This window comes from Micromonospora sp. WMMA1996 (assembly GCF_002573675.1).
Lineage (GTDB): Bacteria > Actinomycetota > Actinomycetes > Mycobacteriales > Micromonosporaceae > Micromonospora > Micromonospora sediminicola.
Window position 1 is genome coordinate 1 of sequence record NZ_PDHU01000010.1, and the last position, 55,840, is coordinate 55,840.

The window sequence follows — 55,840 nt, forward strand, 5'->3', positions numbered from 1 at the left end:
TCGTGTCGGGTCGCGTCGTGGTCGAGGCGGAGCTGGACACCGGCGCGGTGGCCCGCCGGCTGCGGCGGGAGATCGCCGAGGTCTACGGCTACCCGAGTGAGATCCACGTGCTCGCCTCCGGCGGCCTGCGCAAGGGCAGCCACTTCATCGTGCGGGTGGTCAAGGACGGCGAGGCGCTCGCCCGGCAGACCGGCCTGCTGGACGTGCGCGGCCGCCCGGTGCGGGGCCTTCCGCCGCACGTGGTGGCGGCCAACGTGTGCTGCGCGGTGTCGGCCTGGCGGGGCGCGTTCATGGCGCACGGCTCGCTGACCGAGCCGGGCCGCTCCAGCGCGCTGGAGATCACCTGCCCGGGTCCGGAGTCGGCGCTGGCGCTGGTCGGCGCCGCCCGCCGGATCGGCATCACCGCGAAGAACCGCGAGGTGCGCGGCGTGGACCGGGTGGTGGTGAAGGACGGCGACGCGATCGCCGCGCTGCTCACCCGCATCGGCGCGCACTCCAGCGTGCTGGCCTGGGAGGAGCGTCGGGTCCGCCGGGCCAACCGGCTGGCCAACTTCGACGACGCGAACCTGCGCCGCTCGGCCCGCGCCGCGGTGGCCGCCGCCGCCCGGGTCACCCGGGCGCTGGAGATCCTCGCCGACGACGCCCCCAACCACCTGACCTCGGCCGGGCGGCTGCGGCTGGAGCACCGTCAGGCCTCCCTGGAGGAGTTGGGCGCGCTCGCCGAGCCGCCGCTGACCAAGGACGCCATCGCCGGCCGGATCCGCCGGCTGCTCGCGCTGGCCGACAAGCGGGCCCGCGACCTGGGCATCCCGGATACGGAAGCGGCCGTCACGCCCGACATGCTCGTGGTCTGATAGGACCGGTGAGGCGTCGAGCTGCGAGGGGGATCACCACCCGGCGCAGCACGGCGGCGCGCGCTCGGATAAGGTCGCTGCGTACGGCAAGGGGGCCGGCAAAGGCATCCCTCGCCGTGCTCACCGCCTCGGGCGGTCTGGTCTCCTGGGACCGCGGCGGGGTGGCCGAGATGAACCGTCAACGGCCGGCTCCACCGGTCGGCGAACAATCTCCGCCGGCCGGGCTCCGACGCCGGCGGACCAGAACGCGAGGAGATGGGACCTGTGACCATCCGGGTTGGCATCAACGGCTTCGGCCGGATCGGCCGTAACTTCTTCCGGGCAGTGCTGGCGTCCGGCGCTGACATCGAGATCGTGGCGGTCAACGACCTGACCGACAACGCGACGCTCGCGCACCTCGTCAAGTACGACAGCATCCTGGGCCGTCTCCCGCACGAGGTGAAGGCCAGCGCCGACGAGATCACCGTGGGTGGCAAGGCCATCAAGGTGTTCGAGGAGAAGGACCCCGGCAAGCTGCCGTGGGGCGAGCTCGGCGTCGACGTCGTCATCGAGTCCACCGGGTTCTTCACCGACGCCACCAAGGCGAAGGCGCACATCGACGGCGGGGCCAAGAAGGTCATCATCTCCGCGCCGGCGAAGAACGAGGACGTCACCGTGGTCATGGGCGTCAACCAGGACCAGTACGACCCGGCCAAGCACAACATCATCTCGAACGCGTCCTGCACCACGAACTGCCTGGCCCCGATGGCCAAGGTCCTGCAGGACACGTTCGGCATCACCAAGGGTCTGATGACCACCATCCACGCGTACACGCAGGACCAGAACCTGCAGGACGCGCCGCACAAGGACCTGCGCCGGGCCCGGGCCGCCGCGCTCAACATCGTGCCGACCTCGACCGGCGCCGCAAAGGCGATCGGCCTGGTGCTGCCGGAGCTGAAGGGCAAGCTGGACGGTTACGCGCTGCGGGTGCCGATCCCGACCGGCTCGGCCACCGACCTGACCGTCGAGGTCGGCCGGGAGACCACCGTGGACGAGGTCAACGCCGCGCTGAAGGCCGCCGCGGAGGGCCCGCTCAAGGGCGTCCTGGTCTACAACGAGGACCCGATCGTGTCCGCCGACATCGTCACCGACCCGGCGTCGTGCATCTTCGACGCGCCGCTGACCAAGGTGATCGGCAACCAGGTCAAGGTCGTCGGCTGGTACGACAACGAGTGGGGCTACTCCAACCGCCTCGTCGACCTGGTCAAGCTGGTCGGTTCCTCGCTGTGACAGGGATCCGCAACCTCGACGACCTGCTCGCCGAGGGGGTGTCGGGTCGGCGCGTGCTGGTGCGCGCCGACCTGAACGTCCCGCTCGACAAGCAGACCGGTGAGATCACCGACGACGGCCGGATCCGCGCCGTCCTGCCGACGCTGAGCGCGTTGGTGCAGGCCGGCGCGAAGGTGGTCGTCTGCTCGCACCTGGGCCGCCCGAAGGGCGCGCCGGACCCGCAGTTCAGCCTCCGTCCGGTCGCCGGCCGGCTCGGTGAGCTGCTCGGCGCCCCGGTGCACTTCGCCGAGGACACCGTCGGCGACTCGGCCCGGTCGACCGTGGCGGAGTTGGCCGACGGCCAGGTCGCCCTGCTGGAGAACCTGCGTTTCAACAAGGGCGAGACCAGCAAGGACGACACCGAGCGGGGCGCCTTCGCCGACCAGCTCGCCGCGCTCGGCGACGTGTACGTGGACGACGCGTTCGGCGCCGTGCACCGCAAGCACGCCAGTGTGCACGACGTGCCGGCGCGGCTGCCGCACGTCGCCGGCCGCCTGGTGCTGCGTGAGGTGGAGGTGCTCAGCCGGCTCACCGGCGACCCGGAGCGGCCCTACGTGGTGGTTCTGGGCGGCTCGAAGGTCTCCGACAAGCTGGCCGTGATCGAGGCGCTGCTGCCCACTGTCGACCGGCTGCTGATCGGTGGCGGGATGTGCTTCACCTTCCTCAAGGCCCAGGGCCACGAGGTGGGCACGTCGCTGCTGGAGGCGGACATGGTCGAGACCTGCCGCAACCTGATGGAACGCGCCCCGGGCAAGATCATGCTCCCGGTCGACGTGGTGGCCGCGGACGCCTTCGCCCCGGACGCCGCGCACGACACCGTGCCGGCCGACGGCATCCCCAGCCACCGGCTGGGGCTGGACATCGGCCCGGAGACGGTGGCCGGTTTCGCCGCCGCGCTGTCGCAGGCGAAGACCATCTTCTGGAACGGCCCGATGGGCGTGTTCGAGATGGCGGCGTTCGCGAACGGCACCCGCGGGGTGGCCGAGGCGATCACCAAGGCCGACGCGTTCAGCGTGGTCGGCGGCGGTGACTCGGCGGCGGCGGTGCGGGCGCTGGGCCTGGACGAGTCCTCGTTCGGGCACATCTCCACCGGCGGTGGCGCCTCCCTGGAATATCTGGAGGGCAAGACCCTCCCCGGCATCGCGGCCCTGGAGAACTGAATGGCGAGCACCACCCGCCGGCCGCTGATGGCCGGCAACTGGAAGATGAACTTGAACCACCTCGAGGCCAACCTGCTGGTGCAGAAGCTGGCCGCGAGCCTGAACGAGAAGCAGCTCACCGACGTCGAGTGCGTGGTGCTGCCGCCCTTCACCGACCTGCGTACCGTGCAGACGGCGGTGGACGGCGACAAGCTGCTGATCGGCTACGGCGCGCAGGACCTGTCGCCGTTCCAGTCGGGCGCCTACACCGGTGACATCGCCGGGCCGATGCTGGCCAAGCTGGGCTGCGGCTACGTGGTGGTCGGCCACTCCGAGCGGCGGCAGTACCACTACGAGGACGACGCGCTGGTCAACGCGAAGGTGGCGGCGGCGCTGGCGAACGGGCTCACCCCGATCCTGTGCATCGGCGAGGGCCTGGAGGTGCGCGAGCAGCTCCGTCAGGTGCCGCACTGCTGCGACCAGCTCGACGGCGCGCTGAAGGGGCTCACCGCCGAGCAGGTCACCAAGGTCGTCGTGGCGTACGAGCCGGTCTGGGCGATCGGCACCGGCAAGACGGCGACGCCGGAGGACGCCCAGGAGGTGTGCGGCGAGGTGCGCAAGCGGCTCGTCGAGACCTACGACGAGGCCACCGCGCAGCAGGTCCGGATCCTCTACGGCGGCTCGGTCAAGTCCTCGAACGTCGCCGCGATCATGGCGCAGCCGGACGTGGACGGGGCCCTGGTCGGGGGCGCCAGCCTGGACGCCGAGGAGTTCGCGAAGATCTGCCGGTTCCCGGAGCACACCGCCCGCTGATCGCTCGCTATCCTTGACGCTGCCCGTCCAGTGGTCGGTGCCGCTGTGCCCGACAGGTCCGGGCAGTGATCGTAACGAGAGGACTGACCCCCGCCATGCCGATCTGGTTCGCCTACACGATGATCACGTTGCTGGTCATCACCAGCGTGCTGCTCGTCCTGCTGATCCTCCTGCACCGCGGTAAGGGCGGCGGGTTGTCGAGCATGTTCGGCGGCGGCGTCAGCTCCAGCCTGGCCGGTTCGTCCGTGGCCGAGAAGAACCTCGACCGCTACACCGTCCTGGTGGGGATCGTCTGGTTCGCGTGCATCGTCGGGATCGGGCTCTGGCTCCGGCTCCAGATGAGCAGCGGCACCTGAGCGAGCGCCGAGAAGCGTACAATCTGCGCGCGGTCCGTCACGGACCGCGCGCAGTTTTGTTTCTCCGCCCGTCGCCCGGCGCCGACCCCCTCCGGCGCCGGTCCCCTCCGACGACAGGGAGCGAGCAACCGTGCCCAGCAACAACGTCATCCGCGGCACCCGGATCGGGTCCGCCCCCGAGCGTTTCGACCAGCGCACCGAACCGGCGCCGCGTCGGCCGGTCGTCTACTGGTGCCGCCACGGGCACCGGGTCGAGTTCCTGATCGCCGCCGAGGCGGAGACGCCCGCCTCGTGGGACTGCCCCCGCTGCGGCGAGCCGGCCGGCCCCGACCCGGGCAACCCGCCGGGCCGCACCCGCGCCGAGCCCTACAAGACCCACCTGGCGTACGTGCAGGAGCGGCGCACGCCGGAGGAGGGGGAGGCGCTGCTCGCCGAAGCCCTCGCCGCGCTGCGCCGCCGTCGCGGCCGCGCCTGAGCCCAGGCGTTAAGAAGGGGCCCCTTCTCTACCGGAGGCGTTAAGAAGGGGCCCTTCCTTACCGCTCAGCGCAGGCTGCGCGCGCGGGGCGGCACGTCGGCCGCCGCGGCCCGGTCCAGCAGCCAGAGGGTACGGGAGACACCCCGCACCCCCGCCGCCGGCAGTTGCCGGGATCCGGCCCCGGCCAGCGCCATGCCCACCGCCCGCGCCTTGTCCGCCCCGGCGGCGACCAGCCACACCTCCTCGGCCGTGTTGATCGCCGGCAGGGTCAGCGTGGTCCGCACCGGCGGCGGCTTCGGGCTGCCCCGCACCGCGCTGACCGGGCGGTTGTCGTGGTGCACCGGGTGCTCCGGGAACACCGACGCCACGTGCCCGTCCTCGCCCACGCCGAGCATCAGCACGTCGAAGTGGGGCAGGGTGGCGTGCCCCGGCCGGGCGGCGGCGGCCAGCTCCCGCGCGTACCCGGCGGCGGCCGCCTCCGGGTCGTCGCCGGCCGGACCGTCCGACGCCGGCATCGGGTGCACCCGGGCCGGGTCCAGCGGCACCGCGTCCAGCAGCGCCGCCCGGGCCTGGGTCTCGTTGCGCTCCGGGTCACCGGCCGGCAGGAACCGCTCGTCGCCCCACCACACGTCGACCCGGGACCAGTCCACGGCGTCCCGGGCGGGCAGCTGCCCGACCGCCCGGTAGACCGCCGCGGCGATCCGCCCGCCGGTCAGCACCACCGACGCCTGGCCCCGCTCGGCCTGCGCGTCGAGCAGCTTCACCACCAACCGGGCCGCCACCGCCTGCGCCAGCAGGTCGGGGTCGGCGTGTACGGCGACACTCGCCTCAGTCATCCGTGTGCTCTCTGTCCGACCGCCCCGCGGCGGTCACCTGTGCTGTCCGACCGCCCGGTCCGGGCGGTCACTCGTTCGCGGTCGCGCCCGCGTGCGCGGTCACGCCGGCCTCGGCCCGTCGGGCGGTGGCCGGGTCCTTCCACACGTGCACCCGCTGCGCCGGGCGCTGGTCCAGCCCGGCCAGGCCGGCCGCCGCGCCGAGCGCCTCGGCGTACACCTGGTCGGCGTCGAGCCGGCGCAGCTCCTCGGCCAGCTCGTCGCCGAGCGGCCGACGGACCAGCGGCAGCGTCCGGTCCTCCTGCCCGGTGCGGCGGAAGACGGCGATGCTGTCGTCCCGGGTCAGCGTCAGCTCGTCGCCGTTGGCGCAGCGCAGCTGCACCTCCCGCATCCGGGGGAACTCGTCGGTGTGCTCCCAGGCCGGGTCGATGCCGAGGCGGGCGTTGAGCCAACCGCGCATCAGCGCCGCCGTGGGGTCGGTGCGCGGCGCCACCACCGTCGCCTCGGTGACCCGGGCCTGGGTGGTGTCGAACGCGCCCGCGACGAGCGTGCGCCACGGGGTGATCCGGGTCCAGGCCAGGTCGGTGTCGCCCGGGGCGTAGTCGTGGGCCCGCTGCTTCAGCGCGGCGATCGGGTCGGCGGCCTGCGCGGAGTCGGTGATCCGCCGGTCGGCCACCACGCCGAGGAAGTCGGTGGCGATCTCCTCCGGCGGCTCGCCGTGCCACCAGGTCACCACCGGCACGTCCGGCACCAGCAGCGGCATCACCACCGACTCGGCGTGCAGCGCGAGCCGGCCGTACATCCGGGTCACCACCGCCTCGCACGGCCCGAGCCGGCCGCCGACGACGATCTCCGCGTCCAGCCGGTTGCGGTCCCGCTCGACGTCGGAGCGGACCACCACGAGCAGCCGGCAGGGGTGCGCGGCGGCGGCGATGGTGGCTGCCGCCTCGGCCTCCCGGACCCGCTTCTCGTCCACCACGACGATCAGCGTGAGCGCCATGCCGCTGGCCACCCCGCCCGCGCTGCGTCGCTCCGCGGCCAGCGCCTTGACCACCTCGTTGCCGGTGGTGTCCCACAACCCGATCATGCTCTTCTCCAAGCCCGGCCCTCGGCGGCCAGCATCTCGTCGGCGGCCCGGGGGCCCCACTCACCGGCCCGGTACGGCTCCGGCGTCGTGCCCTCCCAGGCGTGCTCCAGCGGGTCGACCACCTGCCAGCTCTGCTCGACCTCGGCGGCGTCGGGGAACAGCGTCCGGTCGCCGATGAGCACGTCCAGCACCAGCCGCTCGTACGCCTCCGGGCTGGACTCGGTGAACGCCTCGCCGTACTGGAAGTCCATCGCGATGTCGCGGACCTCCATCGTGGTGCCCGGCACCTTGGAGCCGAACTTCAGCACCACGCCCTCGTCCGGCTGCACCCGGATGACGAGCTGGTTGGGGCCGAGGGACTCCATGTCCGCGGCGTTGAACGGCAGGTGCGGCGCCTTCTTGAACATGATGGCCACCTCGGTGACCCGGCGGGGGAGGCGCTTGCCGGCCCGGATGTAGAACGGCACCCCGGCCCAGCGCCGGTTCTGGATGCCCAGCTTCACCGCCACGTACGTCTCGGTGGTGGAACCCTCCGGGACGCCCTCCTCCTCCAGGTAGCCCTTGGCCCGCTCGCCGCCCACCCAGCCGGGCAGGTACTGGCCGCGCACGGTGTCCCGGGAGACGTCCCGGGGGACCGTGATGGCCTTGAGCACCTTGAGCTTCTCGGCCCGGATCTCGTCGGCGTCGAAGCTGGTCGGCTCCTCCATGGCCACCAGCGCGAGCAGCTGGAGCAGGTGGTTCTGGAGCACGTCGCGGGCGGTGCCGACGGAGTCGTAGAACGCGGCCCGGGTGCCGATGCCGACGTCCTCGGCCATGGTGATCTGCACCGAGTCGACGTACTTGGAGTTCCAGAGCGGCTCGAACAGGTTGTTGGCGAACCGCAGGGCGAGGATGTTCTGGACCGTCTCCTTGCCCAGGTAGTGGTCGATCCGGAACACGTCCTGGCTGGTGAAGACGTCGTCGACCAGGTCGTTGAGCGCCTTGGCCGACGGCAGGTCGTTGCCGAACGGCTTCTCCACCACCACCCGACGCCAGCCGCCGGACTTCGCGTTGTCCGCCATGCCGGTGCGGGCGAGCTGCTTGAGCACCACCGGGAAGGCCGCCGGCGGGATGGAGAAGTAGAAGGCGGCGTTGCCGGCGATGCCGTGCGAGTCGCGCAGTTCGTCCAGCGTGCCGGCGAGCTGGTCGAACGCGGCGTCGTCGTCGAACGAGCCGCCGACGAACTTGATGTTGCCGGCCAGCCGGGCCCACACCTCCTCCCGCCACGGGGTGCGGGCGTGCTTCTTGGCCGCGTCGTGGGCGACCGACTCGAAGTCCCCGTCGCCCCAGTCCCGGCGGGCGAAGCCGAGGACCACGAAACCGGGCGGCAGCAGCCCCCGGTTGGCCAGGTCGTAGACCGCCGGCAGCAGCTTCTTCCGGGCCAGGTCCCCGGTGACCCCGAAGATCACCAGGGCGCACGGCTCGGGGATCCGCGGCAGCCGCCGGTCCTGGGGGTCGCGCAGTGGGTTCACCGGGCCACCTCCTCCTGCATCTCGGTCGGCTGATTCCAGGTCATTGATCGTCACGTGCGTGTCCGTCCGGCCGTATCCAGCAGTTGGGCGACGCCCGCCGCCCGCTCGGTCAGGTGCAGTCGCAGCACCGGTCGCTCCCGGCCGGCCAGAGCCCGCCGGTCGCCGGCGGCCCGGGCCGCCTGAAGTTCCGCGAAGGTGTACGGGCGACCGGGCACCGGCAGATCATCGGTGACCGCACCGGTGATCAGCAGGTGCCGGCCGCGCGCGTCGGTGGCGCCCGGGCGACGTGACCCCCACCCGAGGGTGACCGGTCGACCGGTGGTGCGGGCCAGCAGCGGGCGCAGCCCGGTCACCGCCGCGTCGGCCCGCCGGTCGAGGTAGGCGGTCACCGCGAGGTGCTCGTCCTCCCTCAGCCCGGCGCAGAGCCAGCGGAGCGCGCCGGCCAGGTCGGCGGGCGCGCCGGTCGGGGCGTACACCTCGATCGCGCCCTCGACGGACGACGGCGGCCCGGCGTCCGGCGCCGGCTCGTCGTCGCCGGCCGGGTCCGCCGGCTCGGCGAACGGGTCGACCCGCAGCGCCACGGCGGCGATCGCCGCGGCGTACTCCCAGGTGAGGAAGTGGGCGCCGAGCGGACCGTTGACCGCGACGTCGGCGTCGACGCCGGGCGCGACGCCCGCGCCGAGGGCCCCGCCGAGGCCGACCGTCAGCACGCCCGCCCCGGTGGCGCCGGGAGCGTCGGGGGATTCCGCCGCCACCGGCAGCACGCGCCCGCCGGTGGCGGCGGCGAGCAACGCGGCGGCCCAGTGGCGCAGCCCGTCCAGGCCGGTGCCGTCGGGCACCAGCGCGACGGTGGCCCGACCGTGCTCCGCCGCCCCGGCCAGGGCCGCGCCCAGGGCCAGGCCGGGATTGTCCCGGTCCCGGTCGAGCGCGCCGGCCAGCGCCGCCGCCTCGTCCAGCAGTTCGATCACCGGCGCGCCCGCGAGCGCCGCCGGAACCAGGCCGAACGCGGTGAGCGCGGTCCAGTGCCCGGCCACCTCCGGATCGGCCGGAATCACCACCGCGCCCAGCTCGTCGGCGAGCGCCTCCAGCGGGGAGCCGGGCGCGGTGACCACCACGACGTGCCGGGCGGCCTCCGGGCCGGAGTCGTCCCAGGCCGCCCGCCAGACCCGCAGGTGCGCGTCGGCGGTCCGGTCCAGGCCGTGCCGTCCGGCGAGCACCAGCACGGTACGCGCCGGCCGGTCGGCCACGGCCGCGCGGACCGGGCCCGGATCGGCGGTGTCGAGGACGGTCAGCGGCCGGCCCAGGCAGCCGGCGATCACCTCGGCGGCGAGCGTCAGGTCAGGGTCGCCGGCGAGCACCACGTGGTCCAGGTCGCCCAGCTCGGCGGTCAACTCGGCGAGTTGGGGGAGCAGGTCGCGGCTGCGGCAGTGGGTGTCCAGCCAGCCGAGCCGGGTGCGCGCCGCCGCTTCGGCCCCGGGGCCCCAGAGGGCCGGGTCCTGGGCGGCGAGCCGCGCGGGGACGTCGTGGGCGACCAGCGCGGCGCGCGCGGACCGGTCGACCGCGTCCGCGCCGTGCACGGCCAGGCCGGCGGCGACGTCCGCCGGCCCGGCCAACAGGTCGCTCACGGTGCCACCCCGGCCCGCAGACGCGGCTCGCTCCTCGCGCTCACGTCCTCACCTCATCGATTCCACGGTACGGCGGCGGGACGCGCCCCGGGGCGGGACCCCGGGACGCGTCGGACGCCGTCGGTCACGCGTTCCCGCCGGCCTGCTGGGCGGCCTGCGCGTTGTCCCCCGCGGCCCGGTGCGGGCGGTCCGCGCCCTTGGCCGCCTCGGCGAGGGACTTCTTGACCCCCTCGAGCAGCTCCAGCCAGCTGGCCTCGAACTTCTCCACGCCCTCCTTCTCCAGGGTGGCGATCACGTCGGCCAGGTCGACACCGACGGACTCCAGGTCGGCGAAGACCTGCCGCGCGTCGTCGTACGCGCCGGTGATCGTGTCGGCCTGCGTCTCGCCGTGGTCGGCGTAGGCGTGGATGACCGGCTCCGGCATGGTGTTGACCGTGCCCGGCGCGATCAGCTCCTCGACGTAGATGACGTCCCGGTAGTCCGGGTTCTTCGTCGAGGTGGAGGCCCACAGCGGGCGCTGCGGGTGGGCGCCGGCGTCGGCCAGCTTCTGCCAGCGGGCGGAGGAGAAGACCTCGCCGTACCGCTCGTAGGCCAGCCGGGCGTTGGCCACCGCGGCCTTGCCGCGCAGCGCCTTCGCCTGGTCGGAGCCGATCTTCTCCAGCCGCTTGTCCACCTCGCTGTCGACCCGGGAGACGAAGAACGAGGCGACCGAGCCGATCTTCGACAGGTCGTGCCCGTTGGCCTGCGCCTGCTCCAGGCCGGCCAGGAACGCCTCCATCACCTGCGAGTAGCGGTCCAGGCCGAAGATCAGCGTGACGTTGACGCTGATCCCCTCGGCCAGCGTCCTGGTGATCGCCGGCAGGCCCTCCTCGGTCGCCGGGATCTTGATGAAGAGGTTCGGCCGGTCGACCAGCCACCACAGCGCCTTGGCCTCGGCGGCGGTCTTGTCCGCGTCGTGCGCCGAGCGCGGGTCGACCTCGATCGACACCCGGCCGTCCACGCCGGCGCTGGCGTCGTACGAGGGGCGCATCACGTCGCAGGCCCACCGCACGTCGTACGTGGTGAGCATGCGGACCGCCTCCTCGACGTCCACGTCGCGGATGGCCAGGTCACGCAGCTGCCAGTCGTACTCGTCGGCGTCGCTCAGCGCCTTGGCGAAGATCGTCGGGTTGGTGGTCACGCCGGCCACGTGGCTCTCCCGGCGCAGCTTGTCCAGCCCGCCGGAGGTCAGTCGTACCCGGGAAAGATCGTCGAGCCAGATCGCCACCCCGGCGTTCTGGAGCTCGCTCAGCCTGTCCGTCATGCCGTCCACGCTCCCCTCAGTTGCCGGTCGTGAAACCGGTGATGTCGCCCACCCGGGTGAGCGCCGCGTGCGCGGCGGCCACGATCCGGTCGGGGGTGAACCCGAACTGCTCGAAGAGCACGGTGTAGGGCGCGCTGGCGCCGTAGTGCTCGATGCTCACGCACTCGCCGCTGTCGCCGACGATCGCCCGCCACGACATCGCGATGCCCGCCTCCACGCTCACCCGTGCCTTTACCCCGCGCGGCAGAACCGACTCCCGGTACGCCTCGTCCTGCTCGTAGAACCACTCCTGGCAGGGCATCGAGACGACCCGGGTGGGGGTGCCGTCGGCCTCCAGCCGCTCCCGCGCGGTGAGGCAGAGCTGCACCTCGGAGCCGGTGCCGACGAGGATCACCTGGGGCTTGCCGTTGGACGCCTCGGCCAGCACGTAGCCGCCCTTGGCGGTGCCCTCGGCGGAGCCGAACTCGCTGCGGTCGATGGTCGGCAGCGCCTGCCGGCTCAGCGCCAGCGCGGTCGGCCGGTCGGTGTGCTCCAGCGCCTGCCGCCACGCCCACGCGGTCTCGTTGGCGTCGGCCGGGCGGACCACGTCCAGGCCGGGGATGGCCCGCAGCGCGGTCAGGTGCTCGATCGGCTGGTGCGTCGGGCCGTCCTCGCCGAGGCCGATCGAGTCGTGCGTCCAGACGTAGGTCACCGGCAGCTTCATCAGCGCGGCCAGCCGCACCGCCGGGCGCATGTAGTCGCTGAACACCAGGAACGTGCCGCCGTACGGACGGGTGCCGCCGTGCAGCGCGATGCCGTTGAGGATCGAGCCCATCGCGTGCTCGCGGATGCCGAAGTGCAGCGTGCGGCCGTACTCGTCGCCCGGGAAGTCCTTGGTGGCGTGCGCCGCCGGGACGAAGGACGGCTCGCCCTTCATGGTGGTGTTGTTGCTCTCGGCCAGGTCGGCCGAGCCGCCCCACAGCTCGGGCAGCACCGGGGCGAGGGCCTCCAGGACCTTGCCGGACGCGGCCCGGGTGGCGACGCCCTTGGCGTCCGCCGGGAAGGCGGGCAGCGCGTCGGTCCAGCCGGTCGGCAGCGTACGGGTGGCCATCCGGTCCCACAGCGCCTTGCGCTCCGGGTTGGCCTGCGCCCAGGCGTCGAACCCGGTGGTCCACTCCGCCTGCGCCTGCGCGCCGCGCTCCAGCACCTGGCGGGCGTGCTTGAGCACCTCCTCGTCGACCTGGAAGCTCTGCTGCGGGTCGAAGCCGAGGATCTCCTTGGTGGCCTTGACCTCGTCCGCGCCGAGCGCCGAGCCGTGGATCTTGCCGGTGTTCTTCTTGTTCGGCGCGGGCCAGCCGATGATCGTGCGCAGCGCGATGAACGACGGCCGGTCGGTCTCCGCCCGGGCGGCCAGCAGCGCCTGGTAGAGCGCCTCCACGTCCTCGTGGTAGTCGCCCTGGTCGGCGTCGCCGCTGCGCCAGTCGACGGTCTGCACGTGCCAGCCGTACGCCTCGTAGCGGGCCGCCACGTCCTCGCTCTTGGCGATCCGGGTGTCGTCCTCGATCGAGATCTCGTTGTCGTCGTAGATCACGCAGAGGTTGCCGAGCTGCTGGTGGCCCGCGAGCGCGCTGGCCTCGTGGGTGATGCCCTCCTCGATGTCCCCGTCGGAGGCGATGCACCAGATGTCGTGGCGGAACGGCGAGTCGGCGCGGTCCGGCTCGGGGTCGAACAGACCCCGCTCGCGGCGCGCCGCCATGGCCATGCCGACCGCGTTGCCGAGGCCCTGGCCGAGCGGGCCGGTGGTGGTCTCCACACCGGGGGTGTGGCCGTGCTCCGGGTGGCCCGGGGTGAGCGAGCCCCACTGGCGCAGCGCCTTGAGGTCGTCCAGCGCCAGCGGGTAGCCGGAGAGGAAGAGCTGGATGTAGAGGGTCAGGCTGGAGTGCCCGGCGGAGAGCACGAACCGGTCCCGGCCGGGCCAGTTCGGGTCGGCCGGGTTGTGCCGCATGACCCGGTTGAAGAGCAGGTACGCCGCCGGGGCGAGGCTCATCGCCGTGCCCGGGTGGCCGTTGCCGGATTTCTCCACGGCGTCCATGGCCAGCACGCGGACCGTGTCGACGGCCCTGCGGTCGAGGTCGGACCAGTGGAGAGCGGGAAGCTCGGGTCGTTTCGCAGCCACGTTGATGTGCTCCTCGGCAGATGGGCGGAACCCTCACTGATGACCCTATCGAGCGTCGCTAAACGTCCGCCCGGGGATCTCGGCATGCTGTTCTCTACGGTTCCGGCCCGATCGGGCGTTCAACCCCGGGTGTGACGGCCCGCACCGTTGCCGGGTCTGCGGGGCAGCCAAAACGACGACGCGTAGTGTGTGGGGCGGTGTGTGGGCCCGGACGGGTCCGGGCCGACCGACCTCCCCCGCCGATGCCGGAAGGTGGCAATCCGTGAGCATGATCACCGAGCGCCCCGTCAGCAACCCTGCCGGGCAGTCGCCGGTGGGCACGGTGGCGGAGGCGCCGGCGACCGGGCGGCGGGACGTACGGGCCGTGGTGGCCGCGTACGTGGCGCTGACCAAGCCGCGGATCGTCGAGCTGCTGCTGGTCACCACCGTGCCGGCGATGATGCTGGCGGACGGCGGGATGCCGTCGTTGTGGCTGGTGGCCGTGGTGCTGGTGGGCGGCTCGCTCGCCGCCGGCGCGGCCAGCGTGCTCAACTGCTACATCGACCGGGACATCGACCAGTTGATGCGGCGGACCAAGCGTCGGCCGCTGCCCGCGCACACCGTGTCGCCGCGCAGCGCGCTGGTCTTCGGTCTGGTGCTGGCGGCGGTCTCGGTGGCGCTGATGGCGGCGACCACCAACTGGCTGGCGGCCGGCCTGACGCTGGCCGCGATCGCCTACTACGACCTGGTCTACACGCTCTGGCTGAAGCGGACCACGGCCGCCAACACGTTCTGGGGCGGCGTCTGCGGGGCCGCGCCGGTGCTGATCGGCTGGGCCGCGGTCACCGGCTCGCTGTCCCCGGCCGCCTGGGGCCTGTTCGCGGTGGTCTTCTTCTGGCAGATGCCGCACTTCTACGCGCTGGCCATCAAGTACAAGGACGACTACGCGCGGGCCGGCATCCCGATGCTGCCGGTGGTGGCGTCGGTCCGGCGGGTCAACGCCGAGATCATCGGGTTCTCCTGGCTGACGCTGCTCTCCTCGCTGGCGGTCTGGCCGCTCGGCATGAGCCCGATCTACGGCGTGACCGCGCTGGTCGTCGGCGGGATCTTCGTGGTCGAGGCGCACAAGCTGTGCCGGCGCGCGACGCGCGGCGAGGCGGTCAAGCCGATGCGGCTGTTCCACTGGTCGACCACCTACCTCACCATCCTCTTCGCCGCCGTGGCCCTCGACGCCCTGCTCTGACCCGGCGCTTCCGGCACGTCTTCTCGTCCCGCTGGGGACACCACCCTTACCGCGTGATCACCGCACGGGTCCGGCTCTTTGACCCGGGTGGATGGTTTCCGCACGTGAGGCGGTTCATCAGAAATTTTTTCCGAGTCCACCGGACGGGGCCAACCGGGACAGAGTGTGACTATCTCACCCGCCGGTTTCGCCCGGATATAAGCGACAAGAGCGCTCAAATTACCTGTGGTTCTCCTTAAACCAATGGGTAATTGGCATCACATTCAGTTCATCGTTCTCGCACATCCGGGTGGAACTCTGCTTAGGCTTCGCGTCATGGCAGATGGTTCCGATACGACGCTGACGGCTGACAAGACCGCGGAGCAGGCCCCCAACGGCCTGGTCGCGGGCATCAAGTCGTTCGCCGCCGGGCACGGCGGCGCGAAGGCGGTCATCGAGTACGTCGGCAAGCGCGGCGCACGGATCGTCCTCGTGGGTTCCGACGGGGTGTGGGCCGACCAGTTCGCCGACGGCACGGACGTCGCGCGGCAGGCCTGCGCCAAGGCCGGAGTCGACGTCGAGAACGCCTGGGAGCGTGAGCTGATGGACCAGATGCGTCCGAGCAACGACCTCTGGCGGTCGATGGCCCGGCGCACGATGGCCCGTTGACATAACCGCATGACCGCACACCACCAGTCGACCCGGGGGAAACCCCGGGTCGCTCTCGTCACCTGTGCCGCGCTGCCCGACCTCGACCCGGACGACCGGCTCGCGCTCGCCCCGCTCGACGCCCGCGGCGTCACCGCGGAGATCGCGGTCTGGGACGACCCGACCGTCGACTGGACCGGCTACGAGCTGGTCGTCCTCCGCTCGCCGTGGGACTACGCGCTGCGCCGGGACGAGTTCGTGGCCTGGGCCCGCACCGTCCCGGCCCTGGCCAACCCGGCCGACGTGGTCGCCTGGAACACCGACAAGCGCTACCTGGCCGAGCTGTCCGCCGCCGGCGCGCCCATCGTGCCGACCGCCTGGGTGGCACCGGGGGAGAGCTGGACGCCGCCAGCCGACGGCGAGCACGTGATCAAACCGGCGGTCAGCGCGGGCAGCCAGGACACCGGGCGCTACGACCTGACCGACCCGGAACACCGGCAGCTGGCGTCGGCGCACGTGCGGCGTCTCGGCGACGCCGGGCGGATCGCCATGGTCCAGCCCTACCTGGACGCGGTGGACACCGCCGGCGAGACGGCGCTGCTCTTCCTGGCCGGCCCCGACGGCCTCGCGTTCAGCCACGCGATCCGCAAGGGCCCGATGTTGACCGGCCCCGACCTCGGCGAGGCCGCGCTCTACAAGGAGGAGCGGATCGACGCCCGCACCGCCACCGCGGAGCAGCGGGCGGTCGCCGAGAAGGTCCTGGCCGCCGTCCCCGGCGGCGCCGACCGGCTGCTCTACGCCCGGGTCGACCTGATCCCCGGCCCGGCCGGCACGCCCGTGCTGGTGGAGCTGGAGCTGACCGAGCCGAGCCTGTTCGTCGGCCACGCCGACGGCGCGCCGGAGCGGCTCGCCGAGGCGGTCGTCGCCCACCTGGCCCGCCGACCCTGATCAGCCGCCCGGGGGCCGTCAGTCGCGGTCGGTGTGGTTCCGGTCCCACCGACCGCCGATCGGCGGCGTGTCCAGCCGCAGGGCGGCCCGGGTCCCGGCCAGGTCGTTGTCCTCGACGGCGCAGGAGACGCAACTGCCCGCCTCGGTGACCCACAGCCCGTAGGTCTGGCTGTCGGCGTCCCGGTGCCAGATCCGGTTGTTCCGCACGGTGGCGGAGTCGAACGGGGCGGCGATGGTGATCCCGGCGCAGGCGGGCGGCCCGTCGGGCAGCTCGTACGCCGCGCCGGGCTCCGGGACCGCCTCGTTCCACCCGGTCATGCCGTCCGGCCGCACCTCGGCCAGGGAGAGCCGGTTGCCGGTGTTGTCGGCGACCACCGCGTCGCGGGAGTCGACCCGGACGACCTTGCCCCGGTGGCCGCCGTCCGGCCAGTCCGCCGCGCCGTCGGTGACCTCGCGCGGGCCGTAGCGCACCGCCTCACCGGAGCCCCGATGGGCCGGCGCGGAGCGGCGGCCGTTGTCCCGGATGCGGTTGCCCACGATCGAGGCGTCGAGCATCGGCCGGTCGATCCGGATCCCGTCCAGCGCGTTCTCCCGGATGTCGTTGCCCTCGATCACCACGTCCGCGGCCGCGCCCCGGTAGCCGTGGCCCAGGTCGTGCTCGTGGTAGCCGTACCCGCCGTTGTTGCTGATCCGGTTGCCCTGCACCGCGTACGGCCCGGGGGTGTTGCCCATGCTGATGCCGTCGCCGACGTTGCAGTCGATCACGTTGCCGGTGAGCAGGCCGCCGCGTCCGGCGATGCCGGCGGTGCCGTTGGCCGAGACGTCGAAGCCCGCCTCCAGGTTGTTGGTCATGGTGCAGCCGGAGACGATCAAGCCGTCCGCGCCCCAGTCCGAGATGCCGAACCGGTTGGCTTGGCTGTGGCAGCCGATGATGCGGATGCCGCGCGGCGGCTCCCAGTAGTCCTTCTGCAGCTCCAGGAAGATTCCGTTGGTGCCGTTGCCGACGGTGGTGCAGTTTGCGATGGTGAGGCGCTCCACGTCGCCCCAGCCGCCGATGCCGACGCCGATCCCCGCACCGCCCCACTGCTGGCCGTTGTCCAGTCGGCCGCAACCCACCACGACCACCCCGTCGATCAGGCTGTCCTGGAGGAAGTCACAGCCCAGGCCGGTGGCCCCGGTGTGGTGGATGTACAGGTTGCGGAACACGCCCCGGACGACGTACTGCAGGCCGAGGCCCTTGGCCAGGTAGTCGTACGCGGTCTGGGCCACCCCGGAACCGTCGATCTCGAAGTCGGCGAAGGTGCAGTCCGCGATGTGCCGCTGCCGGTCCGCGCCGTGCTGCACGGTGGTCCAGTAGGCGAGCGGGACCGGGGCGGCGCGGTTGCCCTCGTTGCTGAGCAGGAAGCGGGTGGCCGCCGAGCCGGCGCCGATCAGGGAGACGCCGCTGCGCCAGACGGTGCCGGCGTCGCGGATCGAGTAGAGGCCCGGCGGGCAGTAGATCACCCGGGCCCGGCCGTCGGCGTCGTAGCCGGCGCCGAGGCGGTCGACCAGCGCTGCCAGGGCCGGCTGGTCGTTGGTCACCCCGTCGCCGGTGAGCCCGAACTCGCGGGCGTCGCACCACAGCGGGGCGCCGGCCACCGGGGTCATCCGCTGCGGGGTGGTCGTGGCAAGGCCCTTGCGCGACACCGGGAGCTCCCCTCGGGCGTACGGTCCGTGGTCCGGACCGCTTTCCCGCTCCCGCCGGGCGGTAACGCCCGGCCCGGCTCAGGCCGCGGCGCCCACCGGTTCGGCGGCGGGCGCGGCCGGGGCCGGCGGGCTGACCGGCTGGCGCTCCCGGGTGGCCCAGAGCACGCCCAGCGTGGCCAGCAGCACCAGGCAGGACCCGAGCATGTGGGCGGCGACGAGCACGGCGGGCAGGTGGGTGAAGTACTGGACGAAGCCGATCAGGCCCTGACCCAGCTCGACCGCGAGGAGCACCCCGGCGGCCCGCGCGGCGCGCGACGCGCCGACCGCGCGGAACGCGAAGAACAACGCTACCGACAGGCCGATCAGCAGGAACACGCCGTCGGCGTGGACCTGGGAGATCGACTCCGGGTCCAGGCCGTTGCGGGCCGCGCCCTGGTCGCCGGCGTGCGGGCCGCTGCCGGTCACCCAGGTGCCGACCACCAGCACCGAGGCGCTCACCACCGTGGTGATCCGGGCGAGGGTACGCAGCGGCGCCGGCACGGTCGGGGTGACCGGCCCGTCGGGCTCGCCGGTGCGCCGCCAGAGCGCGTACGCGGCGGCGATCACCACCATCGAGGCGAGGAAGTGCAGCCCGACCACCCACGGGTTGAGGTTGGTGAGCACGGTGATCCCACCGATGACGGCCTGGGCGGGGATGCCGAACAGCACGCCGACCGCCAGCGGCAGCAGCCCGCGCCGGCGGGGCACCTGGGCCAGCACGGCCAGCACCACGGCCAGCGCGATGATCCCGACGGCGAAGGTGAGCAGTCGGTTGCCGAACTCGATCACCCCGTGCACGCCCATCTCCGACGTGGTGGTGTACGACTCGTCGGTGCACCGGGGCCAGGTGGGGCAGCCGAGGCCGGACGCGGTGAGTCGGACGGCCCCGCCGGTGACCACGATCGCGACGTTCGCGATGATCGAGGCGAACGCGAGGCGGCGCAGCAGCGTGGGGGAGACCGGGAACCGGACGGAACGCTTCACGGAGCGAATCCTACGCACCGTAGTTGATCCCGATCGGGTGACTCCGCCGACCCGGTGGTCGGAATCACCGGACCCCGGGTTTGCGGGGCTCCGACGAATTACGTAACGTTGCCGTTGTGAAAAACGCGGCAGCGCTGTCCGGAGAGCCGGTGACCAGTTCGGTCACCAGCGCGACGGCGCCCGCCGACCTGTCGACGCGGGACCGGGTCACCCAGCTCCTGCTGGAGTGGGGCGCCACCACGGCCGCGCAGCTCGGCTCCGCGCTGGGCCTGAGTCCGGCCGCGATCCGCCGGCACCTCGACGCCATGCTCGCCGACGGTGACGTCGTCGCCCGTGAGCAGACCGTGCGGGGCAGCCGGGGGCGGGGTCGGCCGGCCAAGGTGTTCGTGCTGACCGACGCGGCCCGGGTGCGCTGCGGCACCCACCACTACGACAACATGGCCACCGCGGCGTTGCGGTGGATCGCCCGCACCGGCGGCGCCGAGGCCGTCGCGGCGTTCGCGGCCGAGCAGGTCGCCGCGCTGGAGGCCCGCTGCCGGGCGGCCGTGGAGGACGCCGACGACGACGCCCCGCTCGCGCGGGCGGAGGCGCTCGCCGAGGCGCTCACCGCCGAGGGCTACGCTGCGAACGCGTCCACGATCGCGTCCGGCGGCCAGCTCTGCCAGCACCACTGCCCGGTGGCGCACGTGGCCGCCGAGTTTCCCCAGCTGTGCGAGGCCGAGACCGCGGTGATTTCCCGTCTGGTCGGCACCCACGTGCAGCGCCTGGCCACCATCGCGCACGGCGACGGCGTGTGCACCACGCACATTCCCGCCCAGTCCGGTTCCACCGTCACCACTGTGAGGACAGATAGATGACCGAGCAGATCGTCCAGCCCCTGACCCAGGAGGAGCAGCTCGCTGCCCTCGGTCGTTACGAGTACGGCTGGGCCGACCCCGACGTCGCCGGGGCGTCCGCCCAGCGCGGCCTCAACGAGGCGGTGGTCCGGGACATCTCGGCCAAGAAGAACGAGCCGGCCTGGATGCTCGACCTGCGACTGAAGGGCCTGCGGCTGTTCGACCGCAAGCCGATGCCGGCCTGGGGCGCCGACCTCACCGGGATCGACTTCGACAACATCAAGTACTTCGTCCGGTCCACCGAGAAGCAGGCCACCAGCTGGGAGGACCTGCCGGAGGACATCAAGAACACCTACGACCGGCTGGGCATCCCGGAGGCGGAGAAGCAGCGGCTGGTCGCCGGCGTCGCGGCGCAGTACGAGTCCGAGGTGGTCTACCACAAGATCCGTGAGGACCTCGAGGAGCAGGGCGTCGTCTTCCTCGACACCGACACCGCGCTGCGCGAGCACGAGGACATCTTCAAGGAGTACTTCGGCACGGTCATCCCGGTCGGCGACAACAAGTTCGCCGCGCTGAACACCTCCGTCTGGTCCGGCGGCTCGTTCATCTACGTGCCGAAGGGCGTGCACGTGGAGATCCCGCTGCAGGCCTACTTCCGGATCAACACGGAGAACATGGGTCAGTTCGAGCGGACCCTGATCATCGTCGACGAGGGCGCGTACGTGCACTACGTCGAGGGTTGCACCGCGCCGCTCTACTCCTCCGACTCGCTGCACAGCGCGGTCGTGGAGATCATCGTGAAGAAGAACGCGCGCTGCCGCTACACGACCATCCAGAACTGGTCGAACAACGTCTACAACCTGGTCACCAAGCGCGCCGTGTGCCACGAGGGCGCGACCATGGAGTGGGTCGACGGCAACATCGGCTCCAAGGTCACCATGAAGTACCCGGCGGTCTACATGACCGGCGAGCACGCCAAGGGCGAGGTGCTCTCGGTGGCCATGGCCGGCGAGGGCCAGCACCAGGACGCCGGCGCCAAGATGGTGCACGCCGCGCCGCACACCTCCTCGACCATCGTGTCGAAGTCGATCGCCCGGGGCGGCGGCCGCACCTCCTACCGGGGCCTGGTGCAGGTGCTGGAGGGTTCGACCAGCAGCAGGAGCACGGTCAAGTGCGACGCGCTCCTGGTCGACACCATCTCCCGCTCCGACACCTACCCGTACGTCGACATCCGTGAGGACGACGTGTCGATGGGGCACGAGGCGACCGTCTCCAAGGTCAGCGACGACCAGCTCTTCTACCTGATGAGCCGGGGCCTGAGCGAGGACGAGGCGATGGCGATGATCGTGCGCGGCTTCATCGAGCCGATCGCCAAGGAGCTCCCCATGGAATACGCGCTGGAGCTCAACCGCCTGATCGAGCTCCAGATGGAAGGTGCCGTCGGCTGAGCCCGACCGCGGGCCCGGACCGGTCAGGCCGGGCCGCGCGGGCCTCGACCCGCCCTCCGGTTAATGACACCGTCGTCGCAGAACAGACCAAGGAAGAGATGACTACCCAGGCTTCCGCGCCGCCCACGACCAAGTCGCAGGCGCTCCGCTCGTACGACGTCGCCGACTTCCCGGCCCTGACCGGCCTGGAGGAGGAGTGGCGCTTCACCCCGCTCAAGCGCCTGCGTGGGCTGGCCTCGTCGGCCCAGGTCGCCACCGGCGCGGTCCGGCACGAGCACGGTGACCTGCCCGAGGGCGTCACCGTCGACCGGATCGGCCGGGACGACCCGCGGGTGGGCAGCGTGCTCACCCCGTTCGACCGGGTCAGCGCGCTGGCGTACGGCGGGGCCGACGGCGCGCTGCTGGTGCAGGTCGCCCGGGACGCTGTGGTGGCGGAGCCGGTGCGCCTGCGGGTGGTCGGCGAGACCGCCGAGGCGCTCGCGTTCGGCCACACGTTTCTCGAGGTGGGCCGCTTCGCCGAGGTGACCGTGGTGCTGGAGCAGGTCGGCTCGGCCACGCTCGCCGACAACGTCGAGGTGACCGTGGCGGACGGGGCGAAGCTGACCCTCGTCACGGTCGCCGACTGGGCCGACGACGCGGTCCAGGCCCAGCACCTCAGGGTCAAGCTGGGTCGCGATGCCAAGATCGTGCACGTGCAGGTCAGCCTCGGCGGCGACCTGGTCCGGCAGTACACCTCGGTGGAGTACACGCAGCGCGGCGGCGAGGCCGAGCTGTACGGCCTCTACTTCGCCGACTCCGGCCAGCACCTGGAGCACCGGCAGCTGGTCGACCACACCGTGCCGGACTGCCGCAGCAACGTCGGCTACCGCGGCGCGCTGCAGGGCGACGACGCGCACACCGTCTGGGTGGGCGACGTGCTGATCCGGGCCGAGGCGACCGGCACCGACACGTACGAGATCAACCGGAACCTGCTGCTCAGCGACGGCGCCCGCGCCGACTCCGTGCCCAACCTGGAGATCGAGACCGGCGAGATCGCCGGCGCCGGGCACGCCAGCGCGACCGGCCGGTTCGACGACGAGCAGCTGTTCTACCTGATGGCCCGGGGCATCCCGGAGGCCGAGGCCCGGCGCCTGGTGGTGCGTGGCTTCTTCGCCGAGATGATCAACAAGATCCCGGTCGAGGACCTGCGCGAGCGGCTCGGCGACGCGATCGAGGCGCGCCTGGCGAAGGCCGGCGCCTGATGATCAGGATCTGTTCGACCGAGGACGTGCCGAAGGGCACCGCGATCAGCGCCGACGTGGACGGCGTGCAGATCGCGGTCGTGCACGGCGAGGACGACGCGTTCTACGCCGTGCGCGACGAGTGCTCGCACGCCGCCGTCGCGCTCTCCGAGGGCGAGGTCGAGGGCTGCACGCTGGAATGCTGGCTGCACGGATCCCGTTTCGACCTGCGTACCGGTGAGCCCACCGGGCTGCCCGCGACCGAACCCGTACCCGTCTATCCCGTCGAAGTCCGCGACGGCGAGATCTACGTCAGCATGACGCCGAGCAATGGAGTGACCCGATGAGCACCCTGGAGATCCGCGACCTGAAGGTGTCGGTCAAGCTGCCCGAGGGTGAGCTCAAGCCGATCCTGCACGGGGTCGACCTGACCGTGCGCTCCGGCGAGACGCACGCCATCATGGGCCCGAACGGCTCCGGCAAGTCGACGCTCGCCTACTCGATCGCCGGCCACCCGAAGTACGAGATCACCGGCGGCGAGGTCACCCTCGACGGCTCCGACGTGCTCTCCATGTCCGTCGACGAGCGCGCCCGCGCCGGCCTGTTCCTGGCCATGCAGTACCCGGTCGAGGTCCCCGGCGTGTCGGTGGCCAACTTCCTGCGTACCGCCAAGACCGCCATCGACGGCGAGGCGCCGAAGCTGCGCACCTGGGCCGGCGAGCTGCGCGGCGCCATGGAGAAGCTCCAGATGGACCCGGCGTTCGCCCAGCGCAACGTCAACGAGGGCTTCTCCGGCGGCGAGAAGAAGCGGCACGAGATCGTGCAGCTGGAGCTGCTCAAGCCGAAGATCGCCATCCTGGACGAGACCGACTCCGGTCTCGACGTGGACGCGCTGCGCGTGGTCAGCGAGGGCGTGAACCGGGTCCGCGACACCGGCGACACGGGGATGCTGCTGATCACCCACTACACCCGGATCCTGCGCTACATCAAGCCGGACTTCGTGCACGTCTTCGTGGCCGGCCGGATCGTCGAGCAGGGCGGCCGCGAGCTGGCCGACAAGCTCGAGGAAGAGGGCTACGAGCGCTACGTCGCCGGGGCCGGCGCGGCGCGGGCCTGACCTGACATGACCTCGATCGCGATCCCGGCGGGCATGCCGCAGTACGACGACGTGCCCCGCTTCGACGTGGCGACGGTGCGGGCCGACTTCCCGATCCTGGACCGGGAGGTCAACGGCCACCCGCTGGTCTACCTGGACAGCGCGAACACCTCGCACAAGCCGCGGCAGGTGCTCGACGTGCTCGCCGAGCACTACGCGAGGCACAACGCCAACGTGTCGCGCTCGGTACACACGCTGGGCACCGAGGCGACCGAGGCGTACGAGGGCGCGCGGGCGAAGATCGCCGCGTTCATCAACGCCCCCAGCGTCGACGAGGTGGTGTTCACCAAGAACTCCACCGAGGCGATCAACCTGGTGGCGTACGCGTTCTCCAACGCCTCGCTGCGCGCGGACGCCGACCCCCGGTTCCGGCTGGGGCCCGGCGACGAGATCGTGATCTCCGAGATGGAGCACCACTCGAACATCGTCCCGTGGCAGCTGCTCGCGGAGCGCACCGGCGCGACGCTGCGCTGGTTCCCGGTCACCGACCACGGCCGGCTCGACGAGTCCGGCCTGGACGACCTGGTCACCGAGCGGACGAAGATCGTCTCGCTGGTGCACATGTCGAACATCCTCGGCACCGTCAACGCCACCTCGCGGATCACCGCGCGGGTCCGCGAGGTCGGCGCGCTGCTGCTGCTCGACTGCTCGCAGTCGGTGCCGCACCTGCCGATGGACGTGGTCGACTTCGACGCCGACTTCATCGTCTTCACCGGGCACAAGATGTGCGGCCCGACTGGCATCGGCGTGCTCTGGGGCCGGGGCGAGCTGCTCGCCGCGATGCCCCCGGTGATGGGCGGCGGCTCGATGATCGAGACGGTGACGATGGCCGGCTCGACGTTCGCCGCGCCGCCGGCCCGGTTCGAGGCGGGCACCCCGCCGATCGCCGAGGCGGTGGCGCTCGGCGCGGCGGTGGACTACCTCACCGGCATCGGCATGCCGGCCATCCAGTGGCACGAGAAGGAGCTGACGGCGTACGCGCTGGACGCCCTCGCCACCGTGCCGGGCCTGCGGATCTTCGGCCCGACCGTGCCGGTCGGCCGGGGCGGGACGATCTCCTTCGCCCTCGGTGACGTGCACCCGCACGACGTCGGGCAGGTGCTCGACTCGCTCGGTGTGCAGGTGCGGGTGGGGCACCACTGCGCCAAGCCGGTGTGCGCCCGCTTCGGGGTGCCGGCGATGACGCGGGCGTCGTTCTACCTCTACACCACCACGGCGGAGATCGACGCCCTGGTGACGGGCCTGGACAAGGTGCGGAAGGTGTTCGAGTGATGCAGCTCGAGTCGCTTTACCAGGAGATCATCCTGGACCACTACAAGCATCCGCACGGCCGTGGCCTGCGGGAGGCGGACCCGGCGGCCCAGGTCGGCGAGGCGCACCACGTCAACCCGACCTGCGGTGACGAGATCACCGTGCGAGTGGCGACCGACGGCAGCGTGTTCACCGACATCTCGTACGACGGGATGGGCTGCTCGATCAGCCAGGCCTCGGCGAGCATCCTGCACGAGCTGCTGCGCGGCCGGGCCGCGCAGGACGCCGCCGTGGTGCACGAGGCGTTCGTCGAGTTGATGTCCGGGCGTGGCCAGGTCACGCCGGACGAGGACGTGCTCGGAGACGGGGTGGCGTTCGCGGGTGTCGCGCGCTACCCGGCCCGGGTCAAGTGCGCGCTGCTGTCGTGGATGGCGTTCAAGGACGCCGCGGCACGCGCCGGGGTGGGCGTGAGCCCGGAGGTGAAGGCATGAGCGACGAGACCAGCACGACTCCGGAGGCCGGCGCGGTGGCGACCGACGGCACGGCTGCCGCCGGTGCGGCGCCGGCCGGCGGCAAGGCCGCGATCGGTGACATCGAGGAGGCGATGAAGGACGTCGTCGACCCCGAGCTGGGCATCAACGTGGTCGACCTGGGCCTGGTGTACGGCGTGCACGTGGACGACGAGAACGTCGCCACGCTGGACATGACGCTGACCTCGGCGGCCTGCCCGCTGACCGACGTGATCGAGGACCAGGCCCGGCAGGCGCTGACCACCGGTCCCGGCGGCGGCCTGGTCAACGACATCCGGATCAACTGGGTCTGGCTGCCGCCGTGGGGCCCCGACAAGATCACCGACGAGGGGCGCGACCAGCTCCGCTCCCTCGGCTTCAACGTCTGACCGCTCCACGGTCACGGTTCCGGGCGCGGCACCCCTTCCGGGGTGCCGCGCCCGGCTCGTTGCCCCCTGCTCGCGTGCCGCCTCGCTCTGGCCCGTCCCGTGTCGGCCTGGCCTGACCCGCACGACCCGCTCCGGTCACCTCATCGCACCGACGTACCGAAATCCGGGAACTCGCAACCGTCAGTCAGGACGGCAGTAGATCTTGGTAGGAAACGGCCCTTATAGGGGCCGTTTCCTACCAAGATCTACGAGTCGAGTCGAGCCGAGCGACATTGGCGAGCCGGGCGCGAGCAGGGCGGACACGGCGGGAAATCCGGTGGCGGGGTGGGGGAGCGGGTTGCACGATGAGCGGGTGATCGAGGCGTACCCGAAGCAGGCTCCTGTCCGTGCGGCCACCGCCGCGCGTCGACAGCGTGCCGTGCCGCCGGCCGCCTCGACCGGTCGCCCGCCCTCGTGACCAGCGCGTTCCTCGCCGGCCTGGTCGCCGGCTACGGCGTCGCCATCCCGGTCGGCGCGATCGCGATCCTCATTCTCGGGCTGAGCGCCCGCGCCGGGTTCCGGGTCGGTGCGGCCGCGGCGCTGGCCGTGGCCACCGCCGACGGGCTCTACGCCGCGGCCGCCGCGCTCGGCGGCGCCGGGCTGGCCGGGTTCCTGGCCCCGGTCGCCGGACCGCTGCGGGTGGTCGCGGCGCTGGTGCTGCTCGGCATCGCCGCGCACGGCCTGTGGCGGGCCTGGTCCGCGCGGCGGGAGGTGGCGAGGGCCCCGGCCGGGCGCGGGCTGCACACCCCGACCCGGGCGTACGCGGCGGTGCTCGGTCTGACCCTGCTCAACCCGGCGACGGTGCTCTACTTCGCCGCGCTGGTGCTGGGCCGCCGTGACGCCGCCGACCCGGACCCGGCAGCCGCCGCGCTGTTCGTCACCGGGGCATTCCTGGCCTCGGCGAGCTGGCAGCTGCTGGTCGCCGGCGGCGGTTCCGTGGTGGGGCGCGCGTTGTCCGGTCCCCGTGGTCGCCTGGTCACCGGGCTGGTCTCCAGCGTCCTGATCGCCGCCCTCGCGGTCGCCACGCTGCGGCCCGGCTGACTAGCCTGTGGAGGGCGAGGAGGTGTGCGATGGGAGGCGCCCGAGGTCTGACCGCGGGATTCGCGCTGGTGCTCGGCCTGCTCGTGGCCTGTGACGACGGGCGCGGCCGGGGCGACGCCCGGGTCGACGACGTCGCTGTGGACTGGTCGACCCCGGTGACGACCGTGTCCGCTCCCACCGGGCACACGGTGGCGCTGCGCACCGGCCTGCCGGGCTGCTGGCGGGTCAGCGAGGTCCGGTCCGACGGCACGGAAACGGGAGCGGTCAGCGCGTGCCACGGCCTGCCGGCGACGGCGGCCTCCCGCGTGCTGGGCGTCGTCGTGGTGGTCACCGGCTGTTCGGGCGCGCCTTCCGTGGCGGTCGGGGACGCCGCTCAGTGGACGGTCGTCGAGGACGTCTCCGACGGCATCTTCCTGGTGCCGCCCGGTCTGCTCCCGGCGGACGCGCCCGCGCTCACGTACGCCTGCCGCACCGCCACCGGGGAGGACGGGTCGCCGGTGACGGTGGACGTCGCCGGCTGAGTTCCACCGCTGGGTAGGGTCGGTGCCATGAGCAGCCGACCCGCAGCCGGAGGCGGCCGGTGGGTGGAGGTCGACCCGGCCCGCGTCGTGCGCTGGGTCGAGGGCTTCGCCGAACGGCACGGCCCGCCCACCACCACCGCCCTGGGGTACGGGCTGCTGCTCACCGCCCCGGACGGGGCCACCGCCGAGCTGCACACCCCGCCCGGCGCGCGTCCCGCGCCGGACCTGGAGGCGTTCGCCGGAGTGGCCGCCGCGCCCCGCCGGCTCGGGCTGCTGCTGGCCCGCAAGGGCGCGGTGGCGGTCGGGGTGGCCGACGGCACCGACCTGGTGGTCTCCAAGGTGGACACCCGCTACGTGCAGGGGCGCACCGCCGCGGGGGGCTGGTCCCAGCAGCGGTTCGCCCGGCGGCGGGACAACCAGGCGAAGGCGGCGTTGGGCGATGCGGCCGATCTCGCCGTACGCCTGCTGTTGCCGGCGGCCGGGACGCTCGCGGCGTTGGTGTGCGGCGGTGACCGGCGGGCGGTGGACACGGTGCTGGCCGACCGGCGGCTGGCCCCGCTCGCGGCGCTGCGGGCGGAGCGGCTGCTCGACGTGCCGGAGCCCCGGCACGCGGTGCTGGTCGCGGCCGTCTCCGCCGCCCGGGCGGTCCACATCCTGGTCCGCTGAACGGGAAAGATCGCATCAAGTACGGTCAATCGACGTCACCAACGGTGCATCGAACGACAGCGATGCATAGGGTCGGTGTCGTGACGTGGCGGGTCTCCGGGCGACCCGCCAGGGCAGCGTCACCTCCGCCAGTCAGGCACCGACATCGTTGGGAGACAGGAACTTCATGAGCGGATATCGAAACGCCCGGTGGCGCCGCCGTGCGACACAGCTTCTCGCCGCCGTGGCGGCGATGTGCGCAGCGGGCGTCATGTCCACGGCGGGCCCGGCGGCCGCCGGTGCCGGCACCGCCGCGTCGGCCGCGCCGACGGTCACCGCCGTCACCGCGGGCGGCGCCCACACGTGCGCGATCAGCGCCGACGAGGGCCTGTGGTGCTGGGGCTCGAACTACGCCGGCCAGCTCGGTGACGGGACCACCACGAACCGGGGCGCACCGGCGCGGGTCGACACCGCCGCCTGGGCCGCCGTCGACGGTGGCTCCGGCCACACCTGCGGGATCCGGACCGACGGCACGCTGTGGTGCTGGGGCTCGAACTTCCGGGGCCAGCTCGGTGACGGGACCACCACCAGCCGGAGCGCGCCGGTGCGGGTCGGCACCGCCACCACCTGGGCCCGGGTCAGCGCCGGCCCGCAGCACACCTGCGCCGTGCGGACCGACGGCACGCTCTGGTGCTGGGGCTTCAACCGGACCTCGCAGCTGGGCGTCGGCACCTCGCCGTGGGTCGCGAACACCCCGCTCCAGGTCGGCACCGCGACCACCTGGGCGAGCGTCTCGACCGGCTACGGGCACACCTGTGGCGTCCGCACCGACGGCACGCTGTGGTGCTGGGGTCTCAGCTCGGACGGTCAGCTCGGCCTCGGCTTCCTGGGCTCCCAGACGACGCCCGCGCAGGTCGGCACCGCGACCACCTGGACCGGCGTCACCGCCGGGTACGCACACACCTGCGGCATCCGGTCCGGCGCGCTGTGGTGCTGGGGTGAGAACGGGTACGGGCAGCTGGGCGTGAGCGGCACCTTCCAGACCGCGCCGGTGCAGGTCGGCACGACCACCACCTGGAGCACGGTCGCGGCGAGCGGCGACGCGACGTGCGCGTCCCGCCTGGACGGCAGCCTGTGGTGCTGGGGCAAGAACACGACCGGCCAGGTGGGCGACGGCACCACCAGCCACCGGTCCGCGCCGACCCGCGTCGGTGACGCCACCACCTGGACCGGCGGCCTCGCGGTGGCCGACCACGCGTGCGGGATCCGTACCGACGGCGGCCTGTGGTGCTGGGGCGACAACAGCGGCGGGCAGCTGGGCGACGGGACCACCGTCGAGCGGTCCACCCCGGCGCAGGTGACAGTGCCGGCCTGACCGGTCGGGGCACGAGTCGGGCCGCCGGCCCGCCCGCTGTCGAGGTCAGCGGTGCGGGCCGGCGGCCCGGGCGTGGAGCCGGTCAGGCGTCCGGCGTCACTGGCTGGAGCCGAAGGTGTCGCAGGACTTCGGGTCACCGGTGGAGAAGCCCTTGGTGAACCACTGCTTGCGCTGCTCGGACGAGCCGTGGGTGAACTCGTCCGGGTTCACCGGCCGGCCCGAACGCTGCTGGATCGCGTCGTCGCCGATCTTCTCGGCGGTGTCGATCGCCTGCTGGATGTCCTGGTCGGTGATGCTCTTGAAGATCTTCTGGCCGCCCTCGTCGGCGGTGCCGGTGGCGTTCTTCGCCCAGGCGCCGGCGTAGCAGTCGGCCTGCAGCTCCAGCTTGACCGAGAGCGCGTTGGCGTTCTGCGGGTCGCGCTGCTGCTGGCGGCGCATCTGCGCCTCGGTGCCGAGCAGGTCCTGCACGTGGTGGCCGTACTCGTGGGCCAGCACGTACGGCTGGGCGAACTCGCCCTCGGCGCCGAGCTGGTCGGCGAGCAGCCGGTAGAACGTGAGGTCGATGTAGACCAGGTCGTCGGCGGGGCAGTAGAACGGGCCCACCCCGGAGTCGGCGGCGCCGCAGCCGGTGCTGACGTTCTGGCTGAAGAACACCGTCTTGGACGGCTGGTACTGCTCGCCGAAGACCTCCGGCATTGCGGTGCGCCAGTAGGCCTGGATCGAGTTGACGTACAGCGTGTTGCGGCAGTCGAGCTGCTTCAGCGCGTCCTCGGCCGAGCACTTCTGCTCCAGCGAGGTGTTGTCGCCCTGCTCGGAGCCGCCGCCGTTGGTGGCGGCGTTCAGGCCGAAGCCGCCGCCCACCAGGGCGACCAGTACGGCGATGATGATGCCCACGATCCCGCCCCGGCCGCCGCCGCCGGGGATCGGGATGCCCATCCCGCCGCCTCCGCCGCCGGACCCTCGCCGGTCGTCCACCTGACTGGTGTCGACCCGCGCGTTCTCATTCAGCTCCATGTTGACCCCGATCACCGATGTGTCCGTGTGTGGTGGTTGCGGTACCGGACCGGGTCCGGACGGCGGATTCGGTACCCGATGATCTTGCGCGGTAATCCGACGGGGTGGACGCTGGCCGCCCGGTACACTTGGCCCCGTGCTGCGCTGCGAAGGCTGAACGGCCCCGCGCCGACGGGAAATCACCACCCGCCGGCGCTTTCGCGTGCCCTGAGTCAGCCCTTCCGGACCCGAGAGCGAGTACTCCGAAATGATCACTGCCACCGGCCTGGAACTGCGCGCCGGTTCCCGGATCCTGCTGTCCGACACCACTCTGCGCGTGCAGCCGGGCGACCGGATCGGCCTGGTCGGCCGCAACGGCGCCGGCAAGACCACCACCCTCAAGGTGCTCGCGGGGGAGGGCCAGCCGTACGCCGGGCAGATCGACCGGCGCAGCGCCATCGGCTACCTGCCGCAGGACCCCCGTACCGGCGACCTCGACGTCACCGGCCGCGACCGGGTGCTCTCCGCGCGCGGGCTGGACGTCCTCATGGCGCAGATGAAGGAGCTGGAGAACAAGCTCGCCGAGGGCGCCGACGACGAGCGGTTGGTCCGCCGCTACGGCGCGCTGGAGGACCAGTTCGCCTCCCTCGGCGGCTACGCGGCCGAGGCCGAGGCGGCCCGGATCTGCGCCAACCTGGGCCTGCCCGACCGTGCCCTGGCCCAGACCATCGGCACGCTCTCCGGCGGTCAGCGCCGCCGCATCGAGCTGGCCCGGATCCTGTTCCGCGACGCCGGCGAGAACGGCGGCGGCATCCTGCTGCTCGACGAGCCCACCAACCACCTCGACGCCGACTCGATCACCTGGCTGCGCGGGTTCCTGGCCAACCACAAGGGCGGCCTGATCGTGATCTCCCACGACGGGTCGCTGCTGGAGTCCGTGGTCAACAAGGTGTGGTTCCTGGACGCCACCCGGTCCGTGGTCGACACGTACAACCTCGGCTGGAAGGCGTACCTGGAGGCGCGCGAGACCGACGAGCGGCGCCGCCGCCGGGAGCGGGCCAACGCGGAGAAGAAGGCCGGCGCGCTGATGGCGCAGGCGGACAAGATGCGGGCCAAGGCCACCAAGACCGTCGCCGCGCAGAACATGGCCCGCCGGGCCGAGAAGCTGATCTCCGGGCTGGAGGAGGTACGCCACGCCGACAAGGTGGCCAAGGTGCGCTTCCCCAACCCGGCGCCGTGCGGCAAGACGCCGCTGACCGCCACCGGCCTGTCCAAGTCGTACGGGTCGTTGGAGATCTTCACCGACGTGAACGTGGCGGTGGACCGGGGTTCCCGGGTGGCCATCCTCGGCCTCAACGGCGCCGGCAAGACCACCCTGCTGCGGATGCTCGGCGGCCTGCTGGAGTCGGACACCGGCGAGGTGCGCCCCGGGCACGGGCTGCGGCTGGGCTACTACGCCCAGGAGCACGAGACGCTGGACGTGGACCGGACGATCCTGGAGCACATGCGCAGCGCGGCCTCGGACCAGACCGACACCGACCTGCGGAAGATCCTCGGCGCGTTCCTGTTCTCCGGCGAGGACGTGGACAAGCCGGCGGGTGTCCTCTCCGGCGGGGAGAAGACCCGGCTGGCGCTGGCCACGCTGGTCTGCTCGGGCGCCAACGTGCTGCTGCTCGACGAGCCGACGAACAACCTCGACCCGGTCAGCCGGGAGCAGGTGCTCGACGCCATCGCCCGCTACCCGGGCGCGATCGTGCTGGTCACCCACGATCCGGGCGCGGTCACCGCGCTCAAGCCGGACCGCGCCATCCTGCTGCCCGACGGCGACGAGGACGCCTGGTCCGACGACCTGCTGGAACTGGTCGAGCTGGCCTGAGCCTTCACCCGTCCGTTCCGTGTCAGGGTCGGTACGGATCAGCCGGTCGGAAGGATCACTCTATCGGGAAGCTGACATTGCGTAGCGTGTCGGTTGGCGAATAGTTGATATCTGGCGCATGATCGTCCGAGGCGGTCTAATAGGTGGGACCGTATCCGAACCGCACAGTCTGGGACGTGAGGAATCAGCATGGCAGCCACCGGCACAGCCACCAGCACTGAGAAGGGTCGCCGGATCGTCGGGGCCGAGCGTCAGACGCTCGCCAAAGACCTGGTAAAGCGGTACACCGGCGGAGAGAGCATCCGTGCTCTGGCGGCCTCGACCGGCCGTTCCTACGGGTTCATCCACCGGGTGCTCACCGAGTCCGGGGTGCAGCTGCGGCAGCGCGGCGGCGCCCGGCGCCGCAAGAAGGCGTGACCCGCCCCCCAGCGTCGTCCATCAGCGCCGCGCTCCGGGTGGTCCGGTGACCGCCGAGACGACCGGAGTGCGACTCGACTGCGACGGGCCGGTCGCGACGGTGACGTTGTGCCGGCCCGACGTTCTCAACGCCCAGACCCCGGCGATGTGGCGCGCGATGAGCGACTTCTCCCGGGACCTGCCCGGCGACGTCCGCGTCGTCGTCGTACGCGGGGAGGGTCGGGCGTTCTCCGCGGGCCTGGACCTGGCGGTCGCCGGCGCCACCGGGCCCGGTTCCTTCGCCGAGCTGGCCACGCTGTCCGAGGCGGAGTGCGCCGACCGGATCGCCGACTACCAGGGCGGCTTCACCTGGCTGCACCGGCCGGACGTCATCTCGATCGCCGCCGTGCAGGGCCACGCCATCGGTGCGGGCTTCCAGCTCGCCCTCGCCTGCGACCTGCGCGTGCTCGCCGCCGACGCCAGGCTGTCCATGGCCGAGGTGACCCTCGGTCTGGTCCCCGACCTGGCCGGCACCCGCCGCCTGGTCGAGCTGGTCGGCTATTCCCGGGCGCTGGAGATCTGCGCCACCGGCCGCCGGATGGACGCCGCCGAGGCGGACCGGATCGGCCTGGCCACCCTGGTGGTGCCCAACGACGAGCTGGACGCCGCCGTCCGCGACCTGTCGGCCGGGCTGCTGGCCAACAACCGGGACGCGATCGTGGAGATCAAGGCGTTGCTCGCCGGCGCGGTCGGACGCTCGCACGCCGAGCAGCAGCGAGCCGAGCGGGAGGCGCAGACGCGGCGGATCCGGGACCTGGCCGGGCGGGGCGAATAGTAAGGACCGTTCGGGAAGATCCGGGTTACTCGCGAGGTTGTCACAGGCGTCGGGAGAATTGAACCCGACGGTTCATGCTGCCCGACGACCCGGAGGTGACGGATGTCCAACCACATGGCCGGCGGCGGCATGGGCGGCTGGAGCATGCTCCGGTCGCTGCGCAACCGCGACGAGGTCTCCGCCCACCAGCTCAAGCGCGGCACCGCCCGGCGGATCGTCGCCTTCGCCGGGCCCTACCGGCGCGACATCGTCGTCTTCCTGCTCACCGTGATCGTGGCCGCCGTGATCGGCGTGGCCACCCCGCTGCTCGCCGGTGACGTCATCGACGCGATCGCCGGCGGCGGCCCGGCCGCCCAGTCCACCGTCGTCCGGCTCGCCCTGATCATCGCCGTGCTGGCCGTGGCCGACGCGCTCTTCTCGCTGGCCCAGCGGTGGTATTCCGCCCGCATCGGTGAGGGCATCATCCTCGACCTGCGCACCCGGGTCTACGACCACGTCCAACGGATGCCGTTGCAGTTCTTCACCCGCACCCAGACCGGTGCGCTGGTCAGTCGGCTCAACAACGACGTGCTCGGCGCCCAGCGGGCGTTCACCTCGACGCTGTCCGGGGTGGTCAGCAACGTCATCCAGCTCGTGCTCACGGCCGGGGCGATGCTCGTGCTGTCCTGGCAGATCACCGTGCTGGCGCTGGTGCTGCTGCCGATCTTCATCATTCCGGCCCGCCGGGTCGGCCGGCGGCTGGCCGAGATCACCCGCGAGTCCTACAACCTCGACGCCAAGATGAACGCCACCATGACCGAGCGGTTCGGCGTCGCGGGGGCCCTGCTGGTCAAGCTGTTCGGCGCGCCCGAGGTGGAGGCCGACCGGTTCGCCCGCCGGGCCGAACGGGTCCGTGACATCGGCATCCAGTCCGCGATGTACTCGCGCACGTTCTTCGTGGCGATGCTGCTGGTGGCCTCGCTGGCCCAGGCGCTGACCTACGGTGTGGGCGGCTGGCTCGCGGTCGCCGGCGCGGTCAGCGCGGGCACCGTCGTCAAGCTGGCCCTGCTGCTCACCCGTCTCTACGGTCCGCTCACCGCGCTGTCCAACGTCCGGGTCGACGTGATGAGCGCGTTGGTCTCCTTCGACCGCGTCTTCGAGGTGCTCGACCTGCGCCCGGGCATCGCGGAGAAGCCGGACGCGGTGCCGGTCCCGCCCCGCAACGGTCGGGTCGAGTTCCGCGACGTGCGCTTCCGCTACCCGACCGCCGCCGAGGTGTCACTGGCCTCGCTGGAGGAGGTCACCACGCTCGACCGCACGGTCAACGAGCCGGTGCTCAAGGGCGTCTCGTTCGCCGTCGAACCCGGTCAGATGGTGGCCCTGGTCGGCCCGTCCGGCGCCGGCAAGTCGACGCTGTCCATGCTGATCTCCAGGATCTACGACGTCACCGACGGCCAGGTGCTGGTCGGCGGCGTCGACGTGCGCGACGCGACGCTCGCCTCGCTGCGCGACGAGATCGGTGTGGTGACGCAGGATTCGCACCTGTTCCACGAGACGATCCGGGAGAACCTGCGCTACGCCAAGCCCGACGCCACCGACGACGAGATCTGGGCGGCCCTCGCCGGCGCGCAGGTCGCCGACCTGGTGCGGGCGCTGCCCGACGGGCTCGACACCACCGTCGGCGAGCGGGGCTACCGCTTCTCCGGCGGCGAGAAGCAGCGCATCGCGATCGCCCGCCTGCTGCTGAAGGCCCCGTCGATCGTGATCCTCGACGAGGCCACCGCACACCTCGACTCGGAGAGCGAGGCGGCGGTGCAGCGGGCCCTGTCGGTGGCGCTGACCGGGCGCACCGCGCTGGTGATCGCGCACCGGCTCTCCACCGTGCGCGACGCCGACCAGATCCTGGTGCTCGACGAGGGGCGCATCGTCGAGCGCGGCCGGCACGACGAGCTGGTGGCGGTCGGCGGTCTCTACGCCGAGCTCTACCGCACCCAGTTCGCGGTCGCCGACTCGCCGGCGCCCTACGCCGAGCCGGAGCAGCCCGAGCCGGTGGTGACCACGGTGCCGATGGGCACCTACGTCGCCCAGGAGAGCATGCCGCCCGCCACCGCGAACTAGTGGCGCATCCGGCAACGTTCGCCCTGGCGACATCCTTGCCCAGACAGGGGTGAAGCCCTCTGTGGTACGTTCGCCCTCGCTGTGCGCTGCTACGCGAACTGAGGAGGTGAGACCGATCAACGCTGTGACAGGTCGGGCCTCCCTCCCTCGCACGGCCTAGGGAGTGCCCGCAGAAGGCATTCCGAAAGGCTGAACGCTATGCGCTTCACCTCTGAGACGTCGTCCGACGGGGTCTCCGAACAGCTCTTTGTCCTCGGTGAGATTCCCGGCGTGCTGTGGACGCCAGAAGGTGCCGCCGGTACTCGTCCCCTTGTCCTCATGGGACACGGCGGCGGTCAACACAAGAAGGACCCCGGCATCGTGGCCCGTGCGCGCCGCTTCGTGGCCGAGTGTGCCTTCGCGGTGGCGGCCGTCGACGTGCCCGGCCACGGCGACCGGCCGAAGGTCGAGGAGTACAACCGGATCGCCACCGAGAACCAGGCTCGCGTGGATGCTGGGGAAGAGTTGGCTCCGCTGATCGCCGGTTTCCAGGCGCTCGTAGCCCGCCAGACCGTCCCGGAATGGCGGGCGGTCCTGGAGGCGGTCCAGCAACTCGAGCACGTCGGCGCTGGCCCGGTGGGCTACTGGGGCGTGTCGTTGGGTTGCGGACTCGGCGTTCCATTCGTTGCCGCCGAACCCCGGGTCCGCGCGGCAGTGCTGGGCCTGGGCGGGGCGCTGGCATCAGCCGAGGCCGCCGCGCGGATCACGGTCCCGGTGGAGTTCCTGCTGCAGTGGGACGATGAGCGGGTGCCGCAGGCCCAGGGCTTGGCGTTGTTCGACGCCTTGGCCTCAGCCGAGAAGACGCTGCACGCCAACCCGGGCAAGCACGGGGAGATCCCGGCATTCGAGCTGGACAGCACGCTACGGTTCTTCGCCCGGCACCTCCGCTGATACCGCCACCCGCAGCCCGCGACGCGCCGATCGGGATCAACTCCCGATCGGCGCGTTCAGCGAACACTGGCCGGCGTGGCCGACCACGTTCAGGTTCGGGAGATCGACGACGAGGGGCAGCGCCTGCTGCGGATCGACCGCAGAGGCCCCGGGTCGGCGACCGGGCCGCCGCCAACGACGTCGAGCTGGCGTACACCCCGACCAAACAGCTCTTGGCTCAACCGCATCGAGGCCCAGTTCACCGCACTGGCTGCCGTCGGACCGTCCGCTTCGCGGGCTTGACCCTGACGCAGCGTCAACCGCTCATGCTGAGCGTCATGAGCAACCAGACGGAACGCCCGGCCATTGAGGTCCGGGGCCTGGAGAAGTCGTTCGCGCAGGTCACGGTGCTGCGTGGCGTGGACTTCGACGTGGCCCGGGGCAGCATCTTCGCGCTGCTCGGCTCGAACGGGGCGGGCAAGACCACGCTGGTGAGGATCCTCTCCACCCTGCTGCGGGCCGACGCGGGGACCGCCCGGGCCAACGGCTTCGACGTCGGGAAGCAGGCCGCCGAGGTCCGGGAGTCGATCAGTCTCACCGGGCAGTTCGCCGCGGTCGACGAGATCCTCACCGGGCGGGAGAACCTGGTCCTGGTCGCCCGGCTGCGACACCTCAGGGCACCCGGCGCGATCGCGGACGACCTGCTGCGGCGTTTCGCGCTGACCGAGGCGGGCGCGCGGAGGGTGGCGACGTACTCCGGTGGGATGCGCCGTCGTCTGGACATCGCGATGAGTCTCATCGGGGATCCACCGGTCATCTTCCTCGACGAGCCGACGACCGGGCTGGACCCCGAGGCGCGCATCGAGGTGTGGCAGGCGGTCAAGGACCTGGCGGCGCGGGGCACCACGGTGCTGCTCACCACGCAGTACCTCGACGAGGCCGAGCAACTCGCCGACCGGGTGGCGATCCTCCACGAGGGCCGGATCATCGTCGACGGCACCGTGCCCGAGCTCAAGCGGCTCCTCCCACCCACGGAGGTCCAGTACGTCGAGAAGCAGCCGACCCTCGAGGACGTCTTCCTCGCCCTGGTCGGTGCCGACACCCAGGGGGCACGGCGATGAACAGGCACATGCTCGGTGACACCGCCGTTCTCCTGGGACGGTCGCTGCGCCACATCGCCCGCAGCCCGGACACGATCATCACGACCGCGCTCATGCCGATCGCCTTCATGCTGTTGTTCGTCTACGTCTTCGGCGGCGCGATCGACACCGGCACCGACTCGTACGTGAACTACCTGCTGCCCGGCATCCTGCTCATCACGATCGCGTCGGGCATCTCGTACACCGCGTTCCGGATCTTCCTCGACCTGCGAGGCGGTCTCGTGGACCGGTTCCGGTCCATGCCGATCGCACGGTCGGCCATCCTGTGGGCGCACGTCCTGACCTCGCTGGTCGCGAACCTGGTCTCGATCGCGGTGGTCGTCCTCGTCGCCCTGGTGATGGGCTTCCGCACCGGGGCGGGGGTGCCGGGGTGGCTCGCGGTCGCCGGCATCCTGGCCCTGTTCACCCTGGCGCTGACCTGGCTCGCCGTGCTGCCCGGCCTGGCCGCGAAGTCTGTGGACGGTGCGAGCGCGTTCTCCTACCCGCTGATCCTCCTGCCGTTCGTCAGCTCGGCGTTCGTGCCGACCGGCACCATGCCCGGCCCGGTCCGCGCGTTCGCCGAGAACCAGCCGGTGACCTCCATCGTCGACACGATCCGGGCCCTGTTCGACCAACGGCCGGTGGGCGCCGGCATCTGGACCGCCCTCGCCTGGTGCGTCGGCCTCCTGGTCGTGGCCTACGTGTTCGCCACCGTCTCCTACCGTCGGCGGACCTCCTGAGTCGAGGCAGGATCAGAGGATGTTGACGATCGGGCAACTCGCGGCGTACGCCGGTGTCACGGTGCGGGCGGTGCGGCACTACCACCAGGTCGGGTTGCTGCCCGAGCCGGAACGGGACGCTTCCGGCTACCGGCGGTACGGCCCGACGGCGGTGGTGTCGCTGATCAGGATTCGGACGCTCGCCAACGCCGGGGTGCCCCTGTCGGAGATCAGCCGGCTGCTCGACGCCGACGAGTCGGCGTTCACCGAGGGGATCCACCGGATCGACAGCCGCCTCCGCGACGAGATCGAACGGCTCGAAACCAGCCGGAGGCAGATCGCCCAGCTCGCCGCCGGGGACGCGCTGGCCCTCCCGGCGGAGGTGACGACCTACCTCGACCGGCTGCGGGAGATCGGCGTGTCGGAGCGGGTGGTGAGGGGCGAGCGGGACGGGTGGATCCTGCTCGCGGCCCGCTGGCCCGATCGGGTCCGGGAATTCATCCCCTACAAGATCGCACAGCTCGACGACCCGCACGTCGTCCGGCTCTACCGGACCCTGTCGGAGGTCTTCGACGGTGACGGTGACGGTGCCGGCGATCCGCGGTTGGAGGAGGCCGCCGACATCATGGCCTGCCTGGCCGAGCAGGCCGACACCGGCGGCGGGGTCCACGCCGACTACGAGGACATGCCGCACGATCTCCTGGACGCGCTCGCCGTCGAATCCGATCCGCGCGTGCGGCGTCTGGTGGAGCTGATGCGCGAGCGCGGCTGGTCCGGCTGGAACCGCATGGAGCGGCTGGGATAGCCGCGTTCCCGGCTATCCGCCGGCGACCGCGGCGCGCAGCTCGCCGAAGGCGGCGCCGAGCGTCTCCGGGGTGAAGTGGGCGTTCAGCCCGCTCGGGTTGGGCAGCACCCAGAGCCGGGCGGGCCCGAGCGGTTCCGGCTGCGGCCCGAACCCGGCCTTCGGCCGGACGAACCCGATCCGGTACGCGGTCACCCCGACCACCGCCACCCAGCGTGGCCGGTAGCGCTCGACCTTCGCGGTCAGCGCGCGGGCGCCGTCGACCAGTTCCTCGGCGGTCAGCTCGTCGGCGCGGGCGCTGGCCCGGGCCACCATGTTGGTGATGCCCAGTCCCAGCGCGGGCAGCGTGTCCTGTTCGCTGGGGTGCAGTTGGCGCGGGGTGAAGCCGCCGCGGTGCAGCGCCGGCCAGAACCGGTTGCCGGGGCGGGCGAAGTGCCAGCCGGTGGCGGCCGACCACAGGCCGGGGTTGATGCCGACGAAGAGCACGTCCAGCCCGGGCGCGATCACGTCGGGCAGCAGCCGGTCGGCCGCGGCGGCGAGCTGTTCCCGGCTGGGTCGGGGGTGGCGCCGGGCCGGCGTGCCCGGACCGGGCGCGGGCTCGGGTCGGCCGCCGGCCGGACGACGTCGATCACTCACCGAACCGCCCCCACCGGCCGCGAGGCCACCTCGGACGCCCTCACAGGCCGCGCAGGGCGCCGCCGTCGACCGGGACGCTCACCCCGGTGACGTAGCCGGCGGCGGGGGAGAGCAGGAACGCGGCCACCCGGCCGAACTCGGCCGGGTCGCCGATGCGGCGCAGCGGGATCGCCGCCTCGGCCTCGGCGCGGGCCCGGTCGGCGTTGCCCGCGGCGGCCAGCAGCTCCCGGTTGCGGTCCGTCATGATCCGCCCCGGCAGCAGGCTGAACACCCGTACGCCGCGCGGACCGTACTCGTCGGCCATGTCCTTGGCCACGCCGGCCAGGCCGGGCCGCAGGCCGTTGGAGATGCCGAGGCCGGGCAGCGGCCCCCGGACCGAGGTGGAGAGCACGAGCCCGATGGCGCCGCCGTCGCCGAGCGCGCCGGCCACCGTGCGCGCGACCCGGACGCTGCCCAGGAAGACCGTTTCGAAGGACTCCCGCCACTGCGCGTCGGTGACCTCGGCGGCGGTGCCCCGGGGCGGGCCGCCGACCGAGACCAGCGCGCCGTCGAGCCGGCCGAAGTGTTCCCGGGCCGCCGCGACGAGCCGCTCCGGGGTGCCCGGGTCGGTGAGGTCGGCGGTCAGCCCGATCGCCCGCTCCGGGTCACCGAGCGCGTCGATCGCGGCGGCCACCCGTTCCGGGGCCCGAGCGGAGATCACCACGCGGGCGCCGTCGGCGACGAGCTGTTCGGCGGTGGCGAAGCCGAGGCCGCCGGAGGCGCCGGTGAGCACGTACACCCGGTCGGCGAGTCCGAGATCCATGCCTCCGATCCTGCCGTACCGCAGGGCGCGTGTCAGCGCGGGGCGGGTCGCAGCAGGCGTACCCGGCCGGCGAGCTGGGCGGCGACGGCGCCGCCGGCCCGGGCGACGGCCGGGAGGCGGCGGGGCCGGGGCGCGGTGCGGCCGTCGTAGCGGCTCGCGGCCTCGCGCGCGGCCAGCTCCTCCGCGCCGAGCGGCGGCAGGGCGCCCCGGTCGCGCAGCTCGCGGGCCAGGTCCCAGCCGTCGCGCAGCGAGCCGTTGGTGGGCCGGCCGTCCGCCCAGCCGGTGAACGTGGCCGGCCAGTCGGCGCCGAGGCCGGCGGCGAGCAACGGCCAGTGCCGGGCCACGTCGCCGGCCCGCTTGCGCAGCAGCGCCCGGCGCGCGGCGTCGACCGGCGTCGGGGCGAAGCCGGGCGGCAGCGGCCCGCCCGCGACCAGCGCCGCCACCAGCTCGGCCTGTCGGGCCGCCAGGTCGCCGCTCACGTGACCACCGGATACCCGGAGGCGGTGGCGAGCGCGTCCAGCTCTCCGCGCAGCTCGGCGGCGGGCGGGTAGTGGCCGTCGCGTTCCAGCAGCAGCGCCGGCGGGCGGCGTCGGGCGCACAGCTCACGGACCAGGTCGAGCACCTCGGCGGGGACCGGGTCGGTGTGCGTGTCGTGGTAGAAGCCGCCGGCCTCGGCGCCGCCGGCCACGTGCACGTAGGCGATCCGGTCCAGCGGCAGCCGGTCGAGCAGGGCGGTCGGGTCGCCGCCCCGGTTGCGGGCGTTGGCGTGCACGTTGGCGACGTCGAGCAGCAGCAGCGCGTCGGTGGCGGCGAGGATCTCGGTGAGGAAGTCGGCCTCGTCCAGCTCGTCGTCGGGCCAGTCGAAGAGCGCCGCGATCGGCTCCAGCGCCAGCGGCACCGGCAGCTCCGCCTGCGCCCGCCGCACGTTGGCCACCACCGCGGCCACCGCCTCCCGGCTGCGCGGCAGCGGCAGCAGGTGTCCGGCCTCCAACCCGCCGGCGCGCACGAACGCGATGTGCTCGCTGACCAGCGGCGCCTCCAGCGCCGCCGCCACCTGGGCCAGGTGCGCCACCCGGGCCGGGTCGACGGGTTCCGCGCCGCCGAGGGACAGCCGCACCCCGTGGGGTACGACGGTGACGCCGCGTTCGCGCAGCTCGGCCAGGCCGGCCGGGAGCGGCCCGGTCGGGGCGACCGCCTCCGCGACCACCTCGACGAAGCGCAGCCCCGGCAGCCCGGCGACGAAGCCGGCGATCTCGGGACGCCAGCCGATGCCGACCCCGGACGGGCCGCTCATCCGCCGCACCCCCCACCGCCGCCGCAACCCCCGCCGCCACCGCAGGAGCTGCCGCCGGAGCAGGAGGAGCTGCCCCCGGAGCAGGAGCTGCCGCCGCCGCACGAGGTGCCCGTGCTGCCCGCCGAGCCCATCGCCTGTCGCTGGATCTCGGCCTGCTCGGCGAAGCCCGGGTCCATCGTCCAGAGCGTGGCGGTGCCGAACAGGGCCACGCCCAGGGCCGCGTCCGACGGGCCGTACGTGGCGTACGCCGGTGCGGCTGCGGGCCGCAGCCAGGCGTGCCGGCGACGCAGGTCGCGCAGCGCGGCGGTGGCCGCCCGGGTGCGCCAGGGCACGCGGTTGAACAGGAGGAACGCGATGAACAGCGGGACCAGGGTGAGCATCAGGAAGCCGGCGGGCCGGCTGTGGGAGAGCCCGACGAAGGCGCGCAGGAAGCCGATCGCGAGCAGGACGCCGATCAGCAGGGCGCCGCGCCGCAGTGCCCGGCGTCGGTCCTGGTCCAGGGCCAGGCCCCGGCGGACCAGGCCGTCGCGCAGCTCGTCGAGCGCGCGGCGGACCCACTCGTCGCGAGCCAGCTCGCGGGTGCGCAGGCCACGGGTGGCGGCGTGGTGGACGGCCTGGTCGAGCGGGGTGACGCCGGCCGGCAGCGGCCCGCCGGGGGCGAGCCGCCGGTCCGGGTGCGCGCCGACCGCGCCGGCCCGGCGCAGCCCGCCGAGCGAGGTCCAGATCGCGAGCTGGTCGCCGCCGTTGAGGTACGCGACCTGCTGCGGTCCGAGCGCGCCGTGGTCGGTGACCGGGGTGCCGGCGAGCGCCCGGAACCGGTACACCGCCGTGCCCACGACCAGGACGACGGCGGCCACGAGGTACCAGCGCAGGAAGACGGGGCCGGGAATGCCCCAGGTGTCGGCCGCGAGGACGGTCATCGGCTGCTCCTGTCGCGAGGGGGTCGCGGCTCATTGTGGAGCAGGAGCGCCAGTGTCGATCTCCGCGGAGGGCCGAGTTACCGGACCGAGACTCAGTGCCGGCGGACGGCCTCCTCGACCAGGTCGAGCACCCGGCTCAGGTCGCCGGCCGGGCGGCCCATCGCCAGGTGCAGCACCAGCCCGTCGTAGGCCAGCTCCAGGAACTGGGCCAGCACGTCGATCGGTACGTCGTCGCGGAGCACGCCGGCCTCGCGCTGGCGGAGCAGGCGTTCCCGGGTCGCCTCGGCGATGGCGGCCGAGCGTTCCGCCCAGCGCCGGGCGAAGGCCGGGTCGGTGCGCAGGCGGCGGGAGACCTCCAACTGGCTGCCGAGCCAGCCGGTGGTGTCCGGGGAGACGGCCCGGGCGAGCAGGTCGCGCATCACCTGGACCAGGCCGTTGCGCGCGACGGTCTCGACCATGGCGGCGGCGTCGTCCTCGGCCACGGCGAGGAAGAGCGAGTCCTTGTCCCGGAAGTGGTGGAAGATCGCGCCCCGGGACAGGCCGGTGGCCTCCTCCAGCCGTCGCACGGTCGCGCCCTCGTAGCCGTGCCGGGCGAAACACGCCCGCGCGGCGCCCAGGATCTCCTGTCGGCGCGCGTCGAGCTGGTCCTGACTTACTCTGGGCACGGGAACGATCGTCGCAGGTGGAGACGGTCGACGCAAACCGTACGTACGGCTTGGGAGAGACTCCGCTAGCATCCCGGTCGTGTCGCTCCCCTCCCGCCCGCTGACCGTCGCCGCCGTGCAGGCCGAACCCGTGCCCGGCGACGTCGCCGGCAACGCCCGCACCGCCGCGCGCCTGGTCGGGCGCGCCGGCGCCCGCGTCGTCGTGCTGCCGGAGCTGTTCCTGCCGGCGTACCACCCGCCGACGCTGGGCGCCGACCCGGCCGGGACGGACGTGGCCGCCGACCCCGACGGCCGGGTCGACGACCCGAGGCTGGACCCGCTGCGTGACGCCGCCCGGGAGGCGGGAGCCGCGGTGGTGATCGGGGCGGCGGTCCGGCAGCCCGACCGGCGGCGCACCATCTCGTCGCTGGTGGTGGACCCGACCGGCGCGGTCACCGTCGGGTACGACAAGCAGCAGCTCTGGAGCGGCGAGCGCGAGCTGTTCGACGCCGGCCGGCGGGGCGCCACGCTGGTGGTCGAGCAGTGGCGGTTCGGCCTGGGCATCTGCTACGACGGCTGCTTCCCGGAGCACGGCCGGGCCGCGGCGGGCGACGGCGCGCACGGCTACCTCTGCCCGAGCGGCTACCTGGCCGGCTCCGCGCACCGCCGGGACCTCTACTACGCCGCCCGCGCGCTGGACAACACGATGTACGTGGTCTTCGCCAACGCGGTCGGCGGCGCCGATCCCTGGCGGTTCAACGGTGGCGCGGCGGTCTACGACCCGGAGGGCCGACCGCTGGCCCGGGGCGCGGACACCGGCGAGGACGTGCTGGTGGCCACGCTGGACCCGGAGGCCCTGGCGGCCACCCGCGCGGCCCACACCATGCTGCTCGACCGGCCCGCCGACGACGGCGACCCGCGGGCGTCACTCGTCGCCTGAGCGCGCGGGGGGACCCTCGGCCCTGTCGGTGCTCCGACCCTTCCCGTAGGGTGCCCAAGTGCCGTTGCTCCTGCTCGATCTGGACAACACCCTGCTGGACCGCGACGGGCCGTTCCGCTCCTGGGGAGAACGCTTCCTGGAGGGCATCGGCGCGCCGCCCACCGACCTCGACTGGCTGGTCTCCGTCGACGCGGACGGGCTGACCAACCGCTGGGACGTGGCCGACGCCATCCGTGACCGCTACGGCCTGCGCATCCCGTCGATCGACCTGGTCGACGAGCTGCACGACGGGGTGGGGGCGCTCATGCGGCTGGACCCGCTGGTGGCGTGCGCGTTGCGGATCGCCGCCGACGCCGGCTGGGTGCCGGTCGTGGTCACCAACGGCACCGCCCGGCAGGACGACACCAAGATTCGCAAGACCGGCCTGGACCGCTACGTCGCCGACTGGGTGATCTCCGAGGAGGCCGGCGTCAGCAAGCCGAACCCGCGCATCTTCGCGCTCGCCGCGCAGCGGGCCCGGATGCCGCTGCGCGGCGCGTGGGTGATCGGCGACAGCCCGGAGGCGGACATCGGCGGCGCGACCGCGGTGGGCCTGCCCAGCGTCTGGCTGCACCGGGGGCGTCGCTGGTCGGACACCCGGTTCGCGCCGACCCGGGTCGAGGACGGGCTGATCCCGGCCGTGGCCGCCGTGCTGGCGGGCTGAGCGCGGCGGGGTCGAAAACCGGTTGCGCCGTCCGGCGCGGCGCACGAGCATAGTGCCGCGCGAGGGCGCAGCCGGGTGTCGCCCGGTCGAGGAGAGGAGGTCGGTCATGGCCGTCTTTGCAGGGTCGTTCCACCTGCCTCCACCAGCCTCGATCGAAGGACAGATCCACCCGTGCGCGATCACGACATCCCGGCGCCGCAGCGCCGTGGCCGCGGCAAGAGCCGCTTCGACGACGACGAGCCCGATTTCCTGAAGCGGGGGCGGCACGCCCCGCCGACCCTCACCGACCCCGACGCCGAGCCCGACGCGGAGGACACCTGGTCCTCCTGGGACCAGGCGGTCCACGGCCCCGAGCCGCATCCCGACTGGCTGGTCACCGAGCTGGCCGCCCGGGACACCGAACTCGGCGTGCTGAAGACCGGCAAGGAGGCGGACGTCCACCTGGTCCGCCGTGCCGTGCCGGACACCGACCGCGCCTGTCTGCTGGCGGTCAAGCGCTACCGCGACGCCCAGCACCGGCTCTTCCACCGTGACGCCGGCTACCTGGAGGGCCGCCGGGTCCGCCGGTCGCGGGAGATGCGGGCGATGGCCGGCCGCACCGCCTTCGGTCGGCAGATGATCGCCGGGCAGTGGGCGGCGGCCGAGTTCGACGCGCTGTCCCGGCTGTGGGAGATCGGCGCCGCCTCCGGGCGGATCGCCGTGCCCTATCCCGTCCAGCTGCTCGGCACCGAGCTGATGCTGGAGTTCGTCGGCGACGCCGAGGCGGGGGAGGCCGCGCCCCGGCTGGCCCAGGTCCGACCCACCGACGACGGGCTGCGCGACCTGTGGGAGCAGTTGGTCGAGGCCCTGCTGGTGCTGGCCCGGGCCGGGTACGCCCACGGCGACCTGTCGCCGTACAACCTCCTGGTGCACGCGGGCCGGCTGGTCATGATCGATCTGCCGCAGGTGGTCGACGTGGTGGCCAACCCGCAGGGGGCCGAGTTCCTGGCCCGCGACGTGCGGGTGGTGGCGGCCTGGTTCACCGCCCGCGGACTGCCCGCCGCCGACACCGACCCGGTGGCGCTGACCGAGGTGCTGCTCCGGGAGGCGGGGATCCGCTGACCACCGGGTGTCCCGGGCGGGAGTCGTCCCGCCCGGGACCTCGGCTCACTGCAGGTAGCGCTCGACCTCCGGCACCGGGCGCTCGCCCTGGGCGTCCGGGTCGCCGTGCGCCTGCCGGGCTGCCCGGCGGCGACGGAGCAGGTCCCAGCACTGGTCCAGGGACTCCTCCAGGGCGCGCAGCCGCTCCCGGGCCTCGTCGTCGGTGCCGGCCTCGTGCTGCTGCGCGTCGGAGCGCAGCCGGTGCTCCTCGTCGACGAGTTCCGAGATCCGGCTCAGGATGGTCTTGTCGTCCATGCCCGAAGCTTGGCACAGCGGACGCGCCCGCGCCCGCGTTCCGGGGGACGACGCCCGGGCACCAGAAAGACTTCCCGCGTGACGCACGTCCCACTGGCTCCATTCTCGACAAAGAGATTGTTGTTACGTGAAATATCCTCCGTCCTGTCTTTTGATTCGTCGCTCAGGATGGCATGCTCACGAGCAACGTTTCACGGGTCGCGACGGGGCGGCGACCCTCAGCAACCCGAGGGAGCGTTCAGGTGGCCGATTCGTCCGGCCCGTACCGGCCTGCCGGCCGCCCGCACACCGTGCCGTTGCGACAGATCCTGCCCGCCGTCCTGCGCGACCCGGCCCGGGCGTTGATCGACGTCGGTAACCGCACCGGCGGCGACCTGGTCCGGCTCAACCTCGGCTCGTTCCGCCCCTACCTGGTCACCCACCCCCGGCACGTGCAGCACGTGCTGCGGGACCGGGCGGACAACTACGAGCGGGCCGGCGACGGACTGTTCTGGCGCCCGGTCAAGCGACTGTTCGGCGAGGGCATCCTCGGCGAGGGCCAGATCTGGTCGGCCAGCCGCCGGATGCTCCAGCCGATGTTCACCGCGAAGCGGGTCGAGGCGCTCGTCGACGGCATGGCGGACGCCGTCCGGGACGCGGTCGACGAGCTGGACGAGCCCTACCGCGCGGGCCGGCCGGTGGACATCGGCGTCGAGCAGGCCCGCATCGTCAGCCGGGCGATCATGAAGGTGCTCTTCGCCGACCGCATCTCGGTGCCGGACGCGATGCGGGTGATCGACGCCCAGGACCGGATCGCCACCGCCGTCATCCCGCGGATCGTGGTGCCGTTCGCGCCGCTGTCGCTGCCGATGCCGGGAGACCGCGCGTTCCGCCGCGCGGTACGCGTCGTCGACGACGTGCTGGTGCCGATCGTCCGGCAGACCCGTGACGCCGCCGACCAGGGCGACGACATCATCTCCACGCTCTGGCGGGCCCGGACCGACGACGGCCGGCAGCTCGACGAGCGGCAGGTCCGCAACGACACCGTGGCCATGTTCGCCGCCACCACCGAGACCACCATCAACGTGCTCACCTGGGCCTGGCCGCACCTGCACCAGCATCCCGAGGTCGCCGAGCGGCTCTACGCCGAGATCGACGCGGTGGTCGGCGCCGGGCCGGTGCGCCGGGAGCACCTGAACCGGCTCACCTACACCCGGATGGTGCTGGACGAGTTGCTGCGGCTCTACCCGATCGGCTGGATCATCCCGCGTCGCGCGGTCGCCGCGGACGTCATCGACGGCGTGCCGATCGAAGCCGGCGCCACCATCGCGGTCAGCCCGCTGATCACCCAGCGGATGCGGCAGTTCTGGGACCGCCCGGACGAGTTCGACCCGGAGCGGTTCCGCCCGGAGCGGGTCCGCGCCCGCCACCGCTACGCCCACTTCCCGTTCGGCGGCGGTCCGCACCAGTGCCTCGGCATGTACCTGTTCTATCTGGAGGCCCAGCTCATCCTCGCCACGATGCTGAGTCGCTACCGGTTCCGGCTGGACCGCACCGACGTACCCGGGTTGCGGCTGGCGGCGGCGCTGCGGCCACGCCGGCGGGTCGAGCTGACCCTGCTCGCCGCCGGCCGGGCGGAGCCGGCGTGACCGGCGGACCGCTGCCGGATCCCATCGCCGCCGCCGCCGAGCAGGGACGGATCTGCGCGCTCGCCGCGCACGGCCAGCGCGGCCTGCGCCGGGCCGCGGCCGCGCACCCCGACCTGTTCCCCGGCGAGCCGTTCGACGCCACCCTGTTCAGCAGCATCGCCTCGGCGATGGCGTTCAGCGCCCCCTGGCACACCGCCGCGGAGCTGGCGGTCACCAACCGCGCGGTGCTCTGGGGATTCGCCGTCGACTGGCTGGTCGACCACGAGGCGACCAGTCGGGCCGAGGTCGACCGGATCTCCGACACCTGCCTGGCCGTGCTCGACGGCGCGGACGCCGACGACCCGCTCGGCCGGTTCCTCGCCGAGCTGCGCGACGACGTCGCCGCCGCGCCCGCCTACCCGGCGCTGCGCGGACACTGGCGGGCCACGATGGAGCGCACGGTGCGGGCGATGGCCCGGGAGTGGACCTGGCGGCGCACCACCCGACCCACGCTCGCCGACTACCTCGACAACGCGGACAACCTCGCCGCCACCGTGGTCGACGTGGCCCACTGGATCCACACCGGATCGGTCGTCGACCCCGCCGCGCTGGACCGGCTGATCGAGGTCGCCGACGAGGTGCAGCGGGCCCTGCGGCTGGTCAACGACCTCGGCACGCACCGGCGGGACGCGGAGTCGGGCGACCTCAACGCGTTGCTGCTGGTGGACGACCCGGCCGAGGTCGAACGGCGGTTCGCCGAGCAGGTCGACCACTGCCGCGTCCGGCTGGCGAAGCTGGCGGACGAGTCGCCCCGGGAGGCCGAGTTCCTGTCCCGGCAGCTCGGCTTCACCACCGGGTTCTACCGGCACACCGACTTCTGGGGCGTGCGGTGAGCCTCACCGCCGAGCCGGAGACCCGGTTCGGGCCCGCGCCCGAGCCGGTCGGCGCGCTCGTGGACGACCCGGCGGGAGGGACCTCGCCGTCGGTCTACGAAACCGGTCGGCTGGTCACGCTGGCGCCCTGGCTGCCCGGCCACGGCGAACGGGTGGCCTGGCTGCTCGACCGGCAGCGCCCGGACGGCGGGTGGGGCGCTGCGGGCGGCTACGCGATCGTGCCGACGCTGAGCGCGGTCGAGGCGCTCCTGACCGACCTGCGCCGCGGCGGACCGGCCCCGCTGCCGGCCGCCGCCGCGCACCGGGGCCTGGCGTTCCTGTCCGCCGCGCTGCGCGCGGAGACCCCGCCCGACCTGCCGGCCACCGACCTGATCGTGCCGGCGCTGCTGGCCGCCGTCGACCGGCTCCTCGACGCGCCGGCGGGTCCGCCGCCCGGGCTGGCCGACTGGGCCGGCCGGCCCAGTCTGCCGCTGCCGGCCGGTCTGGACCCGACCCGGCTGACCCGGGTACGCGGACTGCTGGCCGCCGGCCGGCCCGTGCCGGAGAAACTGGCGCACGCCCTGGAGGTGGCCGGCGAGCTGGCGTACCGGGCGCCGGGCGTGCGTCCCTCGGCCAGCGGGGCGGTGGGCGCCTCACCGGCCGCCACCGCCGCCTGGCTCGGCCGGCCCGAGCCCGGTCCCGCCCTGGACTACCTGTGCGCGGTCGCCCGGTCCGGTCCGGTGCCCTGCGCCAGCCCGATCACCGTCTTCGAGCGGGCGTGGGTGCTCGCCGTCCTGGTCCGGGCCGGTGTCCCGGTGCGCGTGCCCGAGCGGGTGCTGACCGGGCTGCGGGCCGCCGTCGGCGCGTCCGGCGCGGCCACCGCGCCCGGGCTGCCGGCCGACGCCGACACCACCTCCGTCGTGCTCTACGCGCTCGCCCGGTTGGGCCGGTCGCCCGGCGTGGGCGCGCTCGCCGGATACGACACCGGGCGGCACTTCTGCACCTGGCCGGGGGAGGACGGGGCGTCGCTGACCACCAACGCGCACGTGCTCGACGCGCTGGGCGAGCACCCGAGCCGGCCGGGCGTGACGGCGGCCCGGCGCCGGGTCACCGACTGGCTGGTCGGGCGGCAGGAGTCCGACGGGCGGTGGGAGGACCGGTGGCACGCCTCGGCCTACTACGCCACGTATGCGGTGCTGCTCGCGCTGGCCGACCACGCGCCCGACGGCGCGGCGCGGACCGCGGTCGAGCGGGGCGTCGGCTGGCTGCTGGCGACCCAGCGGCCGGACGGCTCCTGGGGACGCTGGCGCGGCACCGCGGAGGAGACCGCGTACGCGGTGCTCGCCCTGGCCGGCGCGGGCCGCGCGGGCGACGCCCGGATCGGCGCGGCGCTGGCCCGGGGGCGGGCTCTCCTGTCCGACCTGGACGGACGCGACGGCGGTCCGGCACTGTGGCACGACAAGGACCTCTACCGCCCGACGCTGATCGTGCGCGCAGCGGTGCTGGCCGCCTCGGGGCACACCGGTCGGGGGTCGGCGCACCCGGAAGCCACCATGATCAGGATCGCTTGAATGGAGTTCACGACGGCTGCTAGCGTGCGCCGGAGTCGATCGGATTTCGGACCGACCGAAGACCGGGCCAGGACGGTGTGATGCGTTCCCGCAGTACGAATCTCCGTACGAAGATCATCGCCCTGCTGGCGTCGCTGACCGCGCTCTGGGCGTTCGCGGCCTGGGTGACCGTGCGCGACGGGTTCAACCTGCTCGGCGTGCAGGCGCTCAACGCCCGGGTGTTCGAGCCGAGCGATCCGCTGTTGCTCGAGTTGCAGAACGAGCGCCGGCTGTCGCTGCGCTACCTGGGTGAGTCCGATCCCGGGCAGTTGCAGGAGTTGCAGGCCCAGCGGGCGCGCACCGACGAGACCGCCACCGCGCTGTGGGAGTCGGTGCAGGACTGGCGTACCGAGGTGCCGGCCAGCGACGAGTTGGAGCAGCGGCTCGCCGAGCTGAAGACCGAGCTGGGTCAGCTCGCCCAGGTCCGCGACGAGGTCGGCCGCAAGACCATCGACCGGACCGCGACGTTGGCGGCCTACGACGAGGCGGTCGACGGCATCTTCGCCGTCTTCGACGCCCTCGGCGGCCTCGACGACGACCAGATCGCCCGGGACACCGCCGCGCTGATCGACCTGAACCGCTCCCGGGAGCTGCTGTCCCAACAGGACGCCCTGCTCACCGGCGCGGTCTCGGCCAACCGGCTGACCGTCGCCGAGCAGACCGCGTTCGCCCGGCTGGTCGGCGCCCAGTGGTTCCTCGCCGACCGCACCGCCCGGGAACTCGCCCCGACCGACCGGGTCCGCTACCAGCAGATGATCGACGGGGAGGCGTTCGTCGCGCTCCGGACCCTCCAGGACCGGGTGCTGGCGGCCAAGGGTGAGGACGTGCGCCCGCCGATCACCGCCGCGGCCTGGCGGGCCGCCGCCGAGCCGGCGATGGCCGACCTGCGCGAGGTGATCCTCGCCGGTGGTGAGGACATCGTCGCCCGGGCCACCCCGGTCGCCATCGGCGTCATCGTCCGGCTGGTCCTCGCCGCCGGTCTCGGCCTGATCGCCGTCGTCGCGTCCGTGATCGTCTCGATCACCACGGCCCGGTCGCTGGTCCGGCAGCTCGAACGGCTGCGCGGGGCCGCCATCCGGCTGGCCGACGAGCGGCTGCCCAGCGTGGTGGAGCGACTGGGTCACGGCGAGGAGGTGGACGTCGCCCGGGAAGCGCCGCCGTTGCAGTTCGGCGACGACGAGATAGGCCAGGTCGGCAGGGCCTTCAACCGGGTGCAGGAGACCGCCGTCCGCACCGCCGTCGAGCAGGCCGAGCTGCGCCGCAGCGTCCGCGACGTGTTCCTCAGCCTGGCCCGGCGCACCCAGGCGCTGGTGCACCGCCAGCTCACCCTGCTCGACGCCATGGAACGCCGGGAGCACGACGCCGAGGAGCTGGAGGACCTGTTCCGGGTCGACCACCTGGCCACCCGGATGCGGCGCAACGCGGAGAACCTGATCGTGCTCTCCGGCTCGACCCCGGGCCGTGCCTGGCGGCGCAACGTGCCGATGGTCGACGTGGTGCGGGGCGCGGTCGCCGAGGTCGAGGACTACACCCGGGTGACCGTGCGACCGCTCGGCCCGGTGTCGCTGACCGGCCGGGCCGTCGGTGACGTGATCCACCTGCTGGCCGAGTTGATCGAGAACGGCCTCTCCTTCTCCCCGCCGCAGACCACCGTGGAGGTGCGCGGTCAGCTCGTCGGCAACGGCTTCGCCATCGAGATCGAGGACCGTGGCCTCGGCATGAGCGGCGACGAGCTGGCCGCCGCCAACGCGCGCATCGTCGACCGGTCCGAGCTGAACCTGGCGGACGCGGCCCGGCTCGGCCTGTTCGTGGTCAGCCGGCTCACCGAGCGGCACGGCGTGAAGGTCCAGCTCCGGGAGTCCGCGTACGGCGGCACGACCGCGGTGGTGCTGATCCCGCGCGAACTGATCACCGTGGACGGCGACGACCCGGGCGGGTCCGCCGACCTGACGGCGGGCCCGGTCGCGCCGGCGCTGCCGCCGGCCGCGCCACCCGCCGCCGACCCGGTCGCGGCCCCGACCACCGAGGCCGGTGACGCCGCGACCGAGCCGACCGAGCCGACCGAGCCGACCGACGACGGTACGACCGCGGCCGAACCGGAACCGCAGGCGCCTCGGCTGACTCCCTCCGGGCTGCCGGCCCGTACCCGCAAACGGCAGCCCGCGGTCGCCGCGCCGACCGCGGAGCTGGCCCTGGTCGAACCCCCCGGGCCGGCGGTCGGGACCGAGGAGGTCCCGGCGGTGACCGACGCCGGGTTGCCGGTCCGGGTACGCCAGGCCAGCCTCAATCCGGAGCTGCGCAACGACCAGAGCGAGGCGGAGGACGACGGGGCGGACGACACGGCGCGCCCGCCGGAGCAGGTGCGCCGGATGATGAGCTCCTACCAGAGCGGCACCCGGCGCGGTCGCACCGACGCGGCGCGCCTGCTCGGCGGGGCGCGTGGGGCCGGCGGCGCGCCCGCCGACGAGAACGAGCAGGCCACCTGACCGGGGCCGTCGACGCGACGGGACCGGGACGAGAACGGCACACCAGCCGGGGAGAAGAGGACGACGAGTGGCGCAGAAGACGGCTTCGAGCGCGGATCTGGCGTGGCTGCTGGATGACCTGGTCGGCCGGGTCAAGCAGGCGGAACACGCCGTGGCGCTCTCCACGGACGGACTGCTGATGGCCTCGTCCCGCGGCCTGAGCCGGGACGACGGCGAGCACCTGGCGGCCATGGCGGCGGGCATCCAGAGCCTGGCGCGCGGGGCGGGCAAGCGGTTCGGCGGCGGTCAGGTGCAGCAGACCATCATCGAGATGCAGTCCTCCTTCCTCTTCGTCACCGCGGCCGGCCGCAACGCCTGCCTGGCGGTGCTGGCGGCGGAGGACGCGGACGTCGGCCTGATCGCGTACGAGATGGCCATGCTGGTCACCCGGGTCGGCCGGTTCGTGGCATCACCGACCCGGGAACAGCCCCTCGGCGAGAACACGGCGCGATGACCGGCCCGGGGGAGTCCGCGGAGCAGGAGTGGGTGGACGACCACGCCGGCCCGGTGGTGCGCCCGTACGCCGTGACCGGAGGCCGGGCCCGCCCGGTCACCGGGACGTTCGACCTGATCTCCCTGGTCAGCGCGACCCGCACGGATGTGGGGTCGGAGTCCGGGCTCGGCCCGGAGCACGTGGCGATCGTCGGCCTCTGCCAGCGGATCCAGTCCGTGGCCGAGATCGCCGCCCATCTCAACCTGCCGGTGGGCACGGTCCGGGTTCTCCTCGGAGACCTCGCCGCCCGCAGCCTGGTGCAGGTACGCGAGCCGCGCGCCACCCCCGCCGGCCTTCCCGACGAGCACGTTTTCGAGGCGGTAATCAATGGACTACGGGCGCTCTGAGCGGCCGGCGGGAGCGGCGCCGCTGCCCACCGCGATCAAGATCCTGATCGCCGGCGGGTTCGGCGTGGGCAAGACCACCCTGGTCGGCGCGGTCAGCGAGACCCGGCCGCTGCGCACGGAAGAGGTGCTGACCGAGACCGGCATCGGCATCGACGACCTGTCCGGTGTGGAGGAGAAGTCGACCACCACCGTGGCGATGGACTTCGGCCGCATCACCATCAGCGACGACCTGGTGCTCTACCTGTTCGGCACGCCCGGGCAGGACCGGTTCTGGTTCGTCTGGGACGAGCTGGCGCTCGGCGCCCTCGGCGCGGTGGTGCTCGCCGACACCCGCCGGCTGGCCGACTGCTTCCCGTCGATCGACTACTTCGAGGGCCGGGGCACACCGTTCGTGGTGGCGGTTAACTGCTTCGAGGGCGCCCGGACGTTCCGGCTCGACGAGGTGCAGGCGGCGCTCGACCTGGACCCGGGCGTGCCGGTGGTGCTGTGCGACGCGCGGGAGCGGGACTCGGCCAAGGAGGTGCTGATCACGCTGCTGGAGCACGCCATGAAGCTGCGGGAGGCGCGCCGTCGGGCCGCCGGTGACTGACCGTCACCACTCGGCGGTTGGCGGCTCCTGCCGGCGGGTGCCGACGCGCCGCAGCAGCGCCGTGCGTCCGGTGCGCGAGCACCGGGCCGGCCTGGGCCGGCGGGTCGTGAGAGCCTGGCGCACATGACCGAGGTGACCGTCCGGGCGATGTCCCCGCAGGAGTTCGACAACTGGCAGCACGAACTCGCCGCCGGTTACGCCCGGGAACAGGTCGCCGCCGGCAACTGGCCGGCCGAGGAGGCGCTCGACCGGGCCCGGGCGGCCAACGCCACCCTGCTACCCCAGGGCATGGCCACCCCCGGCATGCTCTTCCTGATCGGCGAGACGGCCGACGGATCCCCGGTCGGCCACCTGTGGATCGGCCTGACCCATCCGCGTGGCGTCCCGGACTGTGCCTTCCTCTATGACATCGAGGTGTCGCCCGAGCGGCGCGGCGCGGGCCTGGGCCGGGCGCTGCTCGCCGCGGGGGAGGCGGCGGCCCGGGAGCGGGGTGCCCGGGCGCTCGAACTCAACGTCTTCGGTGCCAACGAGCGGGCCGCGTCGCTCTACCGGACGTCGGGCTACCGCGTGGTCACCCAGCACATGCGCAAGGACCTTCTCGCCTAGCGGGCGCCGGCATCGAGGGCGGACCGCTCCACCCGCCGACGGTGGCTCCGCCACCAGGAGTCGTCGACGTCGGGCAGGTTGTCGAGCTGCGGCAGCAGCCCGGCCGTGCCGTCGATGAGCTCGCGCACGATGTCGGCGTGGCCGGCGTGCCGTTGGGTCTCCGCGACGACGTGGACCAGCACGGCGTGCAACGTGACCGTCGCGTCGCCCCACCACGGCACCACGCCGGTGTCATCGAGCGCCAGGGCCTCGATGGTGGCGTCGGCGTGGGCACACGCGCGACGGTACAGGTCGACGATCTCCTCCCGGGTCTCGTCGGCGGTCACCCACATGTCCGCGTTGGGTTCCGCTGACGCGTCGGCGTACGGCAGTTCCTCCGCGAAGGGGCGGCCGAACACGATCCCGAAATAGCGGCTCTCCCACACCGCCGCGTGTTTCACCAGACCGAGCAGGTTGGTGGCGGTCGGGGTCAGCGGACGCCGTACGTCGTACTCGCCGAGCCCGTCGAGCTTCCACAGCAGCGCGTCGCGGCCGCCCCTGAGGTAGGTGTGCAGATCCGCCTTCATGGCCGCCACTATGGCATTCGGCCCGAGCCGGCGCTGTCCCCTGCCGAGGGCCTAGAGGCGGGTGGCGGTGCGGACCAGCGCCGCCAGGGCGCGCGACCGGCTGTGCGGCGGCCACGCGATCACGGTGGTC

At 73.0% G+C, this 55,840-nt stretch carries 58 protein-coding genes (1 of these 58 cut by a window edge); 40 read left to right on the forward strand and 18 right to left on the reverse strand.

Features of this window, described 5'->3' with window-relative positions:
• From whiA to COO58_RS29515, 6 genes are all read left to right on the forward strand, one after another.
• Positions 1-854, forward strand: an 854-nt coding sequence (gene whiA, locus COO58_RS29490; protein ID WP_141561969.1) for a DNA-binding protein WhiA, incomplete at its 5' end; no start/stop codon positions are given.
• A 264-nt stretch (positions 855-1,118) separates the two neighbouring features.
• Positions 1,119-2,123, forward strand: a complete 1,005-nt coding sequence (gap, locus tag COO58_RS29495; protein ID WP_091573399.1) for a type I glyceraldehyde-3-phosphate dehydrogenase — start codon at positions 1,119-1,121, stop codon at positions 2,121-2,123.
• A gap of 5 nt (positions 2,124-2,128) precedes the next feature.
• Positions 2,129-3,322 (forward strand): phosphoglycerate kinase, encoded by a 1,194-nt coding sequence (gene pgk, locus COO58_RS29500; RefSeq protein WP_091577230.1) that lies wholly within the window; start codon positions 2,129-2,131, stop codon positions 3,320-3,322.
• Entirely contained in the window at positions 3,323-4,114 is a 792-nt protein-coding gene (tpiA, locus tag COO58_RS29505) for a triose-phosphate isomerase (RefSeq protein ID WP_098748182.1), read from the forward strand.
• Positions 4,115-4,209: 95 nt separating this feature from the next.
• Positions 4,210-4,470, forward strand: coding sequence for a preprotein translocase subunit SecG (gene secG / locus COO58_RS29510; protein WP_091573401.1), 261 nt, complete (start codon positions 4,210-4,212; stop codon positions 4,468-4,470).
• Between the two features lie 130 nt (positions 4,471-4,600).
• Positions 4,601-4,945, forward strand: a complete 345-nt coding sequence (locus COO58_RS29515; protein WP_091573402.1) for an RNA polymerase-binding protein RbpA — start codon at positions 4,601-4,603, stop codon at positions 4,943-4,945.
• A 65-nt stretch (positions 4,946-5,010) separates the two neighbouring features.
• On the opposite strand, the gene pgl is transcribed toward COO58_RS29515, so the two are convergent.
• The 6 genes from pgl to tkt all read right to left on the reverse strand — a co-directional run bounded on the left by pgl (position 5,011) and on the right by tkt (position 13,459).
• Positions 5,011-5,781, reverse strand: coding sequence for a 6-phosphogluconolactonase (gene pgl / locus COO58_RS29520; RefSeq protein WP_098748183.1), 771 nt, complete (start codon positions 5,779-5,781; stop codon positions 5,011-5,013).
• Between the two features lie 67 nt (positions 5,782-5,848).
• Complete coding sequence (locus COO58_RS29525) at positions 5,849-6,865, reverse strand: glucose-6-phosphate dehydrogenase assembly protein OpcA (protein ID WP_091573404.1); 1,017 nt, start codon at positions 6,863-6,865, stop codon at positions 5,849-5,851.
• Positions 6,862-8,376, reverse strand: a complete 1,515-nt coding sequence (gene zwf, locus COO58_RS29530; RefSeq protein ID WP_098748185.1) for a glucose-6-phosphate dehydrogenase — start codon at positions 8,374-8,376, stop codon at positions 6,862-6,864. The genes COO58_RS29525 and zwf overlap by 4 nt, the downstream gene beginning before the upstream one ends.
• A 50-nt stretch (positions 8,377-8,426) precedes the next feature.
• Complete coding sequence (locus tag COO58_RS29535) at positions 8,427-10,001, reverse strand: glucose-6-phosphate isomerase (protein WP_098748187.1); 1,575 nt, start codon at positions 9,999-10,001, stop codon at positions 8,427-8,429.
• A gap of 124 nt (positions 10,002-10,125) precedes the next feature.
• A complete protein-coding gene (tal, locus tag COO58_RS29540; RefSeq protein ID WP_091577232.1) occupies positions 10,126-11,304 on the reverse strand; it encodes a transaldolase in 1,179 nt (392 codons plus the stop codon).
• A 16-nt stretch (positions 11,305-11,320) separates the two neighbouring features.
• A complete protein-coding gene (gene tkt / locus COO58_RS29545) occupies positions 11,321-13,459 on the reverse strand; it encodes a transketolase (RefSeq protein ID WP_098748188.1) in 2,139 nt (712 codons plus the stop codon).
• A gap of 262 nt (positions 13,460-13,721) precedes the next feature.
• Between tkt and COO58_RS29550 the strand changes: the two genes are divergently transcribed.
• From COO58_RS29550 to COO58_RS29560, 3 genes are all read left to right on the forward strand, one after another.
• Positions 13,722-14,681, forward strand: a complete 960-nt coding sequence (locus COO58_RS29550; protein WP_091573408.1) for a heme o synthase — start codon at positions 13,722-13,724, stop codon at positions 14,679-14,681.
• A 315-nt stretch (positions 14,682-14,996) separates the two neighbouring features.
• Positions 14,997-15,329 carry a hypothetical protein gene (locus COO58_RS29555; RefSeq protein WP_013287454.1) on the forward strand — a complete coding sequence of 111 codons (333 nt, stop codon included), beginning with the start codon at positions 14,997-14,999 and terminating at the stop codon, positions 15,327-15,329.
• 9 nt (positions 15,330-15,338) lie between these two features.
• Positions 15,339-16,256, forward strand: a complete 918-nt coding sequence (locus COO58_RS29560; RefSeq protein WP_098748190.1) for a RimK family alpha-L-glutamate ligase — start codon at positions 15,339-15,341, stop codon at positions 16,254-16,256.
• Between the two features lie 18 nt (positions 16,257-16,274).
• Here the strand turns inward: COO58_RS29560 and COO58_RS29565 are convergent, their stop codons facing one another.
• Together COO58_RS29565 and COO58_RS29570 are read right to left on the reverse strand one after the other, a co-directional pair.
• Positions 16,275-17,942 carry a right-handed parallel beta-helix repeat-containing protein gene (locus COO58_RS29565; RefSeq protein ID WP_098748191.1) on the reverse strand — a complete coding sequence of 556 codons (1,668 nt, stop codon included), beginning with the start codon at positions 17,940-17,942 and terminating at the stop codon, positions 16,275-16,277.
• 78 nt (positions 17,943-18,020) lie between these two features.
• Positions 18,021-18,983, reverse strand: a complete 963-nt coding sequence (locus COO58_RS29570; RefSeq protein ID WP_176559018.1) for a heme A synthase — start codon at positions 18,981-18,983, stop codon at positions 18,021-18,023.
• 98 nt (positions 18,984-19,081) lie between these two features.
• On the opposite strand from COO58_RS29570, the gene COO58_RS29575 reads away from it, so the two are divergent.
• The 12 genes from COO58_RS29575 (at position 19,082) to COO58_RS29630 (ending at position 29,395) form a co-directional block, all read left to right on the forward strand.
• Positions 19,082-19,822 carry a helix-turn-helix transcriptional regulator gene (locus tag COO58_RS29575; protein ID WP_369700235.1) on the forward strand — a complete coding sequence of 247 codons (741 nt, stop codon included), beginning with the start codon at positions 19,082-19,084 and terminating at the stop codon, positions 19,820-19,822.
• The gene (sufB, locus tag COO58_RS29580) at positions 19,819-21,249 is read left to right on the forward strand and encodes a Fe-S cluster assembly protein SufB (RefSeq protein WP_091573412.1); all 1,431 of its coding nucleotides are present in this window, start codon (positions 19,819-19,821) and stop codon (positions 21,247-21,249) included. Before COO58_RS29575 ends, sufB begins: the two co-directional genes overlap by 4 nt.
• A 98-nt stretch (positions 21,250-21,347) precedes the next feature.
• Complete coding sequence (sufD, locus tag COO58_RS29585) at positions 21,348-22,490, forward strand: Fe-S cluster assembly protein SufD (RefSeq protein ID WP_091573413.1); 1,143 nt, start codon at positions 21,348-21,350, stop codon at positions 22,488-22,490.
• The gene (locus COO58_RS29590) at positions 22,490-22,816 is read left to right on the forward strand and encodes a non-heme iron oxygenase ferredoxin subunit (protein WP_091573414.1); all 327 of its coding nucleotides are present in this window, start codon (positions 22,490-22,492) and stop codon (positions 22,814-22,816) included. The genes sufD and COO58_RS29590 overlap by 1 nt, the downstream gene beginning before the upstream one ends.
• The gene (gene sufC / locus COO58_RS29595) at positions 22,813-23,586 is read left to right on the forward strand and encodes a Fe-S cluster assembly ATPase SufC (protein ID WP_091573415.1); all 774 of its coding nucleotides are present in this window, start codon (positions 22,813-22,815) and stop codon (positions 23,584-23,586) included. The genes COO58_RS29590 and sufC overlap by 4 nt, the downstream gene beginning before the upstream one ends.
• Positions 23,587-23,592: 6 nt before the next feature.
• Positions 23,593-24,897, forward strand: coding sequence for a cysteine desulfurase (locus COO58_RS29600; protein WP_091573416.1), 1,305 nt, complete (start codon positions 23,593-23,595; stop codon positions 24,895-24,897).
• Positions 24,897-25,367: a Fe-S cluster assembly sulfur transfer protein SufU gene (gene sufU / locus COO58_RS29605; protein WP_091577238.1), complete on the forward strand. Its 471-nt coding sequence runs from the start codon at positions 24,897-24,899 to the stop codon at positions 25,365-25,367. The genes COO58_RS29600 and sufU overlap by 1 nt, the downstream gene beginning before the upstream one ends.
• Positions 25,364-25,774: a metal-sulfur cluster assembly factor gene (locus COO58_RS29610; protein ID WP_098748195.1), complete on the forward strand. Its 411-nt coding sequence runs from the start codon at positions 25,364-25,366 to the stop codon at positions 25,772-25,774. Before sufU ends, COO58_RS29610 begins: the two co-directional genes overlap by 4 nt.
• Before the next feature lie 453 nt (positions 25,775-26,227).
• Complete coding sequence (locus COO58_RS29615; RefSeq protein WP_098748196.1) at positions 26,228-26,854, forward strand: LysE family transporter; 627 nt, start codon at positions 26,228-26,230, stop codon at positions 26,852-26,854.
• A gap of 29 nt (positions 26,855-26,883) precedes the next feature.
• The gene (locus COO58_RS29620; RefSeq protein ID WP_141561970.1) at positions 26,884-27,375 is read left to right on the forward strand and encodes a hypothetical protein; all 492 of its coding nucleotides are present in this window, start codon (positions 26,884-26,886) and stop codon (positions 27,373-27,375) included.
• Positions 27,376-27,402: 27 nt separating this feature from the next.
• On the forward strand, positions 27,403-28,041 hold the full coding sequence (locus COO58_RS29625) for an acVLRF1 family peptidyl-tRNA hydrolase (RefSeq protein ID WP_091573420.1): 639 nt from the start codon (positions 27,403-27,405) through the stop codon (positions 28,039-28,041).
• A gap of 166 nt (positions 28,042-28,207) precedes the next feature.
• Positions 28,208-29,395, forward strand: coding sequence for an RCC1 domain-containing protein (locus COO58_RS29630; protein ID WP_098748200.1), 1,188 nt, complete (start codon positions 28,208-28,210; stop codon positions 29,393-29,395).
• Positions 29,396-29,491: 96 nt separating this feature from the next.
• On the opposite strand, the gene COO58_RS29635 is transcribed toward COO58_RS29630, so the two are convergent.
• Positions 29,492-30,409 carry a neutral zinc metallopeptidase gene (locus COO58_RS29635; RefSeq protein WP_091577241.1) on the reverse strand — a complete coding sequence of 306 codons (918 nt, stop codon included), beginning with the start codon at positions 30,407-30,409 and terminating at the stop codon, positions 29,492-29,494.
• A 247-nt stretch (positions 30,410-30,656) separates the two neighbouring features.
• On the opposite strand from COO58_RS29635, the gene COO58_RS29640 reads away from it, so the two are divergent.
• From COO58_RS29640 to COO58_RS29675, 8 genes are all read left to right on the forward strand, one after another.
• Entirely contained in the window at positions 30,657-32,264 is a 1,608-nt protein-coding gene (locus tag COO58_RS29640) for an ABC-F family ATP-binding cassette domain-containing protein (RefSeq protein ID WP_098748201.1), read from the forward strand.
• A gap of 189 nt (positions 32,265-32,453) precedes the next feature.
• Complete coding sequence (locus COO58_RS29645; RefSeq protein ID WP_007072022.1) at positions 32,454-32,681, forward strand: helix-turn-helix domain-containing protein; 228 nt, start codon at positions 32,454-32,456, stop codon at positions 32,679-32,681.
• Positions 32,682-32,727: 46 nt separating this feature from the next.
• Positions 32,728-33,495, forward strand: a complete 768-nt coding sequence (locus COO58_RS29650) for an enoyl-CoA hydratase/isomerase family protein (RefSeq protein ID WP_098748203.1) — start codon at positions 32,728-32,730, stop codon at positions 33,493-33,495.
• Between the two features lie 114 nt (positions 33,496-33,609).
• Positions 33,610-35,592 (forward strand): ABC transporter ATP-binding protein, encoded by a 1,983-nt coding sequence (locus tag COO58_RS29655; RefSeq protein ID WP_172968090.1) that lies wholly within the window; start codon positions 33,610-33,612, stop codon positions 35,590-35,592.
• 198 nt (positions 35,593-35,790) lie between these two features.
• Entirely contained in the window at positions 35,791-36,522 is a 732-nt protein-coding gene (locus COO58_RS29660) for a dienelactone hydrolase family protein (RefSeq protein ID WP_098748204.1), read from the forward strand.
• Positions 36,523-36,827: 305 nt separating this feature from the next.
• Entirely contained in the window at positions 36,828-37,622 is a 795-nt protein-coding gene (locus COO58_RS29665; RefSeq protein ID WP_098748206.1) for an ABC transporter ATP-binding protein, read from the forward strand.
• A complete protein-coding gene (locus COO58_RS29670) occupies positions 37,619-38,380 on the forward strand; it encodes an ABC transporter permease (RefSeq protein WP_098748208.1) in 762 nt (253 codons plus the stop codon). The genes COO58_RS29665 and COO58_RS29670 overlap by 4 nt, the downstream gene beginning before the upstream one ends.
• A gap of 19 nt (positions 38,381-38,399) precedes the next feature.
• Entirely contained in the window at positions 38,400-39,164 is a 765-nt protein-coding gene (locus COO58_RS29675; RefSeq protein WP_098748210.1) for a MerR family transcriptional regulator, read from the forward strand.
• 12 nt (positions 39,165-39,176) lie between these two features.
• On the opposite strand, the gene mug is transcribed toward COO58_RS29675, so the two are convergent.
• From mug to COO58_RS29705, 6 genes are all read right to left on the reverse strand, one after another.
• The gene (gene mug / locus COO58_RS29680) at positions 39,177-39,797 is read right to left on the reverse strand and encodes a G/U mismatch-specific DNA glycosylase (protein WP_091573427.1); all 621 of its coding nucleotides are present in this window, start codon (positions 39,795-39,797) and stop codon (positions 39,177-39,179) included.
• A gap of 40 nt (positions 39,798-39,837) precedes the next feature.
• Entirely contained in the window at positions 39,838-40,599 is a 762-nt protein-coding gene (locus COO58_RS29685) for an SDR family oxidoreductase (RefSeq protein WP_091573428.1), read from the reverse strand.
• 32 nt (positions 40,600-40,631) lie between these two features.
• Positions 40,632-41,078 carry a hypothetical protein gene (locus COO58_RS29690; protein WP_091573429.1) on the reverse strand — a complete coding sequence of 149 codons (447 nt, stop codon included), beginning with the start codon at positions 41,076-41,078 and terminating at the stop codon, positions 40,632-40,634.
• On the reverse strand, positions 41,075-41,893 hold the full coding sequence (locus COO58_RS29695; protein WP_098748222.1) for a DUF692 domain-containing protein: 819 nt from the start codon (positions 41,891-41,893) through the stop codon (positions 41,075-41,077). The genes COO58_RS29690 and COO58_RS29695 overlap by 4 nt, the downstream gene beginning before the upstream one ends.
• Positions 41,890-42,813 carry a TIGR04222 domain-containing membrane protein gene (locus tag COO58_RS29700; protein ID WP_098748211.1) on the reverse strand — a complete coding sequence of 308 codons (924 nt, stop codon included), beginning with the start codon at positions 42,811-42,813 and terminating at the stop codon, positions 41,890-41,892. The genes COO58_RS29695 and COO58_RS29700 overlap by 4 nt, the downstream gene beginning before the upstream one ends.
• 92 nt (positions 42,814-42,905) lie before the next feature.
• Positions 42,906-43,478, reverse strand: a complete 573-nt coding sequence (locus COO58_RS29705; RefSeq protein WP_091573431.1) for a TetR/AcrR family transcriptional regulator — start codon at positions 43,476-43,478, stop codon at positions 42,906-42,908.
• A gap of 79 nt (positions 43,479-43,557) precedes the next feature.
• Between COO58_RS29705 and COO58_RS29710 the strand changes: the two genes are divergently transcribed.
• The 3 genes from COO58_RS29710 to COO58_RS29720 all read left to right on the forward strand — a co-directional run bounded on the left by COO58_RS29710 (position 43,558) and on the right by COO58_RS29720 (position 46,201).
• Positions 43,558-44,397, forward strand: coding sequence for a carbon-nitrogen hydrolase family protein (locus COO58_RS29710; RefSeq protein ID WP_245666192.1), 840 nt, complete (start codon positions 43,558-43,560; stop codon positions 44,395-44,397).
• A 58-nt stretch (positions 44,398-44,455) separates the two neighbouring features.
• The gene (locus COO58_RS29715) at positions 44,456-45,100 is read left to right on the forward strand and encodes an HAD family hydrolase (RefSeq protein WP_091573433.1); all 645 of its coding nucleotides are present in this window, start codon (positions 44,456-44,458) and stop codon (positions 45,098-45,100) included.
• Between the two features lie 171 nt (positions 45,101-45,271).
• Positions 45,272-46,201: a serine protein kinase RIO gene (locus tag COO58_RS29720; RefSeq protein ID WP_091573434.1), complete on the forward strand. Its 930-nt coding sequence runs from the start codon at positions 45,272-45,274 to the stop codon at positions 46,199-46,201.
• A gap of 45 nt (positions 46,202-46,246) precedes the next feature.
• Here COO58_RS29720 and COO58_RS29725 read toward each other — a convergent pair whose 3' ends face one another.
• Positions 46,247-46,495: a DUF2630 family protein gene (locus COO58_RS29725; protein WP_091573435.1), complete on the reverse strand. Its 249-nt coding sequence runs from the start codon at positions 46,493-46,495 to the stop codon at positions 46,247-46,249.
• A gap of 290 nt (positions 46,496-46,785) precedes the next feature.
• On the opposite strand from COO58_RS29725, the gene COO58_RS29730 reads away from it, so the two are divergent.
• From COO58_RS29730 to COO58_RS29765, 8 genes are all read left to right on the forward strand, one after another.
• Complete coding sequence (locus tag COO58_RS29730; protein ID WP_176559019.1) at positions 46,786-48,123, forward strand: cytochrome P450; 1,338 nt, start codon at positions 46,786-46,788, stop codon at positions 48,121-48,123.
• Entirely contained in the window at positions 48,120-48,995 is an 876-nt protein-coding gene (locus tag COO58_RS29735; protein ID WP_098748213.1) for a terpene synthase family protein, read from the forward strand. Before COO58_RS29730 ends, COO58_RS29735 begins: the two co-directional genes overlap by 4 nt.
• Positions 48,992-50,545 (forward strand): prenyltransferase/squalene oxidase repeat-containing protein, encoded by a 1,554-nt coding sequence (locus tag COO58_RS29740; protein WP_098748215.1) that lies wholly within the window; start codon positions 48,992-48,994, stop codon positions 50,543-50,545. The genes COO58_RS29735 and COO58_RS29740 overlap by 4 nt, the downstream gene beginning before the upstream one ends.
• An 80-nt stretch (positions 50,546-50,625) precedes the next feature.
• Positions 50,626-53,070, forward strand: a complete 2,445-nt coding sequence (locus COO58_RS29745) for a nitrate- and nitrite sensing domain-containing protein (protein ID WP_098748217.1) — start codon at positions 50,626-50,628, stop codon at positions 53,068-53,070.
• A 67-nt stretch (positions 53,071-53,137) separates the two neighbouring features.
• Positions 53,138-53,563 (forward strand): roadblock/LC7 domain-containing protein, encoded by a 426-nt coding sequence (locus COO58_RS29750; RefSeq protein ID WP_091573440.1) that lies wholly within the window; start codon positions 53,138-53,140, stop codon positions 53,561-53,563.
• Positions 53,560-53,949 (forward strand): DUF742 domain-containing protein, encoded by a 390-nt coding sequence (locus COO58_RS29755; protein ID WP_091573441.1) that lies wholly within the window; start codon positions 53,560-53,562, stop codon positions 53,947-53,949. Before COO58_RS29750 ends, COO58_RS29755 begins: the two co-directional genes overlap by 4 nt.
• Positions 53,930-54,538, forward strand: a complete 609-nt coding sequence (locus tag COO58_RS29760) for an ATP/GTP-binding protein (protein ID WP_091573442.1) — start codon at positions 53,930-53,932, stop codon at positions 54,536-54,538. Before COO58_RS29755 ends, COO58_RS29760 begins: the two co-directional genes overlap by 20 nt.
• Positions 54,539-54,661: 123 nt before the next feature.
• Entirely contained in the window at positions 54,662-55,144 is a 483-nt protein-coding gene (locus tag COO58_RS29765) for a GNAT family N-acetyltransferase (protein WP_098748219.1), read from the forward strand.
• Here COO58_RS29765 and COO58_RS29770 read toward each other — a convergent pair.
• Both COO58_RS29770 and COO58_RS29775 read right to left on the reverse strand, forming a co-directional pair.
• A complete protein-coding gene (locus tag COO58_RS29770; protein ID WP_091577246.1) occupies positions 55,141-55,710 on the reverse strand; it encodes a DinB family protein in 570 nt (189 codons plus the stop codon). The two genes, COO58_RS29765 and COO58_RS29770, sit on opposite strands and share 4 nt — an antisense overlap.
• 51 nt (positions 55,711-55,761) lie before the next feature.
• Positions 55,762-55,840, reverse strand: partial view of a LysR family transcriptional regulator gene (locus tag COO58_RS29775; protein ID WP_098747990.1) — the 3' end only. It continues 764 nt past the right edge of the window; only the last 79 of its 843 coding nucleotides appear in the window; its start codon lies off the right edge, out of view — the gene reads right to left on this strand; it ends in the stop codon at positions 55,762-55,764.

What these genes read in the sequence shown, in the direction of transcription:
- tpiA (WP_098748182.1), top strand. Translation starts at nt 3,323, where the DNA reads ATGGCGAGCACCACCCGCCGGCCGCTGATGGCCGGCAACTGGAAGATG.
- secG (WP_091573401.1), top strand. Translation starts at nt 4,210, where the DNA reads ATGCCGATCTGGTTCGCCTACACGATGATCACGTTGCTGGTCATCACC.
- pgl (WP_098748183.1), bottom strand. Translation starts at nt 5,781, where the DNA reads ATGACTGAGGCGAGTGTCGCCGTACACGCCGACCCCGACCTGCTGGCG.
- COO58_RS29525 (WP_091573404.1), bottom strand. Translation starts at nt 6,865, where the DNA reads ATGATCGGGTTGTGGGACACCACCGGCAACGAGGTGGTCAAGGCGCTG.
- tal (WP_091577232.1), bottom strand. Translation starts at nt 11,304, where the DNA reads ATGACGGACAGGCTGAGCGAGCTCCAGAACGCCGGGGTGGCGATCTGG.
- COO58_RS29555 (WP_013287454.1), top strand. Translation starts at nt 14,997, where the DNA reads ATGGCAGATGGTTCCGATACGACGCTGACGGCTGACAAGACCGCGGAG.
- COO58_RS29560 (WP_098748190.1), top strand. Translation starts at nt 15,339, where the DNA reads ATGACCGCACACCACCAGTCGACCCGGGGGAAACCCCGGGTCGCTCTC.
- sufB (WP_091573412.1), top strand. Translation starts at nt 19,819, where the DNA reads ATGACCGAGCAGATCGTCCAGCCCCTGACCCAGGAGGAGCAGCTCGCT.
- sufD (WP_091573413.1), top strand. Translation starts at nt 21,348, where the DNA reads ATGACTACCCAGGCTTCCGCGCCGCCCACGACCAAGTCGCAGGCGCTC.
- COO58_RS29590 (WP_091573414.1), top strand. Translation starts at nt 22,490, where the DNA reads ATGATCAGGATCTGTTCGACCGAGGACGTGCCGAAGGGCACCGCGATC.
- sufC (WP_091573415.1), top strand. Translation starts at nt 22,813, where the DNA reads ATGAGCACCCTGGAGATCCGCGACCTGAAGGTGTCGGTCAAGCTGCCC.
- COO58_RS29600 (WP_091573416.1), top strand. Translation starts at nt 23,593, where the DNA reads ATGACCTCGATCGCGATCCCGGCGGGCATGCCGCAGTACGACGACGTG.
- sufU (WP_091577238.1), top strand. Translation starts at nt 24,897, where the DNA reads ATGCAGCTCGAGTCGCTTTACCAGGAGATCATCCTGGACCACTACAAG.
- COO58_RS29610 (WP_098748195.1), top strand. Translation starts at nt 25,364, where the DNA reads ATGAGCGACGAGACCAGCACGACTCCGGAGGCCGGCGCGGTGGCGACC.
- COO58_RS29620 (WP_141561970.1), top strand. Translation starts at nt 26,884, where the DNA reads ATGGGAGGCGCCCGAGGTCTGACCGCGGGATTCGCGCTGGTGCTCGGC.
- COO58_RS29625 (WP_091573420.1), top strand. Translation starts at nt 27,403, where the DNA reads ATGAGCAGCCGACCCGCAGCCGGAGGCGGCCGGTGGGTGGAGGTCGAC.
- COO58_RS29630 (WP_098748200.1), top strand. Translation starts at nt 28,208, where the DNA reads ATGAGCGGATATCGAAACGCCCGGTGGCGCCGCCGTGCGACACAGCTT.
- COO58_RS29635 (WP_091577241.1), bottom strand. Translation starts at nt 30,409, where the DNA reads ATGGAGCTGAATGAGAACGCGCGGGTCGACACCAGTCAGGTGGACGAC.
- COO58_RS29640 (WP_098748201.1), top strand. Translation starts at nt 30,657, where the DNA reads ATGATCACTGCCACCGGCCTGGAACTGCGCGCCGGTTCCCGGATCCTG.
- COO58_RS29645 (WP_007072022.1), top strand. Translation starts at nt 32,454, where the DNA reads ATGGCAGCCACCGGCACAGCCACCAGCACTGAGAAGGGTCGCCGGATC.
- COO58_RS29655 (WP_172968090.1), top strand. Translation starts at nt 33,610, where the DNA reads ATGGCCGGCGGCGGCATGGGCGGCTGGAGCATGCTCCGGTCGCTGCGC.
- COO58_RS29660 (WP_098748204.1), top strand. Translation starts at nt 35,791, where the DNA reads ATGCGCTTCACCTCTGAGACGTCGTCCGACGGGGTCTCCGAACAGCTC.
- COO58_RS29665 (WP_098748206.1), top strand. Translation starts at nt 36,828, where the DNA reads ATGCTGAGCGTCATGAGCAACCAGACGGAACGCCCGGCCATTGAGGTC.
- COO58_RS29670 (WP_098748208.1), top strand. Translation starts at nt 37,619, where the DNA reads ATGAACAGGCACATGCTCGGTGACACCGCCGTTCTCCTGGGACGGTCG.
- COO58_RS29675 (WP_098748210.1), top strand. Translation starts at nt 38,400, where the DNA reads ATGTTGACGATCGGGCAACTCGCGGCGTACGCCGGTGTCACGGTGCGG.
- COO58_RS29685 (WP_091573428.1), bottom strand. Translation starts at nt 40,599, where the DNA reads ATGGATCTCGGACTCGCCGACCGGGTGTACGTGCTCACCGGCGCCTCC.
- COO58_RS29695 (WP_098748222.1), bottom strand. Translation starts at nt 41,893, where the DNA reads ATGAGCGGCCCGTCCGGGGTCGGCATCGGCTGGCGTCCCGAGATCGCC.
- COO58_RS29700 (WP_098748211.1), bottom strand. Translation starts at nt 42,813, where the DNA reads ATGACCGTCCTCGCGGCCGACACCTGGGGCATTCCCGGCCCCGTCTTC.
- COO58_RS29725 (WP_091573435.1), bottom strand. Translation starts at nt 46,495, where the DNA reads ATGGACGACAAGACCATCCTGAGCCGGATCTCGGAACTCGTCGACGAG.
- COO58_RS29745 (WP_098748217.1), top strand. Translation starts at nt 50,626, where the DNA reads ATGCGTTCCCGCAGTACGAATCTCCGTACGAAGATCATCGCCCTGCTG.
- COO58_RS29755 (WP_091573441.1), top strand. Translation starts at nt 53,560, where the DNA reads ATGACCGGCCCGGGGGAGTCCGCGGAGCAGGAGTGGGTGGACGACCAC.
- COO58_RS29760 (WP_091573442.1), top strand. Translation starts at nt 53,930, where the DNA reads ATGGACTACGGGCGCTCTGAGCGGCCGGCGGGAGCGGCGCCGCTGCCC.
- COO58_RS29765 (WP_098748219.1), top strand. Translation starts at nt 54,662, where the DNA reads ATGACCGAGGTGACCGTCCGGGCGATGTCCCCGCAGGAGTTCGACAAC.
- COO58_RS29770 (WP_091577246.1), bottom strand. Translation starts at nt 55,710, where the DNA reads ATGAAGGCGGATCTGCACACCTACCTCAGGGGCGGCCGCGACGCGCTG.